General features: G+C 37.6%; 53 protein-coding genes and 2 other annotated features (1 of these 55 running past the window's edge). Of the genes, 4 read left to right on the top strand and 49 right to left on the bottom strand.

What is annotated here, in order from left to right:
- From rpsB to WAZ07_RS15435, 31 genes are all read right to left on the bottom strand, one after another.
- Nucleotides 1-314, bottom strand: the 5' end (the start) of a protein-coding gene (rpsB, locus tag WAZ07_RS15585; RefSeq protein ID WP_090912758.1) for a 30S ribosomal protein S2. The gene continues 388 nt to the left of window position 1, outside the view; the window shows 314 of its 702 coding nt (coding positions 1-314); its start codon is at nucleotides 312-314; its stop codon lies off the left edge, out of view.
- A gap of 561 nt (nucleotides 315-875) precedes the next feature.
- Nucleotides 876-1,655 (bottom strand): GTP-sensing pleiotropic transcriptional regulator CodY, encoded by a 780-nt coding sequence (gene codY / locus WAZ07_RS15580; protein WP_090912755.1) that lies wholly within the window; start codon nucleotides 1,653-1,655, stop codon nucleotides 876-878.
- A gap of 77 nt (nucleotides 1,656-1,732) precedes the next feature.
- A complete protein-coding gene (gene hslU / locus WAZ07_RS15575; protein WP_090912751.1) occupies nucleotides 1,733-3,130 on the bottom strand; it encodes an ATP-dependent protease ATPase subunit HslU in 1,398 nt (465 codons plus the stop codon).
- A 22-nt stretch (nucleotides 3,131-3,152) separates the two neighbouring features.
- Nucleotides 3,153-3,695: an ATP-dependent protease subunit HslV gene (hslV, locus tag WAZ07_RS15570; protein WP_090912750.1), complete on the bottom strand. Its 543-nt coding sequence runs from the start codon at nucleotides 3,693-3,695 to the stop codon at nucleotides 3,153-3,155.
- Between the two features lie 190 nt (nucleotides 3,696-3,885).
- The gene (gene xerC / locus WAZ07_RS15565; RefSeq protein WP_336473206.1) at nucleotides 3,886-4,791 is read right to left on the bottom strand and encodes a tyrosine recombinase XerC; all 906 of its coding nucleotides are present in this window, start codon (nucleotides 4,789-4,791) and stop codon (nucleotides 3,886-3,888) included.
- A 65-nt stretch (nucleotides 4,792-4,856) separates the two neighbouring features.
- Nucleotides 4,857-6,161 (bottom strand): FADH(2)-oxidizing methylenetetrahydrofolate--tRNA-(uracil(54)-C(5))-methyltransferase TrmFO, encoded by a 1,305-nt coding sequence (gene trmFO / locus WAZ07_RS15560; RefSeq protein ID WP_336473205.1) that lies wholly within the window; start codon nucleotides 6,159-6,161, stop codon nucleotides 4,857-4,859.
- 51 nt (nucleotides 6,162-6,212) lie between these two features.
- Nucleotides 6,213-8,291: a type I DNA topoisomerase gene (topA, locus tag WAZ07_RS15555; RefSeq protein WP_336473204.1), complete on the bottom strand. Its 2,079-nt coding sequence runs from the start codon at nucleotides 8,289-8,291 to the stop codon at nucleotides 6,213-6,215.
- Between the two features lie 380 nt (nucleotides 8,292-8,671).
- On the bottom strand, nucleotides 8,672-9,559 hold the full coding sequence (dprA, locus tag WAZ07_RS15550) for a DNA-processing protein DprA (protein WP_336473203.1): 888 nt from the start codon (nucleotides 9,557-9,559) through the stop codon (nucleotides 8,672-8,674).
- An 89-nt stretch (nucleotides 9,560-9,648) separates the two neighbouring features.
- Nucleotides 9,649-10,551 carry a succinate--CoA ligase subunit alpha gene (sucD, locus tag WAZ07_RS15545; RefSeq protein ID WP_336473202.1) on the bottom strand — a complete coding sequence of 301 codons (903 nt, stop codon included), beginning with the start codon at nucleotides 10,549-10,551 and terminating at the stop codon, nucleotides 9,649-9,651.
- Between the two features lie 20 nt (nucleotides 10,552-10,571).
- Complete coding sequence (sucC, locus tag WAZ07_RS15540; protein WP_336473201.1) at nucleotides 10,572-11,732, bottom strand: ADP-forming succinate--CoA ligase subunit beta; 1,161 nt, start codon at nucleotides 11,730-11,732, stop codon at nucleotides 10,572-10,574.
- 195 nt (nucleotides 11,733-11,927) lie between these two features.
- A complete protein-coding gene (locus tag WAZ07_RS15535; protein ID WP_336473200.1) occupies nucleotides 11,928-12,704 on the bottom strand; it encodes a ribonuclease HII in 777 nt (258 codons plus the stop codon).
- 167 nt (nucleotides 12,705-12,871) lie between these two features.
- A complete protein-coding gene (gene ylqF / locus WAZ07_RS15530; RefSeq protein ID WP_336473199.1) occupies nucleotides 12,872-13,735 on the bottom strand; it encodes a ribosome biogenesis GTPase YlqF in 864 nt (287 codons plus the stop codon).
- 22 nt (nucleotides 13,736-13,757) lie between these two features.
- Nucleotides 13,758-14,309 (bottom strand): signal peptidase I, encoded by a 552-nt coding sequence (gene lepB, locus WAZ07_RS15525; protein WP_090912732.1) that lies wholly within the window; start codon nucleotides 14,307-14,309, stop codon nucleotides 13,758-13,760.
- A 102-nt stretch (nucleotides 14,310-14,411) separates the two neighbouring features.
- Nucleotides 14,412-14,756 carry a 50S ribosomal protein L19 gene (gene rplS, locus WAZ07_RS15520; protein ID WP_035428999.1) on the bottom strand — a complete coding sequence of 115 codons (345 nt, stop codon included), beginning with the start codon at nucleotides 14,754-14,756 and terminating at the stop codon, nucleotides 14,412-14,414.
- Between the two features lie 141 nt (nucleotides 14,757-14,897).
- On the bottom strand, nucleotides 14,898-15,632 hold the full coding sequence (gene trmD / locus WAZ07_RS15515; protein ID WP_336473198.1) for a tRNA (guanosine(37)-N1)-methyltransferase TrmD: 735 nt from the start codon (nucleotides 15,630-15,632) through the stop codon (nucleotides 14,898-14,900).
- On the bottom strand, nucleotides 15,632-16,147 hold the full coding sequence (gene rimM, locus WAZ07_RS15510; protein ID WP_336473197.1) for a ribosome maturation factor RimM: 516 nt from the start codon (nucleotides 16,145-16,147) through the stop codon (nucleotides 15,632-15,634). The genes trmD and rimM overlap by 1 nt, the downstream gene beginning before the upstream one ends.
- A gap of 120 nt (nucleotides 16,148-16,267) precedes the next feature.
- Nucleotides 16,268-16,495, bottom strand: coding sequence for a KH domain-containing protein (locus WAZ07_RS15505; protein ID WP_090913677.1), 228 nt, complete (start codon nucleotides 16,493-16,495; stop codon nucleotides 16,268-16,270).
- Between the two features lie 14 nt (nucleotides 16,496-16,509).
- Nucleotides 16,510-16,782 (bottom strand): 30S ribosomal protein S16, encoded by a 273-nt coding sequence (gene rpsP, locus WAZ07_RS15500; RefSeq protein WP_090912726.1) that lies wholly within the window; start codon nucleotides 16,780-16,782, stop codon nucleotides 16,510-16,512.
- Between the two features lie 101 nt (nucleotides 16,783-16,883).
- A complete protein-coding gene (gene ffh / locus WAZ07_RS15495) occupies nucleotides 16,884-18,233 on the bottom strand; it encodes a signal recognition particle protein (protein ID WP_090912724.1) in 1,350 nt (449 codons plus the stop codon).
- 12 nt (nucleotides 18,234-18,245) lie between these two features.
- Nucleotides 18,246-18,578, bottom strand: a complete 333-nt coding sequence (locus tag WAZ07_RS15490) for a putative DNA-binding protein (protein WP_020059181.1) — start codon at nucleotides 18,576-18,578, stop codon at nucleotides 18,246-18,248.
- A 141-nt stretch (nucleotides 18,579-18,719) separates the two neighbouring features.
- On the bottom strand, nucleotides 18,720-19,709 hold the full coding sequence (gene ftsY, locus WAZ07_RS15485) for a signal recognition particle-docking protein FtsY (protein WP_336473196.1): 990 nt from the start codon (nucleotides 19,707-19,709) through the stop codon (nucleotides 18,720-18,722).
- 15 nt (nucleotides 19,710-19,724) lie between these two features.
- Nucleotides 19,725-23,294, bottom strand: a complete 3,570-nt coding sequence (smc, locus tag WAZ07_RS15480; protein ID WP_336473281.1) for a chromosome segregation protein SMC — start codon at nucleotides 23,292-23,294, stop codon at nucleotides 19,725-19,727.
- Between the two features lie 55 nt (nucleotides 23,295-23,349).
- The gene (gene rnc, locus WAZ07_RS15475) at nucleotides 23,350-24,087 is read right to left on the bottom strand and encodes a ribonuclease III (RefSeq protein WP_090912720.1); all 738 of its coding nucleotides are present in this window, start codon (nucleotides 24,085-24,087) and stop codon (nucleotides 23,350-23,352) included.
- A gap of 60 nt (nucleotides 24,088-24,147) precedes the next feature.
- The gene (gene acpP, locus WAZ07_RS15470) at nucleotides 24,148-24,381 is read right to left on the bottom strand and encodes an acyl carrier protein (RefSeq protein ID WP_020059185.1); all 234 of its coding nucleotides are present in this window, start codon (nucleotides 24,379-24,381) and stop codon (nucleotides 24,148-24,150) included.
- A gap of 132 nt (nucleotides 24,382-24,513) precedes the next feature.
- A complete protein-coding gene (fabG, locus tag WAZ07_RS15465) occupies nucleotides 24,514-25,257 on the bottom strand; it encodes a 3-oxoacyl-[acyl-carrier-protein] reductase (RefSeq protein ID WP_336473195.1) in 744 nt (247 codons plus the stop codon).
- Entirely contained in the window at nucleotides 25,257-26,201 is a 945-nt protein-coding gene (gene fabD / locus WAZ07_RS15460) for an ACP S-malonyltransferase (protein WP_336473194.1), read from the bottom strand. Before fabD ends, fabG begins: the two co-directional genes overlap by 1 nt.
- 15 nt (nucleotides 26,202-26,216) lie before the next feature.
- Nucleotides 26,217-27,209, bottom strand: a complete 993-nt coding sequence (plsX, locus tag WAZ07_RS15455) for a phosphate acyltransferase PlsX (protein WP_336473193.1) — start codon at nucleotides 27,207-27,209, stop codon at nucleotides 26,217-26,219.
- On the bottom strand, nucleotides 27,206-27,796 hold the full coding sequence (gene fapR / locus WAZ07_RS15450) for a transcription factor FapR (protein WP_090913673.1): 591 nt from the start codon (nucleotides 27,794-27,796) through the stop codon (nucleotides 27,206-27,208). The genes plsX and fapR overlap by 4 nt, the downstream gene beginning before the upstream one ends.
- A gap of 87 nt (nucleotides 27,797-27,883) precedes the next feature.
- A complete protein-coding gene (gene recG, locus WAZ07_RS15445) occupies nucleotides 27,884-29,932 on the bottom strand; it encodes an ATP-dependent DNA helicase RecG (RefSeq protein ID WP_336473192.1) in 2,049 nt (682 codons plus the stop codon).
- 535 nt (nucleotides 29,933-30,467) lie between these two features.
- Complete coding sequence (locus WAZ07_RS15440; protein WP_336473191.1) at nucleotides 30,468-32,144, bottom strand: DAK2 domain-containing protein; 1,677 nt, start codon at nucleotides 32,142-32,144, stop codon at nucleotides 30,468-30,470.
- 22 nt (nucleotides 32,145-32,166) lie between these two features.
- Nucleotides 32,167-32,529 carry an Asp23/Gls24 family envelope stress response protein gene (locus tag WAZ07_RS15435; RefSeq protein ID WP_000021111.1) on the bottom strand — a complete coding sequence of 121 codons (363 nt, stop codon included), beginning with the start codon at nucleotides 32,527-32,529 and terminating at the stop codon, nucleotides 32,167-32,169.
- Nucleotides 32,530-32,903: 374 nt separating this feature from the next.
- Between WAZ07_RS15435 and rpmB the strand changes: the two genes are divergently transcribed.
- Entirely contained in the window at nucleotides 32,904-33,092 is a 189-nt protein-coding gene (rpmB, locus tag WAZ07_RS15430) for a 50S ribosomal protein L28 (protein WP_012094952.1), read from the top strand.
- A gap of 71 nt (nucleotides 33,093-33,163) precedes the next feature.
- On the opposite strand, the gene spoVM is transcribed toward rpmB, so the two are convergent.
- The 17 genes from spoVM to WAZ07_RS15345 all read right to left on the bottom strand — a co-directional run bounded on the left by spoVM (nucleotide 33,164) and on the right by WAZ07_RS15345 (nucleotide 51,679).
- Nucleotides 33,164-33,244 carry a stage V sporulation protein SpoVM gene (gene spoVM / locus WAZ07_RS15425; RefSeq protein WP_020059192.1) on the bottom strand — a complete coding sequence of 27 codons (81 nt, stop codon included), beginning with the start codon at nucleotides 33,242-33,244 and terminating at the stop codon, nucleotides 33,164-33,166.
- Nucleotides 33,245-33,307: 63 nt separating this feature from the next.
- Nucleotides 33,308-33,949: a thiamine diphosphokinase gene (locus WAZ07_RS15420; protein WP_336473190.1), complete on the bottom strand. Its 642-nt coding sequence runs from the start codon at nucleotides 33,947-33,949 to the stop codon at nucleotides 33,308-33,310.
- A 315-nt stretch (nucleotides 33,950-34,264) separates the two neighbouring features.
- The gene (gene rpe, locus WAZ07_RS15415) at nucleotides 34,265-34,909 is read right to left on the bottom strand and encodes a ribulose-phosphate 3-epimerase (RefSeq protein WP_090912706.1); all 645 of its coding nucleotides are present in this window, start codon (nucleotides 34,907-34,909) and stop codon (nucleotides 34,265-34,267) included.
- Nucleotides 34,910-34,911: 2 nt separating this feature from the next.
- A complete protein-coding gene (gene rsgA, locus WAZ07_RS15410) occupies nucleotides 34,912-35,793 on the bottom strand; it encodes a ribosome small subunit-dependent GTPase A (RefSeq protein ID WP_336473189.1) in 882 nt (293 codons plus the stop codon).
- Between the two features lie 352 nt (nucleotides 35,794-36,145).
- Nucleotides 36,146-38,113 (bottom strand): Stk1 family PASTA domain-containing Ser/Thr kinase, encoded by a 1,968-nt coding sequence (gene pknB / locus WAZ07_RS15405; protein WP_336473188.1) that lies wholly within the window; start codon nucleotides 38,111-38,113, stop codon nucleotides 36,146-36,148.
- 8 nt (nucleotides 38,114-38,121) lie between these two features.
- Entirely contained in the window at nucleotides 38,122-38,874 is a 753-nt protein-coding gene (locus WAZ07_RS15400) for a Stp1/IreP family PP2C-type Ser/Thr phosphatase (RefSeq protein ID WP_090912699.1), read from the bottom strand.
- Between the two features lie 4 nt (nucleotides 38,875-38,878).
- On the bottom strand, nucleotides 38,879-39,967 hold the full coding sequence (gene rlmN, locus WAZ07_RS15395) for a dual-specificity RNA methyltransferase RlmN (RefSeq protein ID WP_090912696.1): 1,089 nt from the start codon (nucleotides 39,965-39,967) through the stop codon (nucleotides 38,879-38,881).
- A 4-nt stretch (nucleotides 39,968-39,971) separates the two neighbouring features.
- Complete coding sequence (gene rsmB, locus WAZ07_RS15390; protein ID WP_336473187.1) at nucleotides 39,972-41,306, bottom strand: 16S rRNA (cytosine(967)-C(5))-methyltransferase RsmB; 1,335 nt, start codon at nucleotides 41,304-41,306, stop codon at nucleotides 39,972-39,974.
- On the bottom strand, nucleotides 41,303-42,247 hold the full coding sequence (gene fmt / locus WAZ07_RS15385; protein ID WP_090912692.1) for a methionyl-tRNA formyltransferase: 945 nt from the start codon (nucleotides 42,245-42,247) through the stop codon (nucleotides 41,303-41,305). Before fmt ends, rsmB begins: the two co-directional genes overlap by 4 nt.
- Before the next feature lie 16 nt (nucleotides 42,248-42,263).
- Nucleotides 42,264-42,740 (bottom strand): peptide deformylase, encoded by a 477-nt coding sequence (gene def, locus WAZ07_RS15380; RefSeq protein WP_090912690.1) that lies wholly within the window; start codon nucleotides 42,738-42,740, stop codon nucleotides 42,264-42,266.
- A 140-nt stretch (nucleotides 42,741-42,880) separates the two neighbouring features.
- Nucleotides 42,881-45,286, bottom strand: coding sequence for a primosomal protein N' (gene priA, locus WAZ07_RS15375; RefSeq protein WP_336473186.1), 2,406 nt, complete (start codon nucleotides 45,284-45,286; stop codon nucleotides 42,881-42,883).
- Complete coding sequence (gene coaBC / locus WAZ07_RS15370; RefSeq protein WP_336473185.1) at nucleotides 45,283-46,488, bottom strand: bifunctional phosphopantothenoylcysteine decarboxylase/phosphopantothenate--cysteine ligase CoaBC; 1,206 nt, start codon at nucleotides 46,486-46,488, stop codon at nucleotides 45,283-45,285. The genes priA and coaBC overlap by 4 nt, the downstream gene beginning before the upstream one ends.
- A 322-nt stretch (nucleotides 46,489-46,810) precedes the next feature.
- Entirely contained in the window at nucleotides 46,811-47,023 is a 213-nt protein-coding gene (rpoZ, locus tag WAZ07_RS15365) for a DNA-directed RNA polymerase subunit omega (protein ID WP_090912684.1), read from the bottom strand.
- Nucleotide 47,024: 1 nt separating this feature from the next.
- Nucleotides 47,025-47,642 carry a guanylate kinase gene (gmk, locus tag WAZ07_RS15360; protein WP_090912682.1) on the bottom strand — a complete coding sequence of 206 codons (618 nt, stop codon included), beginning with the start codon at nucleotides 47,640-47,642 and terminating at the stop codon, nucleotides 47,025-47,027.
- A 13-nt stretch (nucleotides 47,643-47,655) separates the two neighbouring features.
- The gene (remA, locus tag WAZ07_RS15355) at nucleotides 47,656-47,919 is read right to left on the bottom strand and encodes an extracellular matrix/biofilm regulator RemA (RefSeq protein WP_020059206.1); all 264 of its coding nucleotides are present in this window, start codon (nucleotides 47,917-47,919) and stop codon (nucleotides 47,656-47,658) included.
- Nucleotides 47,920-47,985: 66 nt separating this feature from the next.
- Nucleotides 47,986-48,861, bottom strand: a complete 876-nt coding sequence (locus WAZ07_RS15350; protein WP_090912680.1) for a YicC/YloC family endoribonuclease — start codon at nucleotides 48,859-48,861, stop codon at nucleotides 47,986-47,988.
- Nucleotides 48,862-48,958: 97 nt separating this feature from the next.
- Nucleotides 48,959-51,679 carry a calcium-translocating P-type ATPase, SERCA-type gene (locus WAZ07_RS15345; protein ID WP_336473184.1) on the bottom strand — a complete coding sequence of 907 codons (2,721 nt, stop codon included), beginning with the start codon at nucleotides 51,677-51,679 and terminating at the stop codon, nucleotides 48,959-48,961.
- A 104-nt stretch (nucleotides 51,680-51,783) separates the two neighbouring features.
- On the opposite strand from WAZ07_RS15345, the gene WAZ07_RS15340 reads away from it, so the two are divergent.
- The 3 genes from WAZ07_RS15340 to WAZ07_RS15330 all read left to right on the top strand — a co-directional run bounded on the left by WAZ07_RS15340 (nucleotide 51,784) and on the right by WAZ07_RS15330 (nucleotide 55,470).
- Nucleotides 51,784-53,493 (top strand): Rqc2 family fibronectin-binding protein, encoded by a 1,710-nt coding sequence (locus WAZ07_RS15340; RefSeq protein ID WP_336473183.1) that lies wholly within the window; start codon nucleotides 51,784-51,786, stop codon nucleotides 53,491-53,493.
- Nucleotides 53,494-53,743: 250 nt separating this feature from the next.
- Nucleotides 53,744-54,811 carry a M24 family metallopeptidase gene (locus WAZ07_RS15335; RefSeq protein WP_336473182.1) on the top strand — a complete coding sequence of 356 codons (1,068 nt, stop codon included), beginning with the start codon at nucleotides 53,744-53,746 and terminating at the stop codon, nucleotides 54,809-54,811.
- Nucleotides 54,812-54,939: 128 nt separating this feature from the next.
- Nucleotides 54,940-55,470, top strand: a complete 531-nt coding sequence (locus WAZ07_RS15330; protein ID WP_336473181.1) for a DinB family protein — start codon at nucleotides 54,940-54,942, stop codon at nucleotides 55,468-55,470.
- A gap of 91 nt (nucleotides 55,471-55,561) precedes the next feature.
- Here WAZ07_RS15330 and WAZ07_RS15325 read toward each other — a convergent pair whose 3' ends face one another.
- A complete protein-coding gene (locus WAZ07_RS15325) occupies nucleotides 55,562-56,908 on the bottom strand; it encodes an amino acid permease (protein ID WP_336473180.1) in 1,347 nt (448 codons plus the stop codon).
- Nucleotides 56,909-57,056: 148 nt separating this feature from the next.
- Nucleotides 57,057-57,281 (bottom strand) — a binding site (T-box leader).
- 47 nt (nucleotides 57,282-57,328) lie between these two features.
- Nucleotides 57,329-57,553 (bottom strand) — a binding site (T-box leader).
- Nucleotides 57,554-57,671 lie beyond the last annotated feature (118 nt).

Raw genomic sequence — 57,671 nt, 5'->3', positions numbered from 1 at the left:
TGGAAGTTTGTTAATGTACCACCTAACCAACGTTGGTTAACGAAGTACATACCAGCGCGAGTTGCTTCTTCTTTAATAGCATCTTGTGCTTGTTTTTTTGTACCTACGAATAATACGTTACCGCCGTTAGCAGCGATGTCTCTCATTACGTTGAATGCTTCTTCAACTTTTTTCACAGTTTTTTGTAAGTCGATGATGTAGATACCGTTACGCTCTGTGAAAATGTAACGTTTCATTTTTGGGTTCCAACGACGAGTTTGATGTCCGAAGTGAACACCAGCTTCAAGCAATTGCTTCATAGAAATTACTGACATAATTTAGTTCCTCCTAAATGGTTTTTGATATCCTCCGTTCACTTCATCTTTAAGCGAAACTACAAGCGTAGCACCAACACTTAAATCAATGAACGTGTGTACTTTGTACTGACACCACTGACAACTATATCACAACAAAATATCACAATCAAGTCGAAAATACATACATTGTCAAACTTTCTTTTTCATTGCTCTTTTTTTCTATGAAATCATTACTCACTCTTTATAACATTTCCATTTTTCATTCTGTTTACGCTAGTATTCCACTGAAAAAAATAGTTTTATGTCGATTTTTTAATTGGGATTTATGTATGAATCCCTTTTGATTTTTCAACATAGAGATTGCTGTTATGAAAAAAGAACCTGCACTCGCTTACTCTCTCTGGTTTTCACTGCGCATGTGGCAGAAAAAGGCCCTGACCGCTTCTATGCACGGTCAGTTCCTCTCTCCTCCCCCTAAAAAAGGATTTTATATCCGTCTTTCAGCTTGTATTTATATATGCTACTCCTACTAAAAAAAGCTCTTCTGCATTACACAGAAGAGCTTTTAGTCTATTGAAATTAGTTTGTTTTTAATTTTGCAAGTTCATGTAAAAACTTGTCATTTAATACTTTGATGTACGTTCCTTTCATACCTAAAGAACGAGACTCAATTACACCAGCACTTTCTAATTTACGAAGTGCGTTTACAATTACAGAACGTGTAATACCTACACGATCAGCAATTTTACTTGCAACAAGTAAACCTTCTGTTCCATTTAACTCTTCGAAAATATGTTCAATCGCTTCTAGTTCACTGTATGATAATGAACTAATCGCCATTTGTACAACCGCTTTACTACGTGCTTCTTCTTCAATTTCTTCCGCTTTTTCACGTAGAATTTCCATACCTACTACAGTAGAGCTATATTCAGCAAGAATTAAATCATCGTCTAAAAATTCTTGACCAAGACGCGCCAATACTAATGTACCTAGACGCTCACCACCACCAACGATTGGTACGATTGTTGTTAAACCTTGACCAAATAACTCTCTGTTTTCTACAGGGAACGCTGTATATTCACTGTTTACTTCTAAGTTTGGAGATGTTTCAGTTACATTGAATAAATTCTTTGTATACTCTTCTGGGAACTGACGCTCAGCAAGCATTTGTTTCATACGCTCGTTTTCGATTTGTTGGTGAATTGCATATCCTAATAATTTCCCGCGACGACTTACAACAAACACGTTCGCTTCAATTACTTCACACATCGTGTCAGCCATTTCTCTAAAGTTTACTGGTTTTCCTGCTGCGCTCTGTAATAACGCATTTAACTTTCTTGTTTTTGCTAATAATTCCATTTCTAAATTTCCTCCTACACATTATTCACATGCTTTTTAATCACTTGGAAACTAGGGCGAGTCACCTGATGATACTATTACAAAATAAACTGGCTCACATCTTTATTTTTAGCAATCGTCGCTAACTTTTCCTCTACATACTGAGGTGTTATCGTTACCTTTTCTAACGTAATTTCAGATGCTTCAAACGATAAATCTTCAAGAAGTTTTTCCATAATGGTATGGAGCCTTCTTGCTCCAATATTATCTGTGTCTTGATTGACTTGATAAGCAATCTCGGCAATCTTACGAATAGCTTCGTCAGAAAATTCAATTTCTATACCTTCAGTTTCCAATAATGCTATATATTGTTTCACTAAAGCATTATCTGGCTCTACAAGGATTTTCACAAAGTCCTCCGCTGACAATTTCGTCAACTCTACGCGAATTGGGAATCTTCCTTGCAGTTCTGGAATTAAATCTGACGGCTTTGACATATGAAAAGCGCCCGCTGCAATGAATAAAACATAATCCGTTCTTATCGGTCCATATTTTGTCACAACAGTCGATCCTTCCACAATCGGTAAGATGTCGCGCTGCACGCCTTCACGTGATACATCAACGCTATTCGATTGTTTACCAGCAATTTTGTCAATCTCATCAATAAAAATAATCCCAAGCTGTTCAGCACGATAAACGGCTTCTTGTGTAACTTCATCCATATCAATTAAGCGCTGTGCCTCTTCATTTGTCAAGACTTTTCTTGCTTCTTTTACAGAAACTTTACGTTTTTTCGTTTTTTTCGGCATAAAACTTCCAAGCGCATCTTGAAAATTCATGCCCATTTGTTCCATTCCCGTACCTTGAAGCATATCGAACATAGATGATTGCTGTTCCGTCACTTCAATTGTAATCATTTCTTCTTCGAGTAAACCCGAAGCAAGCTGCTTTTCCACTTCTTTTCGTTTTTGCTCAACTTCTCTCTCATCTTGCTGTTCTGATGTTGGAGCTGTGTTTTGATTTTGATATCCACCAAATAACATTTCTAACGGATTTTTAAATCCCGATTCTTTTTGCTTATGCGGCACTAAAATTTCAACAATTCGTTGGTTAGCTTGCTCTTCCGCTTTGTCTTTAACATGAATCATTTTTTCTTCTTTCACAATTCGAACGGAAGTTTCCACGAGATCACGAACCATAGATTCCACATCACGACCAACATAGCCTACTTCTGTAAATTTTGTGGCCTCTACTTTAATAAAAGGGGCACCAACAAGTTTTGCAATTCGCCTTGCTACTTCTGTTTTTCCAACCCCAGTCGGTCCAATCATTAAAATGTTTTTTGGTGCAATTTCATCACGAAGTCCTTCTGCCAATTTGCTGCGGCGATAACGATTTCTAAGCGCCACTGCAACTGCTTTTTTCGCATCTTTTTGACCAATGATATATTGATCTAACTTTTCTACAATTTGTCGCGGAGTAAAATGTAAATGCATATAAAATGCCTCCCTTACAGTTCTACAGTTCTTCCACAATAATATTTTCGTTTGTATACACACAAATATTGCTAGCGATTTCTAAACTCGCCTTCGCAATTTCTCTCGCTGTAAAATGGGAACCTGCATGTTGTTTTAAAGCGCGTCCTGCTGCAAGTGCGTAATGTCCACCAGAACCAATTGCTAAAATGCCATCATCAGGTTCAATTACTTCACCTGTTCCTGAAACAAGCAATAGCGTATTTTTATCCATAACAATTAACATTGCTTCTAATTGGCGAAGCATCTTATCTCCTCGCCACTGCTTTGCCATTTCTACGGCAGCTCGCTGTAAATTACCATTGTATTCTTCAAGCTTTCCTTCAAACATCTCAAATAGTGTAAAAGCATCTGCTACAGAGCCTGCAAAACCAGCTAACACTTTACCATGAAATAACTTTCGAACTTTACGAGCTGTATGCTTCATAACAACAGCATTCCCAAGCGTAACTTGCCCGTCACCAGCCATTGCACATTCTCCATTATGGTGAATCCCAAATATCGTTGTAGCATGGAAGTTTCCCATAGCAAAAAAACTCCTTTATTTGTTTTTATCTGGCTATTAACAAGCAATTAAACCTCGAAATTCTGATAAATCAAAAAATGGTTAAAGGTTAACTACCGTTAGAGCCCGATTGGTTCAACTAACTATTAGTGAGGAAGAAAAAACCCTCTTCCATTAATAGAAGTTTCACTTTATAGCTTTTAAAAGCAATTTATGCGCGAGGATGGTGCATCATGTAAACCGAGCGCAATCTTTCTTTTGAGACGTGCGTATAAATTTGTGTCGCCGATAAATTCTCATGTCCTAATAATTCTTGTATAGCTCTTAAATCCGCCCCTTCATTTAACATATGGGTTGCAAATGTATGTCTTAACATATGCGGACTTATATGCATTGTAAGAGATGTTTTTTTTATTAGTTCATTTAAAACATATCGAACACCTCGATCAGTTAGCGGTGTGCCTTTCGCATTTAAAAACACCGTTTGCGAGTGTTCTTGCGATTTTTTCTCCAATTGTTTTCTCCCATTTTCTATATAAGTTACTAAAGCATCTTGTGCATAACTTCCGAAAGGAACATAGCGTTGTTTCTTTCCTTTCCCCATTACCAAAATCGTACCTGTTGAAAAATCAATATCCGTAAGCTGAAGCTTCACGAATTCGCTTACACGAATCCCCGTCGCATACATAAGCTCCAATAAAGCCTGATCTCGTTGCCCTAGTGGTTTAGAAGTATCCGAAACTTCGAATAACTTTTCTAATTCTTCATCGTACAAAAATTTTGGAATTGACCATTCTTTTTTGGGGAGCGCGGCAAGTGCAAATGGATTATCTTCCCGATATCCTTCACGCATCAAGAAGCGATACAGACTTCGTAAACTCGAGATTTTTCGTGCTACAGACTTCCTTGCTAACTTTTCATTATGTAAAGTTGTTAAATATAAACGAACATCAACGTACGTAACATTCTCAAAAGTCAAAATACCTTCTCGCCTCATAAATTGTACAAAATGTTCTAAATCATTTTGATAACTTGCAATTGTATATTTTGAATAATTTCTTTCAATTTGTAAATATCCGACGAATAATTGTAACATTTTATTCACATCTTCATTCATACTCTTCACCTCAATAAAGGCTACTAAATCGTATCACAATTTAGTAGCCTTTGCAAGAAACTTGACTAAATATTTACAAAATTTTGAATTGTTTCTAATGCGCGATTTGCATATGCTTCATTACGCTCTTGCTTCTTTTTAATTTTCTTTTCTAGCGGTGCAAATAGCCCGAAATTCGCGTTCATCGGTTGGAAGTTTTTCGCATTCGTCGTTGTAATGTAATTCGCCATACTCCCCATCGCTGTTACTGCTGGTAACACAGCCGGTTCTTCACCTTTCACAAGGCGAGCTGCATTTATGCCTGCTAACAAGCCCGAAGCAGCTGATTCTACATATCCCTCTACTCCAGTCATTTGTCCTGCAAAGAATAAATCATCACGATTTTTATATTGGTATGTTGGACGAAGTAATTTCGGTGAATTAATAAATGTATTACGATGCATCACACCGTAACGTACAATTTCTGCATTTTCTAGTCCAGGAATCAATTGTAACACTTCTTTTTGTGGTCCCCACTTTAAGTGTGTTTGGAAACCAACAATATTGTATAACGTTCCTGCTGCATCATCTTGACGTAATTGCACAACGGCATACGGTGTTTTCCCTGTTTTTGGATCTTCTAATCCGACTGGCTTCATCGGCCCAAATACTAATGTTTGTCTACCACGACTTGCCATTACTTCTACCGGCATACACCCTTCAAAGAAAATTTCCTTTTCAAATTCTTTTAATGGCACTGTTTCTGCAGCAATTAACGCATCATAAAAACGGTTAAATTCTTCCTCTGTCATCGGACAGTTTAAATATGCCGCTTCCCCTTTATCATAACGGGATTTTAAGTATACTTTCTCCATATCAATGCTATCTTTTTCTACAATCGGCGCTGCTGCATCATAGAAGTAAAAATAATCCTCGCCTGTTAGCTCTTTCAGTTGCGCTGCTAAACCTGATGAAGTAAGAGGCCCTGTTGCAATTACAGTAGGTCCTTCTGGAATTTCTGTAATTTCTTCATTCACTACCGTCACGTTCGGATGATTTTTCACATATTCCGTTACCTTAGCAGCAAATTCATGACGGTCAACAGCTAGCGCACCGCCTGCTGGCACTGAACATTCGTCTGCTGCACGAATAATAACAGAATCCATACGGCGCATCTCTTCTTTAATTACACCAACCGCGTTTGTCAATGTATTTGCACGAAGCGAGTTACTGCATACAAGCTCAGCAAATTTATCCGTATGATGAGCTGGTGTTTGTTTTACTGGTCGCATTTCATATAACCTTACTTGAACCCCGCGCTTTGCGATTTGATAAGCTGCTTCACTTCCCGCAAGACCTGCGCCAATTACGTTTACTACTTGTGTTGTCATATGTCTCACCTTTCTTTTTTCATTTCCCGAAAAAAATGTGAGCTGGTAGGCTCACATTTGTTGTTCTTCTTCATAATCACAAGAAATACACTGTACCTGAACGCCTTTTTTCAACTTCTTCTCAACAAGCATACCTTCACACTTTGGACATTTCCGACCAATTGGTTTATCCCAAGAAACGAAGTCACACTCTGGATATGTACCGCAGCCGTAAAAAAGACGTTTCTTTTTGTTGCTTCTTCGTTCGATAATTTGCCCTTCATTACATTTTGGGCATGTAACACCGATTTCTTTTACAATCGGTTTCGTATTTCGGCAATCCGGAAAATTAGAACAAGCCATGAACTTTCCGAATTTACCCATTTTGAAGACCATTGGATTGCCACACAGTTCACAGTCTTCCCCGGCAGGTTCATCTTTAATTTCTACTTCGCGCATTTCTTTTTCCGCCTTTTCTAAACGCGGTTCAAAACCTTTGTAGAAATCATCGACAATTTGTACCCAATTTGCTTTTCCATCTTCCACTTCATCAAGATTTTTCTCCATATTGGCCGTAAACTCAATGTTAATAATTTCAGGGAAAAACTCTAAAATAAGTTCAATTACAATTTCGCCAAGTTCAGTCGGAACAAATCGCTTATTGTCTAACCCTACATACCCACGTTTTTGAATCGTTTCTAGCGTTGGTACATATGTAGACGGTCTACCAATTCCAAGTTCCTCTAACGTTTTTACTAGACGCGCCTCTGTATAACGTGGTGGCGGCTGCGTAAAGTGTTGTTTCGGTTCGACATCTTTAGAAAAGACTGTTTCCCCTATATCTAGATGCGGTAACATTCTATCCTTCTCTTCTGTCCCGTCATCTTTTGATTCCACGTACACCTTCATGAATCCCGGGAACTTCACAACAGATCCATGCGCACGAAATTGAACAGAATTGTTTATCAGTGTAGCTGTAACGGTATCCATTATAGCAGATGCCATCTGACTTGCAACAAATCGCTCCCAAATCAGTTTATATAAACGATATTGGTCACGACTCAAATAACTTTTTAGTTCGTCTGGTTTACGTAAGACAGATGAAGGGCGAATTGCTTCATGCGCATCTTGCGCATTTGGTTTTTTCGATTCTTTCTTTTTTTGTGCTCCTATGTAGTCTGCACCAAATGCTTCTTCAATATAAGAACGTGCTTCTTGCTGCGCAGTTTCTGAAATTCTCGTTGAATCCGTTCGCATATATGTGATTAATCCAACCGTTCCTTGCTTTCCAATATCGATACCTTCATAAAGCTGCTGCGCAAGCATCATCGTTTTCTTTGCTCGCATATTTAACTTTCTCGCAGCTTCTTGTTGCAGAGAAGATGTCGTAAATGGTAATGCCGGATTACGTTTCCGCTCTTTTTTCGTTACATTTTCAACCGAAAAAGCATTTTCTCGCATTTTTTCAATGATTTCATTTACTTGTTGTTCATTTGTTAATTCTACTTTTTCCCCGTTTATTCCATAAAAGGATGCTTCAAACGTCTCTTTCCCTTTTACAAATTCAGTTTTAATTGTCCAGAATTCTTCTGGGATAAACGCTTGAATTTCTTTTTCGCGTTCTATAATTAAGCGAACTGCAACAGACTGCACACGACCTGCACTTAATCCTTTTTTTACTTTCTTCCATAATAAAGGACTAATATTATAACCGACAAGTCTATCAAGTACACGTCTCGCTTGCTGTGCATCCACTAAATCCATATTAATTGCACGAGGGTGTTTAAAGGATTCTTTAATCGCATCTTTTGTAATTTCATTGAATACAACTCGGCAATCCGACTCCACATCTACATTCAGCGTATTTGCTAAATGCCAAGCAATCGCTTCTCCTTCGCGATCTGGATCGGCTGCAAGATACACTTTTTTTGCTTTTTTTGCCGCTGTTTTCAAATCTTTTAAAACAGGCCCTTTACCACGAATGGTAATATACTTTGGGGTGAAATTATTTTTCACTTCTATCCCCATTTGACTTTTAGGTAAGTCGCGAACATGGCCCATAGACGCGACTACTTTGTATTTTTTCCCTAAATATTTTTCAATAGTTTTCGCCTTAGAAGGCGACTCCACGATTACAAGGTAATCTGACATGCTAGTGCCTCCTTAAGAGGTGGATTCAAGTCTTCATCTTTATTCACACAAAAGTTCCTTCCTCAAAGTTCCTAAAACCTTTTTGGATGGATTATTGACTAATATTATTGATTTCTCTCGTTTTTGTCAATCAACAATGAATATAACATACAGTGACTATCTACTATTTGTCAATAATTGTTTAATAAAAAACATGAAATATACTTTATAAATTCAATTAAAAAGAGACATAAAACCCATTCTTTTTAGGTGGGCGAGAGCAACTGGCCATGTATAGGAGCGGTCAGGGCCTTTTTCTGCCACATGCAAAGTGCAAACAAAGGGAAAAAGCGAGTGCATACTCCTTTTTTCTGCATAGCAGTAATCTATATGTCAAAAAATCAAAATGGATTTATTTTATAATTTGAAAATTCTTCTATCACATCTTCGGCACATTGAATTAATTTTGCTCCTTGTTGAATGAGCTGATTCGTTCCAACCGCACTTTCAATATAATTAGGACCCGGCATAGCAAATACTTCTCTATTTTGCTCTAAGGCGTAATCTGCTGTTATAAGAGAACCACTCCGCACTTTCGCCTCTACTACAAGAACACCTTGACAAAGCCCGCTTATAATACGATTTCGTCTCGGAAAATACCATTTTTGAGGCGCATAATGCGGGGGATACTCCGTTACAAGCAAGATTTGCGCTTTCCATTTTTCATAAAAATCTCGATTCTTCTTTGGATACATATATTGTAAACCATGCCCTAATACTGCAATTGTCGCAAAACGGTGTTCTACTGCAATTTCATGAGCAATTGTGTCAATTCCATTTGCAAGACCACTCACGATTAGCCATTCATTGTTCATAAGCGGTTGTAAAATAGATTGTATGCTTCCTTTTCCATATAAAGACGGATTTCTCGTTCCAACAACAGCTAATTTTTTTGTCCATTGCAATATTTCCTTCTGTCCCTTTCCATATAAAATAAACGGGGGATCAGGAATTTGGCGCAATAAACTCGGATAATCATCATCCCATATCGTCATATAAAAAACGTGTTCATCTTGTAATTGTTGAATGCAAAAAGAAGGGGATGTTTTTTGGAGATAAGAAACAAGTGCAGAGGCTTTTTGCATAGGCAGCCCAAGATATTTTTCAATTTGAGGAGCTTGAAAGGAGTAAATTTCCGTTAACTGCGGATCAATAGCTAATAAACGCCTAAGTACTTTCCACTGATCTGCCAAGCAGTAATGAAGATGCAATAATCTTTCACGTTTCATATACATTCTCCTTACCCATAATTGTTATTATGTTAACTATAAAAAGGATAAAAGACACCCTCTTTTACAGAAGGTGTCTTTCTAAATAATTAATAATTTTTACAAGTTTCAAATAAGCCTTTTTCTTTTAAAACAGAAATTAAAGTTTCACCCATAACAGCTGGTGTTTCAGCAACTTTAATACCGCATGCTTCCATTGTTTTAATCTTTTCAGCAGCTGTACCTTTACCACCAGAAATAATCGCACCAGCATGGCCCATACGTTTTCCTGGAGGTGCTGTTTGACCACCGATAAAGCCGACAACAGGTTTCGTCATGTTCACTCTTACCCATTCAGCAGCTTCTTCTTCTGCCGTTCCACCAATTTCACCAATCATAATAACAGCATGTGTCTCTTCATCTTCATTGAACGCTTTTAAAGCATCGATGAAGTTTGTGCCATTTACAGGGTCACCACCAATACCAACTGCAGTTGATTGGCCGATTCCTTCTTGTGTTAATTGATGTACAGCTTCATATGTTAACGTACCTGAACGAGATACGATACCAACATGACCTTTTTTATGAATGTATCCTGGCATAATACCAATCTTACACTCATCTGGCGTAATAACACCTGGACAGTTTGGTCCAAGAAGACGTGTCTTTTTGCCATGCATATATTTCTTAACATTTACCATATCCAATACAGGGATACCTTCTGTGATACATACTACTAAATCAATTTCTGCATCAACAGCTTCCATAATTGCATCCGCAGCAAAAGCAGGTGGAACGTATACAACAGAAGCATTTGCACCTGTCGCTTTTACAGCGTCTTCTACTGTATTAAATACTGGTACACCTTCGATTTCAGTACCACCTTTACCAGGCGTTACACCACCGACAATTTTCGTACCGTATTCAATCATTTGTTTTGTATGGAATAAACCTTGAGAACCTGTAATACCTTGTACAATAACTTTTGTATCTTTATTAACTAATACGCTCATTTTTTCTCCCCCACTTTCTATTAGCCTACTAGTGAAACAATTTTTTGCGCACCGTCTGCCATAGATTCTGCTGCAACAATATTTAAGCCAGATTCATTTAAAATTTTCTTTCCTAGCTCTACATTTGTACCTTCTAAACGAACAACAAGCGGTAATTCAAGACCTACTTGTTTTGTCGCTTCGATAACACCTTCTGCAATTACATCACATTTCATAATACCGCCAAAAATGTTAACGAAAATACCTTTTACATTTTTGTCAGAAAGAATAATTTTGAAAGCTTCTGTAACTTTTTCAGCTGTAGCACCACCGCCAACATCTAAGAAGTTAGCTGGGTCACCGTTATAATGTTTAATAATATCCATCGTTGCCATTGCAAGTCCTGCACCATTTACCATACAACCAATATTTCCGTCTAATGAAATATAGTTAAGGTCATACTTAGAAGCTTCTACTTCTTTCGGATCTTCTTCATCAAGATCACGAAGCGCTAAAATATCTTTATGACGATATAAAGCATTAGAATCAAAGTTTAATTTTGCATCTAACGCCATAACTTTTCCGTCACCTGTTGTAACAAGTGGGTTAATTTCTGCAATAGAACAGTCTTTTTCAATAAACGCACGGTATAAGCCCATCATAAACTTCACAGCTTGTCCAACAAGCTCGTTTGGAATATTGATATTAAACGCAATACGACGCGCCTGGAAGCCTTGCAGACCTACCGCAGGATCAATATATTCTTTAAAGATTTTTTCTGGTGTTCTCTCTGCTACTTCCTCGATTTCTGTTCCGCCTTCCTCAGACGCCATTAACACAACTTGAGAAGTCGCACGATCTAACACAAGACCAACATAATATTCTTTTTTAATATCGCATCCTTCTTCGATAAGTAAGCGCTTTACTTCTTTACCTTCAGGACCTGTTTGATGGGTTACAAGTGTTTTCCCTAAAATTTCCTCTGCATATGTACGAACTTCTTCTAAGTTCTTTGCTACTTTTACACCGCCAGCTTTGCCGCGTCCGCCAGCATGAATTTGTGCTTTTACTACACATACACTCGTTCCTAATTCTTTCGCTGCTTCTACAGCTTCTTCTACTGTGAAGGCAACCTTCCCGTTCGGAACACTTACCCCATAGTTTCTAAGGACTTCTTTACCCTGATACTCGTGGATATTCATGGTCCCATCCTCCCCTATTTTTCTGTTTTACTCGAAAAGTTTTTTAATGTTTTTAAACATTACATTAGTCATTGTATAAAATGATTGCCATGCTGTCTACAATAAAGTGTCAGAAAACTGAAATCGCTTTATTCTTTTTTTAAAAATAATAATGTTAATATACAAAAATAAAAAAATAAGCTGTGAATTCACAACTTATTGTTCAATCATATCTTTAATTGGAGCAAACGTTTTTCGGTGCTCATCTAACACACCATAAGCTTCAATCGCGTGTAAATGTTGTTTCGTTCCATAACCCATATGTTGCTCAAATCCATACTGTGGATACCGTTTTCCAAGTTCCTTCATCATACGATCTCTCGTTACTTTCGCAATTACAGATGCAGCTGAAATCGAAATACTTTTCGCATCTCCCTTAATAATAGACGTTTGCGGGATAGACGTCGGAAGTTCCATTGCATCAATTAGCAAATGCTCTGGTTTGCATGATAAATTACTTACAGCCTCTAACATCGCTTGTTTCGTTGCTTGATAAATATTTATCTCATCAATAACATGAGATGGAATAATCCCAATCCCAATTGCTAACGCCTGCTCTTTAATTCCATCATAAAACCGCTCACGCTTGGCCTCACTCAGTTTTTTCGAGTCATCCAAACCAGGCATATAGAAATCTTCTGGGAGCACAACAGCTGCCGCAACAACAGGCCCTGCTAAAGGTCCTCTTCCGACTTCATCAATACCAACAATAGATACAAGCCCATTTTGACGAAGTGTACTCTCATACGTTGACATCTTAGCGAATTTTTGTCTTTCTTTTTCTTTATCACCTTGCTGTTTTTTCCATTTTAAAATAAGTCTCTGCACACCTTTTCGTTCGTCTGCTAATAACATACTAAAACGCTCGTCGTCTTCTCGTTCAATTTCTTGTAATAAAGCTTCAATTTCTTGAATTGTTTGTTTTTTAGACATACGTAGTTCCTCCTACAAGTAAGAAAAGGTGCGCAATTGCGCACCTTTTCTCTCCCATTTAACAGCAGCAATTCTTATCTCTGCATTCAGAAAAATGAAAGATGCTAAACTAAAAATAACTACTCGTAAAATCCATCGAATGAGATGAACTAAATAGAAGTTTCGCTCTATGCTTCTTCCATTATTTCTTCTGGTGTCTCAAATGTCATTTTCCCAAGTTTACCAGCGCGAAGTTCACGAAGAACAAGTTCTGATGTTTTATCATAATCAACAAGTCCTCCGCCCATTAAACAGCCTCTATTTTTTCCAATCGCATCAAATAGCTCTACAATATCTTCTGGAATTTCATTTAACTTATAACGCTCTTTCAAACGTTCGGGATAATGTTTCTCCATAAAGCGAAGTGCATACACAACCACATCTTGCAAATTTAAAATAGAATCCTTAATCGCTCCAGTCGTTGCGAGACGAAGTCCAACCATTTCATCCTCAAATTTTGGCCATAAAATACCTGGTGTATCTAATAGTTCCATTTCTTTTCCTACTTTAATCCATTGCTGTGCTGTTGTTACGCCTGGACGATCGCCCGTTTTAGCAATATTTTTCTTCGCTAATTTATTAATTAATGTCGATTTTCCAACGTTTGGAATACCAACAATTAAAGCACGAATTGCTCTTGGTTTAATACCTTTTGCTATCATTTTATCAAATTTTTCTTTCACAAGTTCTTTACAAGCCGCTGTAATTTCTTTCATACCTTGTCCAGCTTGCGCGTTAATAGAGATTGCTTTATGGCCTTTTTCTCCAAAATAAGCGATCCATTCTTTTGTTACACGATCATCTGCCATATCCGCTTTATTTAAAACAACAAGTCTTGGCTTGTGCGTAATAATTTCATCAATCATTGGATTTCGTGATGATAATGGCAACCTTGCATCAACAAGTTCAATTACCACATCGATTAATTTTAATTTCTCTGTTACTTGGCGCCTTGCTTTAGCCATATGACCAGGAAACCATTGAATTACCATATTTCCACCTTCTTTTCTACATTCATTTTACAATACGTGCATCTTTTAACGGCCAATACAATATATTAGCTTTCCCAATTACCTGGTCTATTGAAATCGTTCCAATTGTACGACTATCCTTACTAAAACGGCGATTATCTCCTAATACAAATAATTCTCCTTTTGGAACTGTTGTCTTCCCTGTAATTTCTTCAAGCTTAAAATCATACGTTAATGGACCATCAGCAAGCTGCTTTTTCTGCTTCTCTAAATACGGCTCCTCATACGGCTTTCCGTTAATATAGAGTGTGTCATTTCGATATTCTATCTGATCACCAGGCAAACCAATAATACGTTTAATGTAATCTTTATCTTCTGTCGCTTGAAACACAATGATATCAAAGCGTTTTGGTTCTCCAATGTGATAACCTATTTTATTGACAATCATACGATCACGATCATGAAGAGTCGGTGCCATAGATACACCATCTACAAGAATCGGTGCAAAGAAAAACTGTCTAATAATCCAAGCTAAGACAACAGCAATCAAAATAGCTTTTGTCCATTCCCAAAGCGTACTTTTTTGTTTCGTCATGCGATTCCCCTCCACGGTTATGTAAGCTGTTTATTATATGTAAGTAAAAACACAGCTAGATTGGAAAAAGGGAGCTTGCAAATACAAGCTCCCATACATGTCTTATCGAATTTCTTTAATACGTGCTTTTTTACCGCGAAGGTTACGTAAGTAGTACAACTTAGCACGACGTACTTTACCACGGCGAAGTACTTCGATTTTCGCGATTCTTGGCGTGTGAACTGGGAATGTACGTTCAACACCTACACCGTAAGAAATCTTACGAACTGTGAATGTTTCGCTAATTCCGCCACCACGACGTTTAATTACAACACCTTCAAAAATCTGAATTCTCTCACGAGTACCCTCTACTACTTTTACGTGTACGCGTAAAGTGTCACCAGGACGGAATGAAGGTAAATCAGTTTTTAATTGATTTTTTGTAATTTCTGCGATTAATTGTTGCATATTCAATTCTCTCCTTCCAAACAGATGCTCATACAAAGTCATTTCATAAATTGCAGCGGAACACCGTTGTTAACGGCTACTCTCTATAAGTAGCACAAGTGTTATAATAGCATATTGCTCAGTTTGTTGCAATAGCATTTTTTACTTCTTTTCTTTAAATTCTGCTAACCATTTTTCCTCTTGTTTAGATAAACTACGTTCCCCTAATAAATCAGGGCGACGCATAAAGGTACGGCGCAATGATTCTTTTTGACGCCATTCTTCAATATATTTATGATTTCCAGACAGAAGTACATCTGGTACTTTCATTCCACGAAAATCCGCTGGTCTTGTATAATGCGGATGTTCTAGTAACCCTGTACTAAATGAATCTTCTATTTGTGATTGTTCATTTCCTAAAACATCAGGTAATAAGCGGACAACACTATCTGTAATAACCATAGATGCCAATTCTCCGCCTGTTAATACATAATCACCTATTGAAATTTCATCGGTTACAAGATGCTCACGAACACGCTCATCATACCCTTCGTAATGGCCACAAATGAAAATTAGATGTTCTTCTTCAGCTAATTCTTCAGCTTTTTTTTGGGTAAAACGCTCTCCTTGCGGACACATTAACACAACGCGTGGTTTACGTTCCGTTTCCTTTGTTAACTCTTCTACCGCATCGAAAATGGGTTGTGGTGTTAATACCATTCCAGCTCCGCCGCCGTACGGGTAATCATCCACACTATTATGTTTATTAGTTGAATAATCACGAAAATTAACAACTCTTAGCTGCACTGCTTCTTTTTCTTGTGCTTTTTTTAATATAGAAGAACCAAATACACCTGTAAACATTTCTGGAAACAATGTTAAAATATCAATTTTCATTACAGTAATCCTTCCATCACATGAATGGTCACAAGCTGTTCATTGATGTTTACTTGTAAGACAACTTCCTCAATATACGGAATTAAAATATCTTGGCCTTTTGGCTGTTTAATGACCCAAACGTCGTTTGCGCCAGGAGAAAGAATTTCTTTAATTGTACCAATTGTCTCTCCGTCTTCTGTTACAACTGTACAACCAATAATTTCATGATAATAATACTCTCCTTCAGCCAATTCTCCAAGCTGGTCCTCTGGGACTTTTAATAAAGAACCTTTCCACTGTTCTACTTCATTTACATTGTTATAGCCTTCGAATGTCAATAAATCAAAAGACTTATGACTACGATGAGAAGTAATCTTTACAGCTAATGGCTCAGCGCCCTTCTCTTGCCATATGTATAATATGTTTCCTATTTTATAACGCTCTTCTGGAAAATCTGTACGCGAAACGACACGCACTTCTCCTCTAACACCGTGAGTATTTACAATTTTTCCTACATTAAACCATTTCGTCATAAACAGCACGTCACCCCTGTTCGTTATATGTCGTTAGCATCTCCATTCTCTTTGCTGAAGATGCGATTTATCTTAAAATGTTAAAAAAGGGTGAGGAACAGATCCTCGCCCTTTTTATACTTATTGAATTTCCAGCGTGACTTTTTCATTTTGATGATGTCCCGCTGCATATAAGATCGTTCGAATTGCTTTTGCAACTCGCCCTTGTTTCCCAATGACTTTACCCACATCCTCAGGATGTACGGTTAATCGATACTTCATCTCTCCGTTGTACAGTTCCTGTGTAACCTTTACATCTTCAGGATGATCCACAAGGGGTTTAACAATTGTTTCGATTAACCCTGACATAGCCATTGCTTCAATTACTTACCTTGTTTAGATAAGTGGAATTTCTCCATGATGCCTTGCTTAGAGAATAGGTTACGAACTGTATCAGATGGTTTCGCACCGTTTCCTAACCATTTTAATGCTGCTTCTTCATTAATTTTAACTTCAGCTGGCTGAGCAACTGGATTGTAAGTTCCGATTTCCTCGATGAAACGTCCGTCACGAGGAGAACGAGAATCTGCAACAACTACACGATAGAAAGGAGATTTTTTAGCTCCCATACGTTTTAAACGAATTTTAACTGCCATTTATAAAGCACCTCCGAATATATTTCACACAGATAATAATATTAGCAAAAAGAGTGACCCTTTGTAAAGTATAATTTCTTAACAGAGCCATCTTTTTTTCCTTACATAAATGGAAACTTCAAACCACCTAGTCCTTTTTTCTTACCTTTTTGCATACCAGACATCGTTTTCATCATCTTTTTCATATCTTCAAATTGCTTCAAAAGACGATTGATCTCTTGCACAGTTGTACCACTACCTTTAGCAATACGTTTCTTACGACTAGCGTTAATGATTTCCGGTTGTTCACGCTCTAATTTTGTCATCGAGCGAATAATCGCTTCGATGTGTCCGATTTGCTTTTCATCAACTTGGACATTTTTTAATCCTTTAATTTTCCCAGCACCAGGAAGCATATTTAATAGCTCATCAAGTGGTCCTAATTGACGCACTTGTCCTAATTGCTCTAGAAAATCATCCAACGTAAAGGAAAGTGTGCGCATTTTTTGCTCAAGTTCTCTTGCCTTTTCTTCATCAACTGTCGCCTGCGCCTTTTCAATTAACGTCAGAACATCACCCATACCTAAAATACGCGATGCCATGCGTTCTGGATGAAATACCTCTAGTGCATCTAATTTCTCACCCATACCAGCAAATTTAATCGGTGTGTTTGTAACAGCTTTAATAGATAGTGCTGCACCTCCGCGCGTATCACCATCTAATTTCGTTAATACAACACCTGTTAAACCTAGCTGTTCATGGAAACTTTGCGCAACGTTTACCGCATCTTGTCCTGTCATTGCATCAACAACAAGGAAAATTTCATCCGGCTTTGTTACTTCTTTCACTTGTGCTAATTCATCCATAAGCTCTTCATCGATATGCAGTCGACCTGCTGTATCAATAAGAACATAATCATGATGATCTTCTTTTGCTTTTGCAATTGCTTGCTTTGCGATTTCAACAGGACTTACTTTGTCTCCTAAAGAGAAAACTGGCATATCCAATTGCTTACCGAGTGTTTCAAGCTGTTTAATTGCCGCTGGACGATAAATGTCAGCTGCAACAAGCATCGGTTTCCGATTATGCTTTTTACGAAGTAAATTCGCAAGTTTACCTGTTGTCGTCGTTTTACCCGCACCTTGCAATCCAACCATCATAATAACGGTTGGCGGACGGTTAGAGACAGCAATTTTACTCTGCTGGCCGCCCATTAATTCTGTAAGTTCTTCCTGTACCACTTTAATAACTTGCTGTCCAGGCGTTAAACTTTTCATTACATCTTGTCCGACAGCACGCTCAGACACACGTTTAACAAAATCTTTTACTACTTTAAAGTTAACGTCTGCTTCCAAAAGAGCAAGACGAACTTCTCTCATCATTTCTTTTACGTCGGCTTCAGATACTTTCCCTTTACCGCGAATTTTTTGCATTGTCTGTTGAAGTCGGTCGGCTAATCCTTCAAATGCCATATTGCCGCCCTCCTAATCTAAATTTTCGATAGCTTCAACAACTTGTTTTACTTGTTCATCTACATGCTCTTCTTCGCTGATTAGCTGCTTTAACTTTGCAACAAGTTGCTGCCTTTCTTGAAACTTTTGAAGTAATAATAACTTTTCTTCATATTCTTCAAGCATCGCTTCTGTCCGTTTAATGTTATCATACACTGCTTGGCGGCTTACTTCAAATTCTTCTGCAATTTCACCAAGCGATAGATCATCGAGATAGTAAAGTGACATATAACTTCTTTGTTTTGGCGTTAACAACGATTGATAAAAATCAAACAAATAATTCATTCTCGTTGTTTTTTCGAGCATGTTGAATCACCCTTTGTTAAGTGAATTACCTTTACATGAATTAGTTTACATGGAGAGTAAATGTGTGTCAAGTTTTTTTCTTAACAACTTAATTTAAATTCAAAAAGAAAGAGCGATAAACACCGCTCCCTCTTTTTCTACTTATTCCACTGCTGTTTCTACAAGGTCCGCAAATAATCCATATACATATTGTTCTGGATCAAATGCTTGCAAGTCATCCATTTGTTCTCCCAGACCAACAAATTTCACCGGTACATCCATCTCATTACGAATCGCCAATACAATTCCACCTTTAGCAGTTCCGTCCAATTTTGTTAGGACAATACCCGTTACATTTGTTGCCTCACGGAATGTCTTCGCTTGGCTTAAACCATTTTGTCCTGTTGTTGCATCAATGACAAGTAGTACTTCATGAGGAGCACCAGGAACTTCACGTTCAATTACACGTTTTACTTTCTCTAACTCTTTCATTAAGTTGACTTTGTTTTGCAAACGTCCCGCTGTATCACATAACAAAACATCAACTTTTCGCGATTTTGCAGCTTGAATTGCATCATACATAACAGCTGCTGGGTCAGAACCTGATCCTTGTTTAATTACATCTACACCAACACGTTCCCCCCACACTTCTAGCTGCTCGATTGCACCAGCACGGAATGTGTCGCCAGCTGCCAATAATACAGATTTTCCATCTGATTTAAATTTATGTGCCATTTTTCCAATAGTCGTTGTTTTTCCAACACCGTTTACCCCGACAAATAAAATAACTGTCAATGCGTTTTCTTGCACATTTAATTCATTATTAAAATTACCGTCACCTTTATAAATCTCAACTAATTTTTCAGAGATAACAGCTTGCACTTCTTTTGGGTCTTGAATATTACGATGCTTCACTTCGTCTCTTAATTGGTCAATTAACTCCATTACTGTGGACACACCCACGTCCGCACCAATTAAAATTTCCTCTAACTCTTCGAAGAACTCTTCGTCAACTTTACGATAACGATATACTAAATCATTTACTTTTTCAGCAAAAGAGTTTCTCGTTTTCTCTAAACCTTGTTTAAACTTCTCTGTTACCGTATCTGTTTGCTTCGAAATTTTTTCTTTTAATTTTTTAAAAAAACTCATTCTTTCCCATCCTTCCTATTTGCTCGTAACAAGCTCTTCTCCATCATCCAAACGAACGGAAACAAGCTTGGACACACCAGACTCTTGCATCGTTACACCGTATAATACATCAGATTCTTCCATCGTACCCTTTCGATGTGTAATAACAATAAACTGCGTTTCATTACTAAATTTTTTCAAATACTGCGCAAAACGAGCAACATTTGCTTCATCTAGTGCAGCTTCAACTTCATCTAGCACACAAAACGGTACAGGACGAACTTTTAAAATACCAAATAGCAACGCAATGGCTGTCAATGCTCGTTCTCCTCCAGAAAGAAGACCTAAATTTTGTAACTTTTTCCCTGGCGGTTGTGCAACAATATCAATTCCTGTATTTAATAAATCTTTCGGGTTTGTCATAACTAAATCTGCACGCCCACCGCCAAATAATTCACTAAATACAAACTGGAATTCTGTGCGAATTGCTTCGAACGTATAAGAAAAACGTTTTTTCATTTCTTCATCCATTTCGTCAATTACTTGATGCAACGTTGTTTTCGCTTCTTGCAAATCATCCCGTTGCTCTAATAAGAACGTATGACGCTCAGATACCCGCTCAAATTCATCAATGGCACCTATATTTACTGTACCGAGTTCTTCAATGGATAATTTAATTAATTTCACTTTTTTACGAGCTTCCTCGCTAGACATTGTCATCGTATATTTTTGTTTTGCAGCTTCAAAAGAAATGGTATACGTTTCCCGTAAATGTTGCAAGCGATTTTCTAACTCCACGTCTAAACGATTTATTTTCACTTCTTGATCTTTTAATACATCAAGCAAATATTTATGCCTACGTTTTGCTTCTTTTACCTCTAACTCTAGATGTTCTAATCGCCCTTGTAAATCAAGACGTTGTTCACGGCGTGAGCTAATTAATTCCACAGTTTGATTTCTATCATGCGTTTTCTTTTCAATCATACTTGTAATTTGTTCTTCGCCGCTAGAATTCGATGTCATTTCTTGTTTTAAGAATGCTAAATCTTCTTTTGTCTTTATAAGATTCTTTTTCGTTTCATCTCGTTCTTTTGTAAGGCGTTCTACTGTCTCTTTTTGGTTTGATAATCGTTGTTGCTCTTCAGCTGCTTGTACTTTTAGCTCTGTAATCTCTTTCTGTACTTTTTCCTTCGAAGAATGCTGCTCGCTCTTTTGTTTTGTTAACTCTGTAATCGTTATATCGAGTTGCATAATTTTTTCTTGCAGCTCAGTAAGCGTTTCTTCTATCTCAGTTTTTCGCCCTTGTATCTTTGCTTGATCTTGCAAAAATCCTTCTAGCTCTAAATCATAAATAGATAAACGCTCTTTAATGCGATGTTCTTCTAGCTCTAACTGATTCATTTCTTCTTTGTACTTTTGTTCGTCTACACGCTTTTCATCAATATATTGTCGAAGTTCCTTCAACTTCACTTCTTTTTCTTGTATTTCTTGTTTTAGCGCTCTAACATAGTTCTCTAGCTTCTCAGTCTTTTCTTCCATATCTATCAACTTTTCATTCCACTCTTCCAATTCTCGTTGACGTCCTAATAAAGAAGAATTTGTTTGCTTCACAGCACCGCCTGTCATTGAACCTCCTGGATTTACAAGATCTCCTTCTAATGTAACAATACGATAACGATACTGCAGCTGCTTTGCTAATTCATTTGCTCCTCTTAAATCATGGGCAACTATTACTGTACCTAATAAATTTGTAATCACATTTCCATATTTATTATCATACTGTACAAGCTCCGAAGCTATCCCTATAAATGAAGGATGCTGGTTTATAATACGAAGTTGCTCTATATTAAGCGCTCTGCCTTTTATAACACTTTGTGGTAAAAAAGTCGCACGGCCATGGCGATTTTGCTTTAAGAATGTAATTGCACGGCGCGCATGTTCTTCTGTTTGTACAACCACATGCTGCATTGCTGCTCCAAGTGCAATTTCCATCGCCACTTCATATTTTTTCGGTACAGTAAGAAGCTCTGCAATCGCACCTTCAATACCATGCAACTTGCTGTCACGCGCCTTTAATACTTCACGGACACCTTGATAAAAGCCCGAATAATCTTCTTGCATTTCTTCAAGCATTTCTTTACGAGAACGAGCTTGCTGAACATATTGATATGCTTGATACAGCTTGGTCTCATTTTCACTATATTGCTCTTTACATTTCCCAAGCGTAGCTTCCGTTTGCTGCATGCTCGACAACAGATTTGTGATTTGATCTTTTATATGTTCATATTTTTCAACAAAAGTTGATTTTTGCTGTGCAATCGCTATGCCCATCTGCACATATTTTTCATTTTCTTTATCAAGACGCTGATTTTTGAAATCTCGCTGTTTAAATTGTTCCTCTAACATAGAAAGTTCATTTCGATAGCTAGCTTGTTGATTTAAAAGTTCAATATAATCACCTTTTAAATGTTCAATTTTCTCATCCAAATTTTGTTCATATGTAGACAACAATTGTTCGCTGTCATGTAACTTCTGTTCTAACTCTTTCACATGACTTGCTAATTTTATTAATTCCCCTGTTCCTTGCATGGCACTTCCTTCATATGCAGAAACTTTTTCTGTTAATTCATGAATGAGTGTTTCTAACTGCGCACAATGTGTTGTTGCATTGCGCTTTCTTTCTTTCAGCAGTTCACGTTGTCCCTCTAACTTTTCAAGTTCTTTACTAGAAAGAAGAAGAACCTCTTGTAAAGATTGAACAGACTCATCAATAGCTTGTACATTTCCACGTACTTCTTCTAAATCCGCTTCATTTTTTTGAAGCAGTGTCGATAACTCCACTTCTTCATCTTTGTTATGTTCAAACTGCTCACGAAGCGCTTCCCATTTTTCATGTAATTCTTCAATTTCATACACAATTAATGCCGCTTCGACTTTTTCTAGTTCATCTTTTTTCTCTAGATAATCTTTCGCAATAGAAGCTTGTCTTTCAAGAGGTTCTACTTGTGTACTTAATTCATGAATAATATCTTCTACACGATTTAAATTATCTTGTGCCTCTGCTAATTTCCCTTCTGCTTTCTTCTTGCGAATTTTATATTTCAACACACCAGCCGCTTCTTCAAAAACACTACGGCGGTCTTCTGCTTTACTACTTAAAATTTCTTCCACTTTACCTTGACTAATAATAGAAAACGCTTCACGCCCCATACCGGAGTCCATGAATAAATCAACAATATCTTTTAAACGACAAGACTGTTTATTAATAAGAAATTCACTGTCCCCAGAACGATATACTCGTCTCGTTACGCTTACTTCGTTATATTCAATTGGTAAACGTTGGTCCTCATTATTTAATGTTAATGTTACTTCTGCAATATTTAACGCTTTACGTGTATCACTTCCAGAAAAAATAATATCTTCCATTTTCGCACCGCGCAGCGACTTTACAGATTGTTCACCAAGTACCCAACGAATTGCATCTGTAATATTACTTTTCCCGCTTCCATTTGGACCTACTACAGACGTTACGCCTGGTACAAAGTCAATCGAAACACGTTCCGCAAAAGATTTAAATCCAACTATCTCTAACCGCTTTAAAAACACGAAAGGCTTTCCCCCTTTATGCACAAGGAATCCCCCTAAGTATAAGGGGGATTCGCTATAAGTGCTCTTTTAATTTTTCCAACGCTTCTTGGGCAGCATGCTGTTCTGCCTCTTTCTTAGACTTCCCACTTCCAAGACCTAATGATTCGCCGTTTAATGTAACGCGCGATACAAATTCTCGATTATGAGCTGGTCCTTTTTCTTGCAGAATTTGATATTCTATATTCCCGCTACCATCACGCTGAATTAACTCTTGGAGTTGACTTTTAAAATCCATCACATGAGAAAAAGCACCTTCATTAATTTTCGGATAAACAACTGTTTTTAAAAATCCCCATACCTTGTCCAAACCTTGGTCCAGGTAAAGTGCGCCAACAAACGCTTCAAAGACATCCGCTAATAACGCTGGACGTTCACGCCCTCCTGTCATTTCCTCTCCTTTTCCTAAAAGGACAAGATTTCCAAATGATAGCTCATTTGCAAAACGAACGAGAGAAGGTTCACATACAATAGCAGCGCGAAGTTTTGTTAATTCTCCCTCACTCATTGTCGGATATTTTTGAAACAAATATTGCGAAACTGTCAGTTCTAATACCGCATCTCCAAGAAATTCAAGACGCTCGTTATCTTCATGTGGCTTTTTCCGATGCTCATTCACATAGGATGAATGCGTAAATGCTTGAATCAACAACTTTTCATTTGTAAATGTAATACCTATTTTCTCTTGAAACTTTTTAAAAGCCTCTCGATATTTAGCTTCATGCTTCTTATCTCTATACTTTCTGTACGGCATAGGTCCCTCCAGGTATATATGCTGAGAAAGCCCCGTATATAAACGGGACTTCATCAAGCATTATAGATGACTCTCTATGTAAGTCACAGCATCGCCAACAGTAGCAATCTTTTCTGCTTCCTCATCAGAAATTTCCATTTCAAACTCATCTTCTAGTTGCATCACAAGTTCTACTACATCTAGGGAGTCAGCACCTAAATCTTCTTTAAAGTTTGCAGCTGGTGTTACCTCTGTTTCGTCTACTCCTAAACGATCTACGATGATTTTCGTTACACGCTCTAAAACGTCTGCCATATTCATTCACCTCCTTTAAAAAGTATAGACAAACTACTACTTTTTTAAATTCATCCGCTCTTCTCAAGACATTATATTTAATATTGTACAGAAAAACGAGATGAAATCAACCTATTTCTACAGTTTCTTCTCTTACATTACCATGCCGCCGTCAACATGAAGTGTTTGTCCAGTAATATAACGACTCGCATCTGATGCTAAAAAGGCAACTGCATTTGAAATATCTTCTGCTTCTCCAAATTTTGCAATTGGAATTAACTTTAACATTTCGTTCTTCACATCTTCCGCCAATACCTCTGTCATATCTGTTACGATAAATCCAGGAGCGATCGCATTTACTGTAATATTACGACTTGCCAGCTCTTTTGCTGCAGTTTTTGTTAATCCAATTACACCAGCTTTTGCTGCAACGTAATTTGCTTGCCCCGGATTCCCAGTAACACCGACAACAGAAGCGATGTTAATAATGCGCCCATAACGTTGACGCATCATATAACGAGATACAGCCTTTGTACATAAAAAGACACCTTTTAAGTTTGTATTAATAACCGCATCCCATTCTTCCTCTTTCATACGCATTAACAAATTATCTCTCGTAATGCCAGCGTTATTTACAAGAATATCAATTTGGCCAAATGTATCAACAGTTTGTTTTACCATGTCAGCTACTTCTTCGCTACTAGCAACATTTGCTTTTATTGCCATTGCTTCTGAACCTAAATTTTTAATCTCATCAACAACTTCATTTGCTTTCATTTCGTTTCCTGCGTAGTTTACAACTACTTTTGCACCTTGTTTTGCTAAATCTAATGCGATGGCACGGCCGATTCCGCGAGATGCTCCCGTTACTAATGCAACTTTGTCTTTTAATAACATTAGCCTTCTCCTCTCAGTTTTGAAATGGTATCTTTCATCGTTTCCTCATCGTATATTGCATATACTTTCGTAGACGGAGCGATTGATTTCATAAGACCAGCTAAAACTTTTCCAGGTCCAATTTCAATAAATGTATCTACGCCAAGCTCCACCATACGTTCAATGGATGGGTACCATAATACAGGGGAATAAAGTTGCTCAATTAACTTTTCTTGAATGTCTTCTTTACGCGTAATGCAATCTGCCGTTACATTTGCAATAACTGGAATTTCCGCATCCTCGATCTTAATTTCATTTAGCACACCTCGAAACTTCTCAGCTGCCGGTTTCATAAGTGATGAATGGAATGGACCGCTAACACGCAGTGGAATTGCACGCTTTGCACCGTTTTCTTTCGCTCTTTCTGAAGCTAATTCTACACCTTGTTTTGTACCAGAAATTACAATTTGCTTTGTGCTATTCATGTTCGCAACTTGAACAGGATAACCTTCACGCGTTACTTCTTCAGTTACCCGCTTTAACATATCAGGATCTGCTCCCATAATAGCCGCCATTGCACCTTCACCACTTGGCACAGCTTCTTCCATGTATTCACCACGTTTTCTTACAGCGTATACACCGTCTTCAAATGACATAGCACCTGCTGCCACTAGTGCGCTATACTCACCTAAACTATGTCCTGCAACATAGTCAGGTGTAATATCGTACTGTTCCAACACCTTTAAAATCGCAATACTTGTTGTTAACAATGCCGGCTGTGCGTTAGTCGTTAACGTCAATGTTTCTTGAGGACCCTCAAAAATAAGTGATGAGAGAGAATCTTTTAAAATCTCATCAGCCTGATGAAATACTTTTGCAACCTCTTCATAACTTTCTGCTAATTGTTTTCCCATTCCAACTGCTTGTGAACCTTGTCCCGGAAAAAGAAATGCTAGTTTTCCCATTTCAAACCCTCCTCATTATTGAAGCGGTTCCTCCTCCATTACGCTCGTAATAGTAGGAATAACTTCCTTCGCTACCATTTCTCGAGTTTGACGAATCGCACTAAAAATCGACTGGTCATTAGAAGAACCATGCGCTTTGATGACAGGAGCTTTCAATCCAAATAAAGCAGCTCCTCCATATTCTGAATAATCCATTTTATCTTTTAACACCCTAAGTTTTGGTTTTAATACGCTTGCCGCTAGCTTGCTTGTAAATGAACTCATCAATTGCTCTTTTAGCATAGAGAATAATGCAATTGCAGTCCCCTCTAACGTTTTAAGGGTAACATTTCCAGTAAATCCGTCACAAACAACCACATCAGCTACACCTTGTAATAAGTCTCGTGATTCTACATTTCCAACAAAGTTAAGCGGTGCATCTTTTAGCATTGCAAAGACTTGTTTAGAAAGCTCGTTTCCTTTTCCATCCTCAGTTCCTACATTTAAAAGACCTACGCGAGGATTAGAAATCCCTCTTACTTTCTCTGCATATACAGATCCCATTACAGCATACTGGTATAAATGAATTGCTTTCGCATCGACATTCGCACCAACATCTAGCATAACAAAGCCTTTTCCATCTACTGTTGGCATCGTAGGAGAAAGAGCAGGGCGCTCTATCCCTTCTATACGTCCTACCACAAATAATCCAGCTGCCATAAGAGCCCCTGTATTCCCAGCTGAAATACAAGCGTCAGCGGCACCTTCTTTTACTTGCTGCGCAGCAAGTACCATAGAAGCTTGTTTTTTCCGACGCACTGCTCGTACCGGCTCGTCTGTTCCTTCAATTACTTCCTCTGTGTGCAGCACCGTAATACGCTCTTCACTTGTTAAATACTTACGAATTTCGTCTTCTTTTCCAACTAACGTAATATGTAAATCTGAATATTCTTTAACTGCTTTCATTGCTCCAAGTACGACAGATTTCGGCGCATGATCGCCGCCCATTGCATCTATTGCGATTCTCATAAATTACTACCTTCCTCACTATAATTACTAGATCGATACATTTCAAAAGTGCCTGTAAATACAAGTTCGTCTCCAACAAAACTACGGACTTTGACAACCGTCCGTCCTTTATCATTCTCTACATCTTCAACACGTGCTTTCGCAACAACACGCTCTTCTAATTTTACAGGACGAATATATCGAATGGTAGACTTCGCAGTTAAAGCTAATTCTTCATCAATAACCGCAACAGCTAATGAGTTTGCTTGTGCAAATAAATGATGCCCGCGAGCAATTTGATTACGTTTAAAGACATGTTCTTCTTTCACCTCAAAAATAGAAATCGCATGTCTATCTAATTCTATATCAATAATTTCTCCTACCACTTCATCAAGCGGTAAAGATTTTACATCTTCTTCATGTTGTTTTGTTGCCACATGTTTAATTCGTTCTCGTAATTCTGGAATCGAAAGTTCCATACGATCAAGACGAATTGTTTGAATACTCACTTGAAATTGTTCAGCTAATTCTTCATCCGTAATAAACGGATTTGCTTCTATTGTTTGTTGTAATAACTCTTGTCTTTCTTTTTTCCTTCTCTTTTTCATTCCGCACCATCCATTTTTATGACTAGGTACTAACAGTAGTATATAAGCATTAAATACAGAATGCAACATTTTTTTACGTATTGCGCTTTAATCTAGCTTTTCTCCTTGAAAAACCCCTGATTTCTCTAAATATCTACGCAGCATTTCATACTGTTTACTTTGCCAAAACGCAGTCGAATCAACAAGTAGCGCAGCATCTTGCCTTGCTGTTTCTAACGCTCGATAATCATGTACCATATCAGCTAATTTAAATTCAGGTAAACCACTTTGCTTGCTCCCAAAAAAATCTCCAGGACCACGCAATTCTAAATCTTTTTCCGATAGGACAAATCCATCATTTGTCTCTGTCATAATACGCATACGTTCTTTTCCTGTTTCCGATTTCGGATCAGCAATTAAAATACAATAAGATTGTTCACTGCCACGTCCCACACGACCACGAAGTTGATGAAGTTGCGATAGCCCAAAACGCTCTGCATCATAAATAACCATCGTTGTTGCATTTGGCACATTCACACCAACTTCTACAACCGTTGTCGAAATGAGAATTTGCACTTTATTTTCGCTAAATTGGTGCATTACTTCATCTTTCTCCTGAGAAGAAAGGCGGCCATGCATCAGACCAACTTGAAATTTCCCTTGATAATGATGCGTCAACATACTATGCAAATCAATTGCATTTTGCACATCCAATTTCTCCGATTCTTCAATTAATGGACAAATGACATACGCCTGTCGTCCTTTTTTTACTTCTTTCTCTACAAATCCAAGAACACGTTCAAACATATCATGTTTCGCCCAGTATGTTTCAATGACTTTACGACCCGCCGGCATCTCATCAATAATTGATACATCCATTTCACCAAACGCAGTAATTGCTAATGTACGAGGAATTGGCGTTGCTGTCATAAATAAAACATCAGGATTTTCCCCTTTTTCCCTCAATACACGACGCTGCGCTACACCAAAGCGATGTTGTTCATCCGTAATTACAAGCCCAAGCCTGTGAAATATGACTTCATTTTGAATTAAAGCATGAGTTCCGACGAGAATATCAATTTCTCCTTGTTCTAGTCTAGCTAGTATCTCGCGGCGACGCGCTCCCTTTACAGAGCTTGTTAATAATTCAATATTCATATTAAAATGAGAAAATATAGATACTAACGATTGATAGTGTTGCTCTGCTAAAATTTCTGTCGGTACCATTAATGCCCCTTGATATCCAGCTAATTTCGCTGCATACAAAGCAATTGCAGCCACTACCGTTTTTCCAGAACCTACGTCACCTTGTAGTAAACGATTCATTCGATACGGGGATTCCAAATCTTTCATAATTTCTGTAACAACACGCTGCTGTGCATTCGTTAACGGAAAAGGAAGGGCTCCTATAAACTCTTCTAATTGTTCAAGAGATACGTCTTTTTTTGTTCCCTTCGAACTTTCCCGCTCCATTTTACGAAGTGCCTGCATCTTCAATTGAAACAAGAAAAATTCTTCATATACGAAGCGGCGACGCGCCTGTTTCATATCTTCTTGTCCACTAGGAAAATGTAAAGCATATAGTGCTTTATAACGAGATAATAATTTGTAACGCGACAACAATCCTTCTGGCAACACTTCTTTCACAAAAGAACCATACTCTTTAAACGCCCCCGCAATAAAGCGACGCATTTGTTTTACTGTCAATTTACCCTTAACTGAATATACTGGTTCTACTTCTTGTTGACGAACAACCGGCCCAAAGTGAAGTTCAGATACCGAAATCGTTTGACGATGTTGATCCCATTTTCCAGATATCGTTATCGTTTCATCAATATTTAACTTCTGCTTATAGTAGGGTCGGTTAAAGCATACAGCTGTAATTAAATAGCGCCCAACGAGAACACGTACAGTAAGACGAGATTTCTTTTTTCCATAATATTGTAAAAGAGGTGCACTATGTACCTTTCCCTCCACAGTTACCCGTTCTTCATGTTTAACTTCAGCCAAATCCTTCATCGCATAGTCTTCATAACGATACGGAAAATGCTCTAGTAAATCAGAAACCGTAAAAATCCCCATCTCATTTAGTAATACAGCTGTTTCTTCTCCAATCCCTTTCACATCCGTAATTGGAATTTGCACCACTTCACCCAAGATCTTCACGCCCCGTCAAATCTTATTCCTAACCTTTCATGTATAACGCTCATCTTCTTTACTTGCAGGTTATATCTCAACAATAGATTACATATTTTCATTTTCACTTTGAATATGCAATCACTACCTCTCCTATTCTACCATAGCATCAAGAAAGCATAGTAGTCATTTCACCTTCCCCTAGTCGCATATATATTCATTTTAATTTTCCAACATATAAGTCCTGCTACGCAAAATACAACATGACCGCTACTTGCTTTCTCCTTTTGTTTTAACCTCGCATGTAACAAAAAAGACCCTGACCGTTTCTATGCGTGGACAGTTATCCCCTACCTATCTTCCTTGCTTCTTTCTCAATCTTGAGGTGGGGTCTTACTGCCCACGAATAGCGAGATAAATAAAACCATACCGATGGAAGTTTCACTTTATTCCCCAAAAGAAAGAGAGCCTCACCATATTTATTAGCAAGACCCTCTCATCACTTATATTAGTTCATCTCATTATAGAGTAAGTACATTTTAAACGAAATAAAAATTTATTCTACAGAAAAAATGAAAGAATATAAAGGTTGATTTCCATTATGAACTTCCACTTCTACATCTTCAAATTTTTCTTCTACAAATGTTACTAATTCATCTACTTCTTCTTCTGATGCATCTTCACCCTGTAAAATTGTTAAAATCTCTGCATCTTCATCAAGCATATTTTCTAACAGTTTTTTCGCAGCTGTAATTTTTTCTACATCTGTAGATACAATTTTCCCATCTGCAATGCACATGAAGTCATCTTTATTAATTGTTACACCATCAATTTCTGTATCACGAACCGCATACGTGATTTGGCCTGTTTTCACATGAGCAAGCGCTTCGTTCATTTGCGCTTCGTTTTCTTCAAGAGTTCCTGCTGGATTAAAAGCAAGCATCGCTGCCATACCTTGTGGAACTGTTTTTGAACGAACAACAATTACTTCTTGGTCCACTACAGAAGCTGCTTGCTCTGCAGCCATTACAATATTACCATTGTTCGGTAATATAATAACTTTTTCTGCATTTGCTTCTTCAATCGCTTTTACAATATCTTCTGTACTTGGATTCATCGTTTGACCGCCTTCAATAACTACCTTCGCACCGATGCTTTCAAACAATTCTTTAATACCAGAACCCATTGCCACAGTTATAATTCCATAAGGCTGTTTTTCAGCAGGTTGTTTTACTTCTACATGCATCGCCATAGGCTCATCTAATAAAGCAGTATGTTGTTCACGCATATTTTCTACTTTAATTTTAATTAAGCTTCCATAACGTTGTCCGTAGTTCATCGCATCTCCAGGATGCTCTGCATGAATATGAACTTTTACGATTTCATCATCAGATACAACAAGCAATGAATCACCATACACACTAATCTCTTCACGGAATTTTTGCTCAGAGAAATTATGCTCTTTCATTTTCTCATCGTCTAACTTAACCATAAATTCTGTGCAGTAGCCGTATTTAATATCCTCTGTACTCAATTGGCTTTGTACACTACGGTGATGTTCTGCACGTACCATTTCGTTCATAGATGGTTGTGTTGGCTGATTAGAAGCGATTGTTTCACCCTTTAAGTCCGCTAGAAATCCTTCATAAACGACAACAAGACCTTTCCCACCGCTATCTACAACACCAACTTGCTTTAATACAGGTAATAAATCAGGTGTACGATTTAATGATGCATTCGCTTCTTTCACAACTTCTTCCATAAATAAAACAAAGTCGCGCTGTTTTTTCGCAACTGTGATTGCATGTTTACTCGTTTCCCTTGCAACAGTTAAAATTGTTCCTTCAATTGGCTTCATAACTGCTTTATATGCCGTTTCTACGCCTGCTTCTAACGCATCAGCAAAATCAATTGTTGTTAATTCTTCTTTTTGTTCAATGGATTTCGAAAAACCACGGAACAACTGAGATAAAATAACACCTGAGTTACCACGCGCTCCCATTAATAATCCTTTGGCTAAACTTGTTCCGACTTTACCAGCGTGTTGTGAAGGATTTCCTTTCACTTCGCGCGCACCTGAAGTCATTGATAAGTTCATATTTGTACCCGTATCGCCATCTGGAACTGGAAAAACGTTTAAAGCATCAACAAGTTGAACATTGTTTGTTAAATTATTTGCTCCTTGTATGATCATTTGTGACAAACGTTTTCCATCAATTTTTTGAATTGACACAGTTCTTCCTCCTTAATGCACATTACAAGTTTATTACTTTAACTCCTTGTACGTAGATGTTTACAGAATCTACTGCTAGTCCTACCGTTTGATCTAGTGTATATTTCACTTTCGTTTGGACGTTATGTGCTACCTCTGAAATTTTTGTACCATAGCTCACGATAATATACATATCAATATGTACTTCATCTTCGTCTTTACGAACAATAACGCCTCTAGTGAAGTTTTCTTTTCGTAAAATTTCTGTCAACCCATCTTTTAATTGGTTTTTAGAAGCCATACCGACGATGCCGTAACAGTCTACTGCAGCGCCTCCAGCAATTGTTGCAATTACATCTGTACTAATATCAATTTGACCGTACTTCGTTTTAATTTCAATTGACATCTCGTTTCCCCCTTCTGAAATGGTGAAAGTGAGCTAGACTACTTTATTTACTATCATATAATCTTTTTAAAGAAAATTCCATCGTTCTTTCTTTTCGCTCTCACATTTATATAAAAAATAGCATTTTTTATGGTGAGCAAAATAGTCCATTGTTATTATACAACATATATCACTACAATATGTCAAGTAATTTTTCTTGATTTCAACTTTTAATTCCTTACATATAGTGTCAAGTAATTTTTCTTGATTTCTTTTTTATACACTGTTGCATTCTCTTTTTAGTTGTGTTAAATTATAGTAGTGTTTTTAGCATCGCATAAAAGACTAACATTGAAAATTACGTAGGTTACGGTAGTTAAGGGAGGGAAATATAGATGGCTCGTGTTTGTGCTATTACTGGAAGAAAAGCTCGTTCTGGTAACTCTCGTTCTCACGCAATGAACGCTACAAAACGTAAATGGGGCGCTAACCTTCAAAAAGTTCGCGTACGCATTAACGGTAAAGTTCAACGTGTTTACGTTTCTGCTAGAGCATTAAAATCTGGCAAAATCGAACGTGTTTAATAATAAAAAAGAGAGCCTGTTGGCTCTTTTTTTATTATGCTCATGAAAAAAGCACCGGTAATAGGTGCTTTTTATCCTTTTTTAAAGGTATTCAATACCGCGCGAACAATTCCACCAAGAAATTTCGGTAACTTAATTGTATAAAATCTCATGGTTTCCCTCCTAATCCCATTACTCCACTTGTTTACTATAGACGCCGCAACAAAGGTATTCCTTCAATCAGTGCTTCTTATCACCATTAATATGCCAGAGGTAAATGAAAAAGTACCTTTTTCCGCAACGAGTTCATTACTAATACAAAGTGTCAATCCCCATTTTATCGTTTTATCATTAAGGGGATATTTAAAACCACGAAGTGTAATTCCCGTTACTATTTCTGTCATTGGAACAAAGGATATGTAAGGAAATGATGAATTTTTTTCAATTGTATATGTACCGGATTCCCTAACTGAAATTTCATTTTTATAATCTACAATACTTATATTGATATTGGATTGTAAACCTTTTATTAACATTTGAATGTTTGCTAAACTATGATCCAACCTTCCACCTGTTGCACCAAAAATACGAATTTGTTCTGGTTGTTGCTTTAAAGCCCAGTTAATCGCAATCTCTAAATCAGTTTGATCCTTTTCTTTCGGTACAATATGCAGATCATGTTTCTGCTTTTGCATCCATACTAGTTCCTCTTTTGTAACAGAATCATAATCACCAAACGCTACTTCTGGCATGATTCCAAACTGCAACAAATGGTATACTCCGCGATCAACAGCTGCCCATACAACCTCTTCACTCTCATATTTAGAAAAATCTGCCCAGCACTCTACTGGACCCCCAGCTAAAATATGAATAATCACGTTCTCTCTCCTCCTATAGAAAAAAGGCAATCTGCTAATAGCTAGATTACCTTTTTCTTTTAAACAATATTCCTATCTACTGCTTCCTTTTTATCCCGCTATTTTTGGGCAGTAATACTCCCATCTCAAAATTCAGCGAAAGCATTGTCCAGCTCCAGTGGCTAGAATGTTCGGTGGCTTCGCTTCTTCCTACGAGGTAAAAAACCCCTCTACGTCAGAAGCTCCATCCCCCTCACATTCTGAACGAGCCACTTCCGCTTTTCTTAAAAAGTTAGGTGGGGGATGAAGAAAACCCCCACTGATTAAAGTTTCACTTTATCCGCGAATCGCAGCAATTGCTGCCCCGCGATCTTTTTCATTATATACTGCAGATCCAGCAACGAGAACATTCGCTCCTGCTTCTACACATAATTTTGCTGTTTCTACATTCACGCCGCCATCAACTTCAATCTCTACTTGCAAATTACGTTCACGAATCACATCAGCAACTTGTTTAATTTTCGGCAATACAGAATGAATGAACTTTTGTCCGCCAAATCCTGGATTTACCGTCATAAATAGCACCATATCTACATCTTCTAATACGTGTTCAATCATAGAAACCGGTGTATGTGGATTTAAAACAACACCCGCTTTAATGCCTTGTGATTTAATTAATTGAATTGTACGATGCAAGTGCGGGCAAGCTTCTACATGTACCGTAATAATGTCAGCGCCTGCTTTCGCAAAAGTCTCAATATACTGATCCGGATTTTCAATCATAAGATGAACATCTAATGGTAAAGAGGTAATCGGGCGAATAGCTTCCACAATTAACGGTCCAATTGTAATGTTTGGAACAAAATGTCCGTCCATTACATCGACATGTATGTAATCTGCTCCGCCTTTTTCTACATCTTTAATTTCTTCTCCCAATCTTGAAAAATCTGCTGATAAAATCGATGGTGCAATTTTAATCATAATTAATACCTCGGCTTTCTTTCTCTAATTTCTTCAATAAATTGCACATAGTGCTCATAACGATAGTTTGTAATATTCCCTTCTTCTACCGCTTCTTTCACCGCACACTTCGGTTCAGAAAGATGTGTACAACCTCTAAATTTACAGTATTGACTCTGTTCTTTCAACTCTGGAAAACAATATGTGAGATCTTCTACTTCTATATCGATGAAATCGAGTGAACTAAATCCAGGTGTATCCGCCACAAGCCCACTTCCTACTTCAATTAATTCCACATGTCTTGTCGTATGCTTACCTCGTCCTAAATGAGCTGAAATCCCACTCGTTTTTAGTGCTAAATCTGGACGTAACACATTTAAAAGCGAAGATTTCCCTACACCAGATTGACCTGCTACAACGGAAACACATCCTTCTAAAAACGGCTTTAACACTTCTATACTTTCTGATGTTGTCGTTGAAGTGAATATAACGTCATATCCAATTTCCATGTAATCCTTCGCATATGCCTCAATCATTTCACGTGTTTTCACATCTATTAAGTCCATCTTACTAATACAAATAATTGGCTTAATATTATGAAACTCAATTAAAACTAAAAACCGATCTAATAGCAATGGATTGAATTCTGGTTCTACGGCTGAAAACACAAGAAGTGCTTGATCAATATTCGCAATCGGTGGACGCACAAGTTCATTTTTTCGTTCTAATATCTCTAGAACATATCCTTCACTCGGATTATCAGCTTGAAATACAACTTGATCACCAACAAGCGGTGTAATCTTATGCTTGCGAAATATACCTCGTCCGCGGCACTGTGTTATCCCTTCTTCATGCTGCACATAGTAGAACCCACTTAAAGCTTTTATAATTTTCCCTTCTGGCATACGTTCTCTCCTTTATTTATCCCGCTATTCGCGGGCAGTAATACTCCCATCTCAAAATTCAGCGAAAGCATTGTCCAGCTTCAGTGGCTAGAATGTTCGGTGGCTTCGCTTCTTCCCCCTCACATTCTGAACGAGCCACTTCCGCTTTTCTTAAGAAGTTTGGTAGGAGATAAACTGCCCCTAAAAGCCCGATTGGTTCAACTAATAATCAGTGGGGGATGAAGAAAATCCCACTGATTAAAGTTTCACTTTATCTTGTTCTAAAAGACATAAAAATAGTTATTCACAATAGACTTTAGAACGAGATTCGTTCAACTCACCATTTATAATTATTTTTAATAGGAGTTTCACCTTATTGCGTTGGATACAAAACTTCTTTTTCAATTAAGGTCGTTCCGTCACGAACAATTTTGTAACGCCCTTTTTTTCCTTCTTGAATAATAAAGTCAAGAGAGACTGTCGTTGACTCTGTTATCGTTCTCGTTTCAAACGGTTTATCCATAGTATTTTGCATATCTTCTTTATATATTTCAATTTTTTGTGGTGTTTTCTCTCCAGTTGCTGGTCCTTGATACTGAATCGGAATATTGTCAACTTTTACAATTTTTGTTGGTTTTTCTTTTTGTCCTTCAGAGACAGTAATTGTTACTTTTGCCCCTTCTTTTAAGTTCGTGTCTGGCTTTGGTGATTGAGAAATAACAAGCCCCTTCTCCACTGTATCAGAATACTCTCTCTTTATTTCTGGCACTAGCTTTTTCTCGTTTAAAGAGCTATTTACACTACTTTCTGTCCAACCAGAAAAATCAACGAGTCGTATTTGTTTTGGTCCTTTACTAATCCAAACCTTTACCTCTTGCTCTTCTTCTACAATAGATTGCCCTGCTTCTGGACTTTGTTCCACAATTTCACCTTGCGGCTTGTCACTTTCAATATAATAAGGAATAACCCCTTTATATGGAGTCAATTCATCTTTAATCTTTTCATAATCTTTCCCTATTAAATTAAGCATTTTTTTCTTTTGCTTTCCACCTGATTTGAAAATCGTAATTTTTGTATTTGCTCGTACAACTCGTCCTGCCGCTGGACTTGTTTTAATAACCTTACCTTCTTCCACTTCATTCGTATATATAACTTGCGGTGATGATGTCAATTCAAATCCTTTATTCCCAAGTATATTCACTGCTTTTTCATATGTCATTCCAGACACATCTGGCACTTTAACTTCCTTTGGAATAAAGAAACCTGGAATCACCGTCACTGCCAATATTCCACAAACAACTAAAAATAGGAACGTCGTTAACAAAATTTTAAGCCAACGATTGCTTTTTTTCTTCTTTTGTTCTTCTGGTTCGTCCTGCTGCTTTTCTTCTTTCGACTTTCCAGGTAAAACAATTGTTTCTTCAGTATTTGCACTTATTAACTGTTCCTGCTGAATGATAGGAATCGCTTTTGTTGCTTCCATATCTTCTGGTATATAGAAAGGTTGTTCATTTATTCGTTCTGGATATAATGCAGTTTCAATATCACGTTTCATTGCATTTACAGACTGATAACGATGAAACGGATCTTTCGCTGTTGCTTTTAAAATAATATTTTCTACACTTTGCGGAATATCAGGATTCCACCTTTTGGGAGATGGTGTTTCATTTTGTAAATGTTTAAGCGCAATAGAAACAGCAGATTCTCCAGAAAACGGCGGCCTTCCAGTTAATAATTCAAACATTACAATCCCAAGAGAATAAATGTCTGATTGCTTATTTGCAACACCACCTCTTGCCTGTTCAGGAGATAAATAATGAACAGAACCAAGCACAGAATTTGTGTGTGTTATAGTAGTTGCACTTGTCGCAGTTGCAATCCCAAAGTCCGTAACCTTCACAACACCATCATTTCGAATTAAAATGTTATGAGGCTTAATATCACGGTGGACAATTTCAAAATGATGCGCATGAGCCATCGCAGCAGTTAATTGTTCCATAATATTAATCGCTTCTTCTACAGGAAGAAGACCTCGCTGTTGTATGTATTGTTTTAACGTTTGACCTGGTACATATTCCATAACAAGATAATAGATTCCATCTTCTTCTCCAACATCATACATATTCACAATATTTGGATGCGATAACGTTGTAACCGACTGTGCTTCTCGATGGAAACGCTTAATAAATTCTTCATTATTTGAATAGTCAAGCCGCAGCATTTTTACAGCTACATCACGATCGAGTATGTCATCATGTGCCAAATATACATTGGCCATTCCCCCGCCGCCAATCATTTTTAGTAGCTTGTAACGGTCATTTAGGCGTCTTCCAATCATCACGTTGTCATTCACCTACTTTCGTTCGCCGAGTCCGCATAATCAATAATGACAAGAGTAATATTGTCTTCCCCTCCAAAATCATTTGCAAGCTGCACAAGCTGCTCACTTTTTGCTTGCAGAGGCTCATCAGATTTTAAAATCTCTTGCATATTACTCATTGCAACTTTATTAGATAACCCATCCGAACAGAGTAACAGTTGATCTCCCTCTTCTAATACTAAGGTTTTCACATCTAATATAACGGTTTCTTCCGTACCAAGTGCCCTAAGTAAAACATTTTTTCTAGGATGATATTCGGCATCTTCTTTTGAAATTTCTCCATGCCGAACGAGTTCATTTACAAGGGAATGATCTTCTGTAACAAGTGACATATAATCATCTGATAACATATAACAGCGACTATCTCCAATATGACCAATCGTAACAAAAGTATCCGTACATATAGCAGCAACGATTGTTGTCCCCATTCCACTACATTCTGGATGTTCTCCAGAATATTTATATACTCGTTCATTAATAATTTGAGCATGATTATGTAACCATTGTTCTGCTTTTTTAGGCGTATCCATATTATACGTTTGTTTCCAATAGTCATGGAACAATTGGATTGCCATCGAGCTAGCAACATCGCCTGCTCGATGACCTCCCATTCCATCTGCTACAACAGCTAAAACCTCTCCATCTAAATTATGAAATACTCCTGCACTATCTTCATTATGTTGACGAACCTTCCCTTTATCAGATAGAAACACGGTTTTCATTATCTCACCTCGTCTCTTCTTTGCGCTCCTTTGCACGCAATTGACCGCAGGCTGCATCAATATCATGACCTTGTTCACGACGAATTGTTACGTTAACACCACGATCTTTTAATGTTTTTTCAAACAAGAAAATTTGTTCACGCGGCGTTCTCACATAATCGCGTTCTGGTACGTAGTTAACTGGAATTAAGTTAACATGACATTTTACACCTTTTAACAGCTGAGCTAATTCTACAGCATGTTCGACTTGGTCATTTTCTCCTCCAAATAAGCCATATTCAAACGTAACACGGCGCCCTGTTTTTTCAGTATAATATTTAATAGCTTCCATTAAATCTGGCAGCTTGTACGCTCGGTTAATTGGCATTAATTTTGAACGTAGCTCTGTATTTGGAGCATGTAAAGAAACCGCAAAATTAATTTGTATGTTTTCTTCCGCAAACTTATAAATTTTCGGGATAATCCCACTTGTTGATACCGTCATATGACGCGCTCCAATGTGAAGTCCTTTTTCATGATTCACGATGCGTAAAAACGCCATTAAACTATCATAATTATCAAATGGTTCTCCAATTCCCATCACGACAAGAGAGCTGACACGCTCATCTGTAGCGTCTAACTCACGTTGTACTTCGACAACTTGTGCAACAATCTCACCAGCTTCTAAATTACGTTTTAAACCGCCAAGTGTTGATGCACAAAACGTACAGCCAATTCGGCAGCCAACTTGTGTTGTCACACAAATTGAATTTCCGTATTCATGGCGCATTAATACTGTTTCAATAGAATAGCCATCATGCAGTTGAAATAAAAATTTAATCGTTCCATCTGAAGACGTTTGTTTTACTAATGTTTTTAAAGTTGTAATATCAAAGGAATTCGACAATTTTTCACGCAATCCTTTAGAAAGGTTTGACATATCCTCAAAAGTTGTTACTCTTTTTTTGTATAGCCAATCAAAAACTTGACCGGCACGGAATTTAGGTTCTCCTTGTTCTTTTAACCATTGTTCCATATCATGAAGCTGCAAGGAGTAAATAGATGGTTTTTTTTCTTCTAATTCTTTTTTTTGTTTTTTCACAGTTGTTTCCATGATGCTACACCTTCTTTCTTAAACAAGCAATATAAAATCCATCCGTTGCAAAGTAATGCGGCAAAATTTGCAATCCACCTTCTACTACATACGGATGCACAGCTTTTGGCAGTCGTTCTTTCACCGTTGTATCCCATTCAAATTCAGGATGTGATTGTAAAAACTGCTCTATTACTTGTTCATTTTCTACTTTCTCAATTGTACACGTACTATAAACAAGGCGCCCTCCCTTTTTCAACAAAGGCGCTACCTTTTCTAAAATGGATAGTTGAATATTGGCAAGTCTTTCACTATCTTCTTTTTGTTTTCCCATTTTAATATCTGGTTTACGGCGAATTACCCCAAATCCAGAACAAGGGGCATCTACTAATACTTTATCAAAGCTCTCTTGTTCAAAATGCTCTTGCACTTTCCGTGCATCAAGTGCTTTTGCTTCTACATTCTCTAGTTGAAGGCGCTTTGCTTGCTGCTGAATTAAACGCACTTTATGTGGATGTAAATCAAGAGAAATAACTTTTCCCGTTCCTCCCAAACGTTCAGCAATATGCGTCGTTTTCCCACCAGGAGCAGCGCAGCTATCAAGAATTATCTCTCCTGCTTCTGGATCAAGCGCACGAGCTACAAGCATAGAACTTTCATCTTGGATAGATAACACTCCTTCTTGAAATGCTTCTGTATGAGCTACATTCCCTTTTTCAATTTGAATCGCATCTTCCGATAAATCGCCACGCTTTACCTGAATTCCTTCTGTTTCTAACATTTTGAGCGCCGCTTCTACAGACGCTTTTGTTACGTTAACCCTGGCTGTCGGAACTGGCGGGAGTAAGTTTACTTCACACATTTGCCTTGCTGTTTCAATTCCGTACGCTTCTATCCACTCTTTTACAAGCCATTCTGGATGACTAGTTGCAATAGCAAGGCGCTTTTCTGGACTTTTAATCTCATCTAGCGATGGAACACCTTCACGCTGAATCGAACGAAGTACTCCATTCACAAGTCCGGCGATTCCTTTATGACTACGACGCTTCGCAATTTCAACTGCTTCATGAATGGCTGCCCGCTCTGGAACACGATCTAAATACAACATTTGATATAAAGAGAGACGAAGCAATACTTTTACCCATAGTTCAATCTTTTTTCGTAAAAACGGCTGTAAATAATAATCAAGTGTATCACGTCTTTGGATTGTTCCATATACAATTTCAGTTAACAATCCAACATCTTTTTTATCAATGCTACTTTTTTCAATAAGGTTATTTAAAAGCAAGTTGCTATATGCGCCGCTTTTTTCAACTTGCACTAAACCGTCAAGAGCTAATTCACGAACATTTTGTTTCATGCGTCTTCTCCTAACTTCGTACCCATTTCAGGTTTTGTTCCACGTAAAAATTGTGAACAATCCATACGTTTTTTACCAGACGGTTGCAACTCAGTAATTTTAATTGCCGTTTCATTTCCTGTTGCCACAACGAAACCATCCTCTTCAATTGCAACAACTGTTCCCGCTTCAGCTTTCTCTGTTACAGGAACTTTTTCTCCCCACCATACTTTTACAACTTGTCCTGCTAATGTCGTATAAGCAACTGGCCAAGGATTTAATCCCCGAATATGATTGTAGATCTCTTCTCCTGTTTTCGTCCAATCAATCTTTTCCTGCTCACGTTTAATATTATAAGCAAATGTTGCTTCTTCCTCATTCTGTTTAATTGGTTCTAACTTTCCTTGTATTAAAAGCGGAACCGTTTCAGATAATAAATGAGCTCCAGCTACGCTTAATTTATCAAATAACGAGCCGGTTGTTTCACGTTCTGTAATTTCCACTTCTACTTGCGTTAAAATATCACCAGCATCTAATTTTTCAACCATATACATGATTGTAATGCCTGTTTTTTCTTTTCCTTGCATAATAGAATAATGAATAGGTGCACCACCGCGAAGTTCTGGAAGTAACGAAGCATGAACATTAATACATCCATATTTCGGCGCTTCTAAAATTTCATTTGGTACGATTTGTCCAAATGCAGCTGTCACAATCAAGTCCGGCTCTAATGCCAACACCTGTTCATATTCCTCTTTTTCACGAATCTTTAACGGTTGTAACACCGGAATACCATGTTTTTCTGCTTCAACTTTCACAGGCGTTGGGGTTAACACCTTTTTTCTACCTACCGGACGATCAGGCTGTGTCACAACACCAATCACATCATATCCATCTTCAATAAGACGACGAAGCACCGGCACTGAAAAGTCCGGTGTTCCCATAAATACAACTTTCACCATTTAAAAAACTCTCCTTTTACATCTCTTCTAATTCATTTTCCTCATAATATCGCGTTACTTTAGATGTAAATAACACACCATGTAAATGATCGATTTCATGTTGAATTGCACGGGCCAAAAAGCCGTCTGCTTCTAATAAAAACACTTTCCCGCGGCGATTTTGGGCACGTACTTTAATATACTCAGCACGTGTTACATCACCAAAAAGCCCCGGAAAACTTAAGCAGCCTTCGGGACCTACTTGTTCACCACGTTGTTCTAAAATAACAGGATTAATTAATTCAATTTTCCCATTATCATCATCGATGTCTACAACAGCAACTTGCAGACTTACACCAACTTGCGGCGCTGCTAATCCAACACCATCCGCAATTAACATCGTTTCGTGCATATCTTTTAAAAGCTTCACTAACTTTTTATCAAAATTTATAACACGTTCACACGGCGTTTCTAATACTTCATTTGGATGTTTTACTATTTCTAATGTTGCCATACTGCTCTCCTTTTCAACATACAATCAGATTAAAATAAAGTGAAACTCCCATCAATGAGGGCACTCCTTACTGATGATTAATCTCCCTACTTGTAAATGTTCCACTTTATTTTATCCATTTCCCTCTAAATTCAGTTCTACTACATCAACATAGTTGGATTAAAATCAATTGAGATTTGCAAGTCTTTTTGCATTTCTGCTTGATAATGTTCATTTACCATTTTAAGCACGTACTTTAAGTTTGGTTCCCGTTTGTATTTTATCATGCATTGGTAGCGATATCTATCTTTTATACGAGGAATTGCCGAAGCAACCGGACCTAAGATCATCGTTTGCTGTGAACAATGTTGTCTTAAAAAACCAACAATTTTCTCTGTTACCTGCACTGCTTTTAACAATTCCGGATGAGATACTGTAACTAATGCAACGTAATAATATGGTGGATATTGCCGCATTTTCCTCATATACATCTCACGTTCAAAAAATATATCATACTTCTGCTGTTTTGCTAATTCTATACTATAGTGTTCAGGCGTATACGTTTGAATCACTACTTCTCCTGGAAGTTCGTGACGTCCAGCTCGGCCGCTTACTTGTGTTAAAAGTTGATATGTTTTTTCACTTGCCCGGAAATCCGGCAAATGCAGCATTGTATCTGCTGTCAATACACCTACAAGCGTCACATTTGGAAAATCAAGACCTTTCGCAATCATTTGCGTTCCAAGTAAAATATCTGCCTCGCCTGCCCCAAATGACTTCAGAAGCTTTTCATGCATCCCTTTACGACTTGTCGTATCCACATCCATTCGAATAACGCGTGCTTCTGGAAACAATTTTGTAATTTCCTCTTCAACCTTTTGTGTTCCTGTTCCAAAGAAGCGGATATAGGTACTATTACAAGCAGGACAAGCATTCGGCAAATTTTCCTCATAACTACAATAATGACATTTCAAGCGGTTATTCATTCTGTGATATGTAAGTGAAATATCACAGTGCGGGCATTGCACGACATATCCGCAATCACGGCACATAACAAATGTCGAATGTCCTCTTCGATTTAAAAAAAGCACCATTTGTTCTTTTTTCTCTAATCGATCCGCTATCTTCTCATGAAGAAGCTGAGAAAACATCGAACGATTGCCATCACGAAGCTCTTCTCTCATATCAATAATCTCAACTGCCGGCAAATCCTGTTCATTCATCCGTTTTGTCATCGTAAGAAGTGTATATACACCTTTTTGGGCACGAGCAAACGATTCTAGTGTAGGTGTAGCACTTCCTAATACAACAGAACAATTGTGATATTCTCCCCGCCGAATTGCAACAGAACGTGCGTGGTAGCGTGGATTATCCTCTTGTTTGTAACTCGATTCATGTTCTTCATCAATAATAATAATTCCTAAATTCTCAAATGGTGCAAAAATTGCTGAACGCGCCCCTACAACTACTTTAACTTCTTTCCGTAAGATTTTACGCCATTCATCATATTTTTCCCCAACAGACAATGCACTATGAAGAACTGCAACTTGCGAGCCAAAACGCCCTTTAAAACGATCCACCATTTGCGGCGTTAACGAAATTTCAGGTACAAGTACAATGGCTTCTTTTCCTTTTCTAAGCACTTCTTCAATTGACTGTAAATAAACTTCTGTTTTTCCGCTTCCTGTGACACCGTACAGTAAAAACGTCTCATGCCGCTCTTCTGTAATAGAAGTTAAGATCGGTGTAATCACCTGTCGTTGCTCTTCTGTAAGCGGGAATGGTTTTGTACGCTCAAAAGCATCATCATCATACGGATTCCGGTATACTTCCACATATTTTTCAGCTAACAAACCTTTTTTCACAAGAGATTTAATGGGAGCATCAGTCATTTGCAATTCTTCCATTACTACTTTTAACGATACGGACTGATGGTGTTCCATGAAATAATACAATACATCTTGCTGCTTTTTACTCTTTAGACGAAAGGCCGTTTCCTCTAATTCTTCATAAGGCAAAACAGGTTGAATCATTTTTTGTTTTTTCTTTTGCGCCTTATCCTTTACTTCATAAACAACTTCTACATTCCCTTTTGCAATTTCTGTTTGCACTGCACGGTACATCTGTGGTTGTTCATCAAGCACATTCCAATCGATGCTTTCTTTTCCTTGAAAGAGCAATTTCACATTGGCCGCTACGTCTTCCGGTCTATGAAGACGTAGCTGTTTTTTATATGTCGCTTTAATTGCTGTTGGCAACATAACTTGGAATGCTGAAATTGTGAAACAAAGCGTTTCTTCTGTAAGCCAACTTCCAAGCTGCAACAATTCCTCATTTAATACAGGTGTAACGTCTAACAATTCATGCAATGTTTTTAACTTATTTACATCTACATCTACTGTATCTTTTATCCCGATGACAAATCCTTGTAATTTTCGCGGTCCAAATGGAACAACGACTCGCATACCCGTTTGAACAAGATCTTCCCAACGTTTAGGAATAATATAATCGAATGGCCTATCCGTTTGCCTTGCTGGAACATCGACAATTACACTTGCAAATTTCATGCAGGATCCTCTTCCAGCATTCTTTCAACATGTAGTAAAATTTCTCTCGCTACTTCCAGCTTTGTTAATAGCGGCAATTCAACCACGGCACCATTTCGTTTATACATCGTCACAATATTTGTGTCCGTACCAAATCCTGCCCCTTCTGCTTTTACATCATTGGCAACAATCATATCAGCATTTTTCTCGCGTAATTTTTTCGTTGCATACTCTTCAACGTTTGTTGTTTCTGCTGCAAAACCAATGAGTAATTGATGTTCCTTTTTCTCACCTAATGTTTTCAAAATATCTGTCGTTCTTTCTAATTCAATAACTGTATCGCCGCTTTTCTTTTTCATCTTCTCATCGTATACAAACTTTGGACGGTAATCCGCTACTGCTGCTGTTTTGATTACAACATTCATATTGGCATAATGATGTAAAACTTCCTCTAACATATCTTGTGCAGATTGTACTTGTATTGTCGTTACATTCGCAGGGGGCGTTAGCGCCGTTGGACCAGAAATAAGAATGACTTCTGCACCAAGACTTGCCGCAACTTCCGCAAGTGCATATCCCATTTTCCCAGAAGAAAAATTCGTCATAAAACGAACTGGATCAATTTTTTCACGTGTCGGACCTGCTGTCACCAATATTCGTTTTCCTTGAAGCGGCTTCTCTTGTGAAAAATGCATTTCTAACATTGACACAATATTTTCTGGTTCTTCTAATCGGCCTTTGGCAACATATCCGCAAGCTAAAAAGCCTTCTCCAGGCTCAATAAATGTATAACCTAACTGTTTTAACGTTTGCATGTTTTTTTGGACAACTGGATTTTCGTACATATGAACATTCATCGCAGGTGCAATCCACACTGGAGCCGTTGTTGCAAGAAGCGTCGTTGAAACCATATCATCGGCAAGACCATTTGCAAATTTACCAATAATGTTTGCTGTCGCCGGTGCAACAAGAACAATATCAGCCCAGTCTGCTAAATCAATATGAGCAATAACTGCTGAATCTTTTTCATCAAATGTATCTGTGTATACATCATGGCGAGAAAGCGCTTGAAACGTAAGCGGTGTAACAAACTTCATTGCCGATTCACTCATCATCACTTTCACAAGCGCACCTGCCTGTGTTAATTTACTTGTGAGCGCAGCTGCTTTAAATACAGCAATACCTCCTGTGACACATAAAAGTATTTTTTTCCCTTTTAGCATAAGCCTCGTCCTCTTTCTTTTATGAAACTTAGTCCTATATGAATCCATTTTGATTTTTCGACATATAGATCTCTGCTATGCAGAATACAACATGACCGCCACTTGCTTTCTCCCTTTGTTTTAAAACCTCGCATGTGGTAGGAAAAGGCCCTGACCGCTTCTATGCATGGCCAGATGCTCTCGCCCATCTAATAAGAAAGCTTTTATGTTGGTTTTTTCACTTATCTATATCGTAAAAAAATAACAACCTACTTGTAAATAGGTTGTTACTGTTACATAGAAAAGTATAGTATCTATGCCTCTATTTGTCGAAAAAAAAGCTTTATTTATGGTTGTTATCTTCACTTGGTTCGTAGTTTAATAATTGCGCATTAATTTCTTCTAACGCTTTTCCTACAAATTTATGCGATACTGGTTGTTCAACACTGCAATCGTTATGCTCTTGCATTTCACGAGCACGTTTTGCAGCTACTGTTACTAGCGTATATTTAGAATCAATTTTTTGTAACAATGAATCAATAGATGGGTTTAACATATTACATTTCCTCCGTCATTTCTTTATAATATTTTGCTACTCGCTCACGGCGACAATGTTCACCTACCACAATTGCATTAATACGTTCGCAAGCAAGTTCTACTTCATCGTTTTCTACTACGTAGTCATAAGCATCCATCATTTCGATTTCTTCTTTTGCTACTGTTAAACGATTTTGAATTACTTCTTCTGTTTCTGTACCACGGCCCACAATGCGGTTTTTTAGTTCCGATAAACTCGGAGGAGCTAAAAAGATAAATACTCCTTCTGGAAAAGCTTTCTTTACTTGAATTGCACCTTGCACTTCAATTTCTAAGAAAACGTCTTTCCCTTGCTGCAATGTTTGCTCTACATAATCAATTGGTGTTCCGTAATAGTTTCCAACAAACTCCGCCCATTCAAGCAGTTTATTGTTACGAATCATCTCTTCAAACACTTCTCTCGTTTTAAAGAAATAATCAACACCATCTACTTCTCCTTCACGCGGTTTACGCGTTGTTACAGAAATAGAATATTGTAAATTTGTATCTTCTTTACTGAACAATTCCTTTCGAACTGTTCCTTTTCCAACACCAGAAGGCCCTGAAAGAACAATGAGCAACCCTCTTCTACTTCTCATATATATGTTAAACCTACCCTTCGTCACTTAAATCTTCTTTATTGTTTAACCGATGTGCAATTGTTTCCGGTTGTATTGGGCTTAATACAATATGCCCATCATCCATAACAATCACTGCTCGTGTTTTTCGACCATAGGTAGCATCAAGCAGCACGTTTTGTTCACGAGCTTCCTGCACTAACCTTTTAATCGGTGCTGATTCCGGACTTACAATGGAAATAATTCGATGTGCTGATACGATATTTCCATATCCAATATTTAAAAACCGCATGGCCATAATTTGCGCCTCCTAGTAAGTCTATCCGATTTCTCCCTCTCGTATAACTTCATATACAATTGACAGCTACTCAATATTTTGTACTTGTTCACGAATTTTTTCAAGATTATTTTTCATTTCAACAACATATTTTGAAATTGTTAAGTCATTTGCTTTTGAACCAATTGTATTAATTTCACGATGCATTTCTTGTACGATGAAATCCAACTTTCTTCCAACTGGCTCTTGACTTTGCAGCGCCTCTTGAAATTGTTCTAAATGACTTTGCAAACGAACTAATTCTTCATGAATATCACAGCGGTCTGCAAATACCGCTATCTCTGTAAGTAATCGTTGTTCTTCTAATTCTTGATTATGTAATTCTTTCAAACGGTTTTCTAAGCGCTCACGATATTTTTGAATAACTGACGGCGCATATGGGACAATGGCACGCACACACGCGTAAATTCCTTGTAAACGATGCTCCAAATCTTTATGCAGTCGTTCCCCTTCACCATCACGCATCGTTTTTAACATACTAGCAGCACAGCAAACCGCTTCATACAAACTATGTTCAAACGCTTCATTTACATTTTCAACTTCTTCAATTGCTGTCACTTCCGGCATAGCAATAAGCTGCTGTAATGTAATCGAATCCTGTAATTGAAATTTTCCCTTCGCTTCTTCCATAATGAGCTTATATTGCTCTAAAAGGGACCAATCCACGCGTAATTTCCGTTCAATGAGTCCTTGTCCTTCAACAATAATCGATACTTCAATACGTCCGCGGCCTACTTGTTCTGCAATTAATTTGCGGATTTTATCCTCGAACACCATCATTTGCTTCGGAAGACGAATATTCATCTCTAAAAAACGATGGTTGACCGACTTCATTTCTACTGTAATTTGAAACGCATCACTTTCTACTTTTGCGCGTCCAAAACCTGTCATACTCGAAATCATTTTATCACATCCAAGCCATGATCTTCCTCAATGAAAAAGGTAATAGAGATTCTACTCTACTACCTTTTAAAATTATAGCACACTTTTATCTCATTTACTATTTCAAGTTTACACCTCTTTTATATACAATTGGTTTCTTTTTTTCAGACTTCCCAGTTAGTAAAGAACCTACTAATAAAAATGTCGGAATAGAAGAGAGCCCAACAACCAAGAGCCAATCTCTCGCTTGAATTGGCATCGTACTAAAGATCGGTTGCAACGGCGGATAATATATCACTACTAGCATGAGTAAAATCGAAATAATTACTGCTCCTACTAAATACATATTTCCAAATGGGTTACGGTGAAAGACAGAATGTTCACTACGGCAATCAAACACATGAATAAGCTGAGCTAAAACAAGTGTTGCAAACGCAACTGTTTGCGCATACTTTAATTCATTCGGATGTTGATTGTATGCAATAATGAATGCTAAGAGTGTCATCGCACCAATTAAAAAACCACGGCTCACAATTTTCCATGCAAGCCCTCTCGCAAAGACCCCTTCTTTTGGATGGCGCGGTTTTCTTCGCATCACATCACCTTCTGCTGCATCAAGTCCGAGCGCCATGGCTGGCAAACCATCTGTTACTAAATTCACCCATAATATTTGAATGGGTACGAGCGGCAGGGGCAATGCTAATATCATTGCAAATAGCATAACTAAAATTTCCCCTACATTAGACGCTAATAAATAACGAATAAATTTACGAATGTTTTCGTAAATATTTCTTCCTTCTTTAATTGCTGCTTTTATAGTTGCAAAATTGTCATCTAATAACACAAGAGATGATGCTTCTTTCGCAACGTCTGTTCCAGTAATCCCCATTGCCACACCAATATCAGCTGCTTTTATAGCAGGCGCATCGTTCACACCATCACCGGTCATTGCCACAATATGATCTTTATTTTGCAACGCCTTCACAATTTTCAATTTATGTTCCGGAGAAACACGTGCAAAGACATATGTTTCATCAACAATATCTTCCAATTCTTCAATCGACATGTTTGCAAGTTCGATTCCTTCTACAACGCGACCACCATGTGACAAAATCCCAAGCTGCTCAGCGATTGCCATCGCTGTTACTTTATGGTCTCCTGTAATCATAATTGTTTTAATACCCGCATCTTTACATTCTTGTACCGCTTGCTTCACTTCCGGTCTTGGCGGATCAATCATTCCTTGCAATCCAATAAACATTAAATCTTGTTCCGCTTCTCGTTCACTTTGCAGGTGATCCGTTGTTTTTAATGGTTTAAAAGCAATTGCAATTGTACGAAGTGCTTGACTTCCTAAATGATGAATCGCCGTTTGTACTTCATTTCGATACAATTCTGTTAATGGCTGCTGTTTATTTCCCCATAAAATGGTCTGACTCATTTGTAATAAAACATCAGGTGCTCCCTTTGTTACCACAAATTTTTTCCCTGCCTTGTCACGAACGATTACACTCATCATTTTCCTCGTTGAATCAAACGGAAATTCGTGAATGACCTCAAATTGATCCTTTACCCCTTCTCTTGAAATACTAGCCTTCATTGCTGCTGCAACGAGTGCACCTTCTGTCGGATCACCGTCTAATACATATGTTTTTTTCTTTTTTACAATATTTGCGTTATTACATAAGCATCCAAATGTGAGAAGCTGATATAAAGAGCGAGCCGCTGTCGGATTTATTTTCTTATCACCCTTCATAAATTCACCTTTTGGTTCATAGCCTTGCCCCGTTACATTCCACGTTTCACCACTCGACCATACATGTGTGACCATCATTTTATTTTGTGTCATTGTCCCTGTTTTGTCTGAACAAATGACAGATGCACACCCTAATGTTTCAACCGCAGGTAGCTTTCTTACAATTGCTTTTTTCTTAATCATCCGTTGAACTCCAAGTGAGAGTGCTACTGTTACAATGGCTGGCAGCCCTTCTGGAATCGCTGCAACAGCAAGCGAAACACCCGCTAAAAACATATGATACATTTCATTTCCTTGATAAACACCAACTAATACAACGAGTGCCGTTAAAATTAATGCAACAATAATCAAAATTTTCCCAAGCTGCTCAAGTCTTCTCTGCAATGGTGTTTCATTTTGCTGTGCGTTTTGCAGCATATTTGCAATTTGTCCCATTGCTGTATTCATCCCTGTTCCAATAACAACTCCAATACCAGATCCTCTCGTGATCATCGTTCCCATAAATGCCATATTTGTTTGATCACCAATTGAAATATCAGCACCATGCAGAACATCCATTTTCTTTTGGACCGGCACTGATTCTCCGGTTAATGCTGACTCTTCAATATATAGACTTGAAGCTTCAATAAGACGTACATCCGCACCGATACGATCTCCACTTGAAAATTTAATAATATCTCCAAGTACAAGACCTTTCGAAGGAATTTTCATCCACTTCCCATTTCGAAGTACAGTTACTTGCGGGGCGGCAAGCTCTTTTAATGCTTCCAGTGATTTTTCTGCTTTTCTCTCTTGAAAAAACCCGAGAATGCCATTAATAATAACAATTGCTACAATCGCAATTGCATCAACATATTCTCCTAAAAAAGCAGAAATAACCGTTGCTCCAAACAAAACAAGTACCATAAAATCTTTAAATTGCGCCAAGAACACAAGAAGTGCAGAAGGCCGTTTTGCTTCTTGCAATTCATTTGGGCCTAGTTTTTTCAACCGAATTCCCACCTCTTGCTCCGTCAATCCTGTTTTTACATTTGTATTCGTTCGCTCTTCAACTTCATGTGCACGCAGTTCATACCAATTCATCTCGCCATCTACCTCCTGATTGCAGACATGCTCTAATGAAAGCTTATTCAGCCTCGTCCGAAAAAATGCTATAATTAACTTTTAGTGAGAAAGGAGTGTTTAACATGGCATTCGATGGATTATTTACAAGAGCAATCACACATGAAATTGCAAATTCTCTTCAAACAGGAAGAATTTCAAAAATATATCAACCGTCAAAATATGAAATTTTATTACATATTCGGGCAAACGGAAAAAATCAAAAATTACTTCTTTCCGCACACCCAACATATGCACGGATGCATCTAACAACACAAAATTATGACTCCCCTGCATTACCGCCAATGTTTTGCATGCTTCTTCGCAAACATCTAGAAGGTGGATTCATTGAAAAAATTGAACAAATTGATTTAGAACGGATGATTCGAGTTACAATTCGCAGCCGCAATGAAATTGGTGATGAATCATTAAAAACATTAATTATTGAAATCATGGGGCGTCATAGTAATATCATTTTAGTAGACTCCAAAACAAATATAATTTTGGATAGTTTAAAACACGTTTCTTTAGCGGTAAACCGTCACCGCACTGTATATGCCGGGTCTGAATATATTGCACCGCCAGCGCAACAGAAAATCAATCCCTTGCAAATTGAAACGCAAGAAGAATTTATTCGACCGCTCGACTTTTTATCAGGAAATATGGATAAACAACTCGTAGGAGCTTTTATAGGAATCTCTCCATTATTTGCAAAAGAAGTAGTTGCAAAGGCTGGCATGGTGAATGAGCATGCATTATCTGAAGCATTTTTCACACTACAAAAACCGCTCTTACAACATCAGTATACGCCTTCGATGATTGTAGCAAATGGGAAAGAATTCTTTTATTTATTCCCACTTTCACACTTAAAAGGTGAAGAGAAAGCATTCTCATCTGTCAGTGAATTACTAGATCGATTCTTCTTTGGAAAAGCAGAGCGTGACCGCGTAAAGCAACAGGCCCATGATTTAGAGCGGTTTATGCAAAATGAAAAAGCAAAAAATGAAAAGAAAGTAATTAAATTACAAAAAACGTTAGAGGACGCGAGCAAAGCAGATAAATATCAACTATTTGGTGAATTGCTTACTGCTAATATGTACGCAATGAAAAAAGGCGACAAAGAAATTGAAGTTATCAATTACTATGATGAAAATAGCGGCACTGTAAAAATTACTTTAGATCCACTGCGCACACCATCAGAAAATGCACAGCGTTATTTCCAAAAATATCAAAAAGCAAAAAATTCCATCGCAATCGTTGAAGAACAAATCGAAAAAACAGACGAAGAAATCTTTTACTTTGACAGCTTATTACAACAAATGGAAGCTGCTTCTTCTAAAGATATTGAGGAAATTCGCGAAGAACTAGCTGAAGAAGGATATATGCGGAATCGCAAAGCGAAAAATGTAAAGAAGAAACCTGCAAAACCTATATTGGACAAATATATTGCAAGTGACGGAACAGAGATTTTAGTCGGAAAAAATAACAAACAAAACGATTATTTAACAAGTAAACTTGCACGCCGAGATGAAATTTGGCTTCATACGAAAGACATTCCAGGATCACACGTAGTCATTCGTTCATTAGAGCCAAGCGACGAGACATTAATTGAAGCAGCAAAGCTTGCTGCTTACTTTAGTAAGGCAAAAGAATCGAGCTCAGTTCCAGTCGATTATACGAAAATTCGTCATGTGAAAAAGCCGAGCGGAGCAAAGCTTGGGTTTGTGACGTACGATAATCAACAAACAGTATATGTAACGCCAGATGCAGACACGGTGATGAAATTAAAGGCTTAAAGATAAAAAGAGATGATTACAATAGGGTAATCATCTCTTTTTCGTTCATTTTTTACACAATCATTTTTTTGTCAAATAATATAGACACAAAATTACCTTGTGTGTCTATATTATTTGACAGAGATTTAGCGAAACTCTTTTCTCAGCAGAACTTTACTCCCTATTCATGCTACATAAACAACTTTCCCCCTTATACAAAATGTTGGCATTATTATTGCTTTATGTAAGGGGATGAAAGGGAGGAATTAAAATGAATTCAAGAATTAAAAAAATACAAAAACAGCTACATCAATATGGAATAGACGGATTACTTATTACAAAAAAAGAAAATCGTAGATATACAACTGGATTTACAGGTACTGCTGGAGTTGTCTTAATCTCCCCTACAAATGCAGTATTTATTACAGATTTCCGTTATACAGATCAAGCGAAAGCACAAGTACATGAAGCAGAAATTATTATGCACAAAGGGAACATAGAACAAGAAATTGCCGCTCAAGTAGACAGATTACAAATTAAAAAACTAGGTATAGAAGAAAATAACATGACGCTAAAACAATACACAGCGTTGCAAAATTATATAAATGTCAAACTTGTTCATGTAGATGAAATAATCGAGACGATTCGTACCGTAAAGGAAGAGTCTGAAATCGAAATGATTAAAATTGCCGCTCGCATCGCAGATGATGCCTTTGGGCATATTACAACTTTCCTAAAACCTGGCGTATCCGAACACGATGTAAGAGATGAATTAGAATTTTTCATGCGAAAACAAGGAGCTTCCTCTTCATCGTTTGACATTATCATAGCGTCTGGTACTCGCTCTTCTCTCCCGCACGGGGTAGCTACAAGTAAAATCATTGAAGACGGTGATATTGTTACATTAGACTTTGGTGCACTTTATAACGGATATTGCTCGGATTTAACGCGCACTGTTGCAATTGGCAGTTGTTCTAAAGAATTTGTAAAGATATACAACATTGTACTTGAAGCTTTAAAACGCGGCACTGAAGCAATCCGCCCAGGTGAGTCGGCAAAAACAATCGATGACGTTACAAGAAATTACATTACTGAACATGGCTACGGTGAATACTTCGGTCATTCAACAGGCCATGGAATTGGATTAGAACTTCATGAACCTCTTCGATTATCAAAAGACAGTACAGACACGCTGTTAGAAGGAATGGTTGTAACCGTAGAACCAGGTATTTATATCCCAAACTTTGGCGGTTGCAGAATTGAAGATGATATTGTCGTGACGAAAACTGGGTATGAAGTGATTACACATGCGAATAGAGAACTTATTGTTTTAGGATAAAGTGAAACTTTCTTCACCCCTACTGTTCATTATATAAATACAAGTTAAAAAATCGACATAAAAACAGGAATCTCTTCCTATTTGGAGAAATTAAGTATAGGTCGGTTTTTCAGAACAGGGGGATTTCTATGGAGAATTTATTTTTAATTGATAAAATTGATGGATTAAGCGATGATTTTTCTAAACTTGTTTCAATGATGAACTATGCACGTTTCTCGACACTACAGGCTGTCCAAGGTTTAACAATTGAGGAATTAGACTATTTATATGATGAAAATACAAATTCAATTGGTATGCTTCTGTATCACATGGCGGCTATCGAATTTTATTATCAAATTCATACATTTGAAGACAGAGAACCGACAGAGGAAGAACTAGAACGCTGGTTACCAGGTGTTGAACTAGGTAATCTTGGACGCGAGAAAATTAAAAACCAGCCATTAGACTTCTACATCAATACATTACAAGAAGTGCGCGAGAAAACAATCGCTACATTTCAATCACTTCCAAACGAATGGTTATTTAAAACAACTACATTTTGGTATGATAAACCAGCAAACAATTATTTCAAATGGTTTCATGTATTTGAAGACGAGTTAAGTCATCGCGGACAAATACGAATTATTAAAAAAATGCAACAAGCTCATTCCGTAAAATAATATACAAAAAGCTGTATTATTGTATACGTGAAATAGTACAGCTTTTTGTTGTGGCTTTGATTTATCCCTTCATGGATTTAACTTATATGCTTTAATTGTGTGTCTTCTTTCTATTCCGTCCTTTAAGTAAAGCAAAACCACTTAAAATTGCTAAAGTTGTAAAACAAACCACTGTTCCGACTGAAATTCCATTACTAAACGTTGAACCTATGAAAATAATACATAATCCTACGATTCCAATAATAGTCGTAGTTGGAAAAAAACTCATTTTAAAATTAGGCATTGTTGAATAAGTTGGACGTAATTTAAGTTGTGCAAAGCAAATACTTAACCAAAGCAATAACATTGTAAATCCTGGAATTGTCATCATTGTTCTGATAATACTATCTGGAGCAAAGAATGCTAGTCCTGCCCCTATCAATAATAATAAGCCATTAAAAGCGATTGCAATGATTGGTGCACCTGATTTCGCAGTCTGTTTCAATATTTTTGGCGCTTCTCCTTTTTCAGCTAGCGCAACCATTGTTCTGGAAGTAGCAAAAACTCCTGAATTCGCAGCTGAAAGAACTGCAGTTAATAAAACAAAATTCATGATGTGTGCAACACCTGGGATACCAATAGCATTCATTACTTGTATAAACGGACTTTCATTTCCTGCAACTTTATTCCAAGGTATTAATCCCGCAATAATTGTAATGGGCAAGATATAAAATATGATAACGCGCCAAACAACACCCTTTATCACTTTAGGTAAAACCTTTTCAACGTCCTTTGTCTCAGAAATTGCTACCCCTATTAACTCAGATCCTCCGAATGAAAACATTACAATAAAACAAGCACTAAATACCCCTTTAATACCAGTTGGAAAGAATCCCCCATGCCCAAGTAAATGTTCCGTTGGTGTCGATGGAGCAAAACTCGTTAGTCCAAATAAGACTGCTCCGCCTAAAAGGATGAATAATATAAGTGCCAAAATTTTTATACTAGCAAACCAAAATTCCATTTCGCCATAAAATTTCACCTGAAAACTGTTAATTCCCACAACTAAAAGCGCACAAATAGCACTCAGTAACCAAAGAGGTACATTCGAAAACCAAAATTGTAAAAAAGAGCCTGCAGCTAATATTTCTACAATTGTAACAAGCGTCCAGTTAATCCAGTATAGCCATCCAACGACAAATGATACATGAAACCCAAAAGCCTTATGAACTAAATGTTGAACATTATGATTTGGATAAACAACAGCCATTTCAGCTAAAGCCACCATAACAATCATCATTAATAATCCACCAAGTAAGTACGAAATAATTACACCAGGCCCGGCAATCCCTAAAGTATCTCCACTACCTTTAAAAATACCCGTACCAATCATTCCCGCTAACGCTAAAAATTGCACATGTCTAGGTAATAACTCTTTCTTTAAACCATCTTTCTTCATTCTGTTCTCCTCTTTCTGTTCCTAATTTTTCAAATTGTTTTGCAAGTAATTTTACATAGTAATAGCCATCTTCCATAGCTATTCACCTCCTTTACATCACTATTGGTACTTAGTGGAGGTAAATAAAAAATCCCTACTGAAATTAATCAGTAGGGACGATTTTATTCGCGGTACCACCCTAATTATTGACAAATCCTATATGTCAATCTCTTCATTCTCTATAACGGCTCTTCACCGTCTTCCCCTTACATTTCGCTCGAAGAAGATGCTCCTGGATTGTAATTCATGTTGTTCTATGTACTGACTTACACCTACCGTCAGCTCTCTTTAACAGGGAAAACATACACTACTCTATTCCATTCATCGCTTATCTATTATTTAGTTGTTATGAAAATACAAAAATCCCTACTGAAATTAATCAGTAGGGACGATTTTATTCGCGGTACCACCCTAATTATTGACAAATCCTATATGTCAATCTCTTCATTCTCTATAACGGCTCTTCACCGTCTTCCCCTTACATTTCGCTCGAAGAAGATGCTCCTGGATTGTAATTCATGTTGTTCTATGTACTGACTTACACCTACCGTCAGCTCTCTTTAACAGGGAAAACATACACTACTCTATTCCATTCATCGCTTATCTATTATTTAGTTGTTATGAAAATACAAAAATCCCTACTGAAATTAATCAGTAGGGACGATTTTATTCGCGGTACCACCCTAATTATTGACAAATCCTATATGTCAATCTCTTCATTCTC

Origin of the sequence: Bacillus bruguierae, assembly GCF_037104725.1 — a bacterium.
GTDB classification, from domain to species: Bacteria; Bacillota; Bacilli; order Bacillales; family Bacillaceae_G; genus Bacillus_A; species Bacillus_A bruguierae.
The sequence above is the reverse complement of the archived record's forward strand: the minus strand, read 5'-3'. Positions and strand labels throughout refer to the sequence as shown.

Bases quoted from the DNA above. Each gene is read 5' to 3' on its own strand.
- topA (WP_336473204.1), bottom strand. From the start codon at position 8,291: ATGTCAGATTACCTTGTAATCGTGGAGTCGCCTTCTAAGGCGAAAACT.
- plsX (WP_336473193.1), bottom strand. From the start codon at position 27,209: ATGAGAATCGCAATAGATGCAATGGGCGGCGATCATGCGCCGAAATCT.
- trmD (WP_336473198.1), bottom strand. From the start codon at position 15,632: ATGAAAATTGATATTTTAACATTGTTTCCAGAAATGTTTACAGGTGTA.
- xerC (WP_336473206.1), bottom strand. From the start codon at position 4,791: ATGAATGAAGATGTGAATAAAATGTTACAATTATTCGTCGGATATTTA.
- fmt (WP_090912692.1), bottom strand. From the start codon at position 42,247: ATGGTGAAAGTTGTATTTATGGGAACACCGGACTTTTCAGTGCCGGTG.
- dprA (WP_336473203.1), bottom strand. From the start codon at position 9,559: ATGAAACGTGAAAGATTATTGCATCTTCATTACTGCTTGGCAGATCAG.
- rplS (WP_035428999.1), bottom strand. From the start codon at position 14,756: ATGCAACAATTAATCGCAGAAATTACAAAAAATCAATTAAAAACTGAT.
- spoVM (WP_020059192.1), bottom strand. From the start codon at position 33,244: ATGAGATTTTATACAATTAAGTTACCGAAATTTCTTGGTGGAATTGTT.
- rpoZ (WP_090912684.1), bottom strand. From the start codon at position 47,023: ATGTTAAACCCATCTATTGATTCATTGTTACAAAAAATTGATTCTAAA.
- rnc (WP_090912720.1), bottom strand. From the start codon at position 24,087: ATGCCGTACAGAAAGTATAGAGATAAGAAGCATGAAGCTAAATATCGA.
- rpmB (WP_012094952.1), top strand. From the start codon at position 32,904: ATGGCTCGTGTTTGTGCTATTACTGGAAGAAAAGCTCGTTCTGGTAAC.
- trmFO (WP_336473205.1), bottom strand. From the start codon at position 6,161: ATGACAACACAAGTAGTAAACGTAATTGGCGCAGGTCTTGCGGGAAGT.
- rpe (WP_090912706.1), bottom strand. From the start codon at position 34,909: ATGATTAAAATTGCACCATCGATTTTATCAGCAGATTTTTCAAGATTG.
- codY (WP_090912755.1), bottom strand. From the start codon at position 1,655: ATGGAATTATTAGCAAAAACAAGAAAGTTAAATGCGTTATTACAGAGC.
- gmk (WP_090912682.1), bottom strand. From the start codon at position 47,642: ATGAGAAGTAGAAGAGGGTTGCTCATTGTTCTTTCAGGGCCTTCTGGT.
- WAZ07_RS15330 (WP_336473181.1), top strand. From the start codon at position 54,940: ATGGAGAATTTATTTTTAATTGATAAAATTGATGGATTAAGCGATGAT.
- WAZ07_RS15535 (WP_336473200.1), bottom strand. From the start codon at position 12,704: ATGTCTAAAAAACAAACAATTCAAGAAATTGAAGCTTTATTACAAGAA.
- fabG (WP_336473195.1), bottom strand. From the start codon at position 25,257: ATGTTATTAAAAGACAAAGTTGCATTAGTAACGGGAGCATCTCGCGGA.
- ftsY (WP_336473196.1), bottom strand. From the start codon at position 19,709: ATGAGTTTTTTTAAAAAATTAAAAGAAAAAATTTCGAAGCAAACAGAT.
- rimM (WP_336473197.1), bottom strand. From the start codon at position 16,147: ATGACGAAATGGTTTAATGTAGGAAAAATTGTAAATACTCACGGTGTT.
- fapR (WP_090913673.1), bottom strand. From the start codon at position 27,796: ATGAAAAAGAGAAGGAAAAAAGAAAGACAAGAGTTATTACAACAAACA.
- coaBC (WP_336473185.1), bottom strand. From the start codon at position 46,488: ATGCTAAAAGGGAAAAAAATACTTTTATGTGTCACAGGAGGTATTGCT.
- WAZ07_RS15490 (WP_020059181.1), bottom strand. From the start codon at position 18,578: ATGCTCGAAAAAACAACGAGAATGAATTATTTGTTTGATTTTTATCAA.
- rsgA (WP_336473189.1), bottom strand. From the start codon at position 35,793: ATGCCAGAAGGGAAAATTATAAAAGCTTTAAGTGGGTTCTACTATGTG.
- ylqF (WP_336473199.1), bottom strand. From the start codon at position 13,735: ATGGTAATTCAATGGTTTCCTGGTCATATGGCTAAAGCAAGGCGCCAA.
- ffh (WP_090912724.1), bottom strand. From the start codon at position 18,233: ATGGCATTTGAAGGATTAGCCGACCGACTTCAACAGACAATGCAAAAA.
- remA (WP_020059206.1), bottom strand. From the start codon at position 47,919: ATGGCCATGCGGTTTTTAAATATTGGATATGGAAATATCGTATCAGCA.
- acpP (WP_020059185.1), bottom strand. From the start codon at position 24,381: ATGGCAGACGTTTTAGAGCGTGTAACGAAAATCATCGTAGATCGTTTA.
- WAZ07_RS15435 (WP_000021111.1), bottom strand. From the start codon at position 32,529: ATGTCAATTGAAATTAAAACGAAGTACGGTCAAATTGATATTAGTACA.
- WAZ07_RS15340 (WP_336473183.1), top strand. From the start codon at position 51,784: ATGGCATTCGATGGATTATTTACAAGAGCAATCACACATGAAATTGCA.
- sucD (WP_336473202.1), bottom strand. From the start codon at position 10,551: ATGAGCGTATTAGTTAATAAAGATACAAAAGTTATTGTACAAGGTATT.
- priA (WP_336473186.1), bottom strand. From the start codon at position 45,286: ATGAAATTTGCAAGTGTAATTGTCGATGTTCCAGCAAGGCAAACGGAT.
- WAZ07_RS15505 (WP_090913677.1), bottom strand. From the start codon at position 16,495: ATGTCAGGGTTAATCGAAACAATTGTTAAACCCCTTGTGGATCATCCT.
- WAZ07_RS15350 (WP_090912680.1), bottom strand. From the start codon at position 48,861: ATGATTTCGAGTATGACAGGTTTTGGACGCGCAAAAGTAGAAAGTGAT.
- def (WP_090912690.1), bottom strand. From the start codon at position 42,740: ATGGCAACATTAGAAATAGTAAAACATCCAAATGAAGTATTAGAAACG.
- WAZ07_RS15345 (WP_336473184.1), bottom strand. From the start codon at position 51,679: ATGAATTGGTATGAACTGCGTGCACATGAAGTTGAAGAGCGAACGAAT.
- WAZ07_RS15335 (WP_336473182.1), top strand. From the start codon at position 53,744: ATGAATTCAAGAATTAAAAAAATACAAAAACAGCTACATCAATATGGA.
- WAZ07_RS15325 (WP_336473180.1), bottom strand. From the start codon at position 56,908: ATGAAGAAAGATGGTTTAAAGAAAGAGTTATTACCTAGACATGTGCAA.
- sucC (WP_336473201.1), bottom strand. From the start codon at position 11,732: ATGAATATCCACGAGTATCAGGGTAAAGAAGTCCTTAGAAACTATGGG.
- rpsP (WP_090912726.1), bottom strand. From the start codon at position 16,782: ATGGCAGTTAAAATTCGTTTAAAACGTATGGGAGCTAAAAAATCTCCT.
- fabD (WP_336473194.1), bottom strand. From the start codon at position 26,201: ATGGGAAAACTAGCATTTCTTTTTCCGGGACAAGGTTCACAAGCAGTT.
- lepB (WP_090912732.1), bottom strand. From the start codon at position 14,309: ATGACGAAACAAAAAAGTACGCTTTGGGAATGGACAAAAGCTATTTTG.
- hslU (WP_090912751.1), bottom strand. From the start codon at position 3,130: ATGCATTTACATTTTACTCCGCGACAAATTGTAGAAAAGTTAGATCAA.
- rlmN (WP_090912696.1), bottom strand. From the start codon at position 39,967: ATGGAAACAACTGTGAAAAAACAAAAAAAAGAATTAGAAGAAAAAAAA.
- hslV (WP_090912750.1), bottom strand. From the start codon at position 3,695: ATGGGAAACTTCCATGCTACAACGATATTTGGGATTCACCATAATGGA.
- WAZ07_RS15400 (WP_090912699.1), bottom strand. From the start codon at position 38,874: ATGAAAACCGTGTTTCTATCTGATAAAGGGAAGGTTCGTCAACATAAT.
- rsmB (WP_336473187.1), bottom strand. From the start codon at position 41,306: ATGAAACAAAATGTTCGTGAATTAGCTCTTGACGGTTTAGTGCAAGTT.